Here is a 42978-nt window from a genome sequence, read left to right as displayed (position 1 = left end):
CCCCGCCGACGCCAACGAAACCGCCACCGCCTGGCTCGAACTCCTCACCCGCCACACCGGGCCCGCCGGCATCGCCCTCTCCCGCCAGAACCTCCCCGTCCTGCCCCGAGAGATCGATGGATTCGCCGGGGCGGAGGGCGTCAGGAAGGGCGCCTATGTGTTGGTGGATGCGGAGGACGGCACCCCCGACGTGATCTTGATCGCGACGGGTTCCGAAGTGCACCTGGCCGTCGAGGCTCGCACGCGTCTCGCGGCCGAAGGAGTGCAGGCCCGCGTCATCTCCGCCCCCAGCCTCGAATGGTTCGCCGAACAAGACGACACCTACCGCGAGTCCGTACTCCCCTCGACGATCAAGGCCCGGGTCTCGGTCGAGGCGGGCTCGACGCTCGGCTGGCACCGGATCGTCGGCGACGCGGGCCGCGTCATCGGCATCGATCACTTCGGCGCCTCGGCGTCGGCCGGCGAGCTGCAGCGCCGCTTCGGCTTCACCGTCGACGCGGTCGTCGCGGCGGCGCACGAGACGATCGAGGCGACAGCGTGAGCACGCCGACGGCCGCCCTCGCCGCGGCGGGCGTGAGCATCTGGCTCGACGATCTCTCCCGCGAGCGCATCGAGTCCGGCGAGCTCGCCGAACTCGTGCGCACCCGCAACGTCACGGGAGTGACGACCAACCCGTCGATCTTCCAGGCGGCCATCACCCGCGGTGCGGGGTACGGGCCGGCACTCGCGCGGGAAGCCGCGGCCGCGGCATCCGTCGATGAGGCCATCCTCCGCATCACGACCGACGACGTGCGCGACGCCTGCGATGTGCTGCGGGAGGTCTACGACGCGACGGGCGGCGTCGACGGACGCGTCTCGATCGAGGTCTCCCCCGAGCTCGCCCACGACACCGAGGGCACCATCGCGCAGGCCTTCGCCCTGCACGCCGCGGTGGCGAGGCCCAACGTGCTGATCAAGATCCCCGCGACCCGCGCGGGACTTCCGGCGATCACCGCCGTGGTGGCGGCCGGGGTGTCGGTGAACGTGACGCTCATCTTCAGCCTCGAGCGCTATACCGAGGTCATCGACGCCTACCTCGCCGGCCTCGAGCAGGCGCGCGCGAACCGCCTCGACCTGACCACGATCCACTCCGTGGCCTCGTTCTTCATCTCGCGCGTGGACACGGAGGTCGACGCCCGGCTCGCGGCGATCGGCACCGACGCGGCACTCGCCCTGCGCGGCCAGGCGGCGCTCGCGAACGCCCGCCTCGCGTACAACCTGTACGAGCAGCGGTTCGAGGAGCCCCGGGTACGGGCGCTGCTCGCCGCCGGGGCGAACCGTCAGCGGCCGCTCTGGGCGTCGACCGGCGTGAAGGACCCGTCCTTCCCCGACACCCGCTATGTCACCGAGCTGGTCGCGCGCGGCACCGTCAACACGATGCCGGCCGCCACCCTCGAGGCGACCTTCGACCATGCGATCATCACGGGCGACACGGTCACCGCCCGCGATGCCGACGCCCGGGCCGTTCTCGACGCCCTCGCGGCGGCGGGGGTCGACTTCGGCGATGTCACGCGGCTGCTCGAAGAGCGCGGAGTCGCGGCGTTCGTCGATTCGTGGGCCGATCTGACGTCAACGGTCGCGGCCGCACTCGCCCCGGCGCTCACGCACTGAGCCCGACCCGGCCGCACGACCCCGGAAGGCGCGCACAGTCGACCGAATCGACAGGCACTCGACGCGGGCCGATTCGAGCCGGTAGTCAGGCCTGCGGCGGCAGCGCGCCGTCAGGCAGCGCCCGCACGGTGCGCGGGCGCGCGCCGGCGAGCACGGCGCCCGCGCTCGCGATCACGACGAGCGCGATGCCCGCGATCTCGAGCAGGGCGAGATGCTGTCCGAGAAGCAGGAATCCCGCCACCGAGGCGGTCGCCGGGCCGAGACTCATCAGCACCGCGAAGACGGATGCCGCGACCCGCCGCAGCGCGAACAGTTCGAGGGCGTACGGGATGGTCGACGACAGCAGCGCGACGGCCGCCCCGAGGCCGAGCAGCTCAGGTCGCACGAGGGCGGAGCCCGCGTCGACGATGCCGAACGGCAGCGAGACCACCGCGCCCGCCGCCATCGCGATCGCGAGGCCGTCGAGTCGGGCGAAGAGCCGCCCCACCCGTGCGGAGGCGAGGATGTAGAAAGCCCAGCTGGCGGCCGCGGCGAGTGCGAACACGACCCCGAGCAGGTCGAGTCGATCCCAGCCGCCCCCGCCCAGGGCCGCCACTCCGAGGGCGGCGATTCCCGCCCAGACGAGGGCGCTCGCACGGCGGGCGACGATGATCGACAGGGTCAGCGGGCCGAGCACCTCGATCGTGACCGTCACACCGAGGGGCAGACGCTCGAGGGCGAGGTAGAACAGACCGTTCATGAGTGCGAGCACGAGCCCGAACGCGAGGGCCGAGAGCCAGGCGTCTCGCGAGAGCCCGCGCAGGCGCGGGCGGGCGATCGCGAGAAGCACGAGCGCCGAGAACACGAGTCTCAGCATCACCATGCCGAGAGGCCCGACAGCGGGGAAGAGCAGCACGGCGATCGACGCGCCGACCTCCTGACAGGCCAGACCGATCAGCACGAGACCGATCGCGCCGTAGCTGCTGCGGGCAGGGGACATCGCACTCTTCCAACCGTCGGGGAACATTCCGATCAAAGCATGTCCTCCCGACATCGCCGTGCGGGGGTGACGTACGAGGTCGCCGGCCGTGCGTAGGGTGGAGGCATGCCCCACCTCTTCGACGCCGACGCCCTCGCAGGCGTCCTCGGTCACATGAACTCCGATCACGCCGACGACAACCTGCTCATCGCGCGCGCGTTCGGTGACGCTGACGCTGTCGGCGCAGTGATGATCGGGTTCGACGGCTCGGCCGGCGAGTGGAGCTACACGACCTCGACCGGTGAGGAGACGCTGCAGGTGCCCTGGCCGGGAGGCGAGATCACCGAACGGCGAGAGGTGCGCCGCGAGATCGTGGCGCTCTACGACGCGGCCTGCCGGCGCCTGGGCGTCGAGCCGCGTCCGCACGAGTGACCTCCGAGGAACCCGCGCAAAGGCTCTGACGCAACGCGAAGGTTAGGTTCCGCTTACCTGAAGGTATAGTGGGCGACATGACGACGCCCATCCCCTTCTCCACCGCCCTGCGCGAGCGCTCCAGCGGCGCGCACTCCGGCAGCGAGAGCGCCGGGTTCATGGCCGATCTCCTCAAGGGGGAGGGCACGCGCGAGGACTACGTTGCTCTCGTCGCCCAGCACTGGTTCATCTACGAGGCGCTCGAAGGGGCGGCGGATCGCATGCGCCGCGACCCCGTGGCATCCGTCTTCATCAGCGACAAGCTCACGCGCCTGCCGGCCCTCGAGGCCGACCTCGCGTTCCTCATCGGCGACGACTGGACGCAGCGCATCACCCCGCTGCCGACGACCGAGCGCTACGTCGCCCGCATCCGTCAGGTCGGCGCCACGTGGGCGGGCGGCTTCGTCGCCCACCACTACACGCGCTACCTCGGCGACCTGTCGGGCGGACTGTTCATCGGCAAGCTGATGGCGCGCCGGTTCGGGTTCGAGACCAACGGCATCGGGTTCTACATCTTCGGCGACATCGCGGACCCCAAGGCGTTCAAGGACGTCTACCGCGAGCAGCTCGACGCCGCCCCGTGGGACGAGGCCGAGAAGCAGCGGGTGATCGACGAGGTGCTGCTCGCCTACCGGTTCAACACCGAGCTGTTCGACGACCTCGCCCGCGCGAAGGCGGATGCCGCGGCCTGACCGCCCCGCGCATCGGCGCCGCGTCAGCGGGCCGCGGCCATGAAGCGCGCGACGTCGGGATCGACCCGGATGTCGCTCGGGCGCAGCGGCCGGCGGAGGTACAGCCCGTCGATGGAGGTCAGCCGCGACAGGGCCACGTACGTCTGCCCGGGCGCGAACGCCCCCGAGCCGAGGTCGATGACCGCCCGGTCGTAGCTCTTGCCCTGCGACTTGTGGATCGTGACGGCCCACGCGAGCCGCAGCGGGAACTGGGTGAACTCGGCGACGACGTCCCGCGTGAGCTGACGGGTGGTCGCGTGGTACGCGTAGCGGTAGCGCTCCCAGACCGCCGGTTCGACGTCGTGCTCCTCGCCGTCGACGCTCACCCGCACCTTGTCTCCCGTGATGCGGGTGACGGTGCCGATCGTGCCGTTCACCCAACGGGGCGGCTCGCCGTAGCCGGCGGTGTCGTTGCGCAGGAACATCACCTGCGCGCCGATCTTCAGCTGCAGCTCGACATCGGCGGGGTACGCGTCACCGCGGCCGAAGTCGCCGTTGATCTCCGCGACGGCGGTCTGCGATCGCCCGATGAGGGCGTCGAGGTGGCGTTTGTTGATCGCATTGACCGCGTCGTTGCGGGTCGCGAGGGTGATGATCGGCTGCTCGCCGTCGACCGGCTCGGGCGGTGTGCGGGCCCCGTGGCCGTTGAGCACTCCGGCCATGTCGGCCGTCACGCGACCATGGCGCACGGCGTCGAGGAGCGCCTTGAACGCCGGGTCGGACTGCCGGTGGATGTCGCGCAGCTCGCGGATGTGCAGGGTGGCGCCGTGGCGTCCGAGGTCGATGATGCCTGCGGCATCCGGTGTCTCGCCGGCCCAGACGTGCGCGTCGAAGAACCAGTGCGAGCGGTAGTGGTCGTGCAGGTAGCGCAGTTCGTCGCCGCGCGGCGGCACCGGGGCGAGCTGGTACGGGTCGCCGAACATGACGACCTGCACGCCGCCGAAGGGCTCCGCGCGGCGACCCCGGGCCTGACGCAGCGCCCGGTCGATGCCGTCCATGAGGTCGGCGCTGACCATCGACACCTCGTCGATGACGAGCATGTCGAGGGCGCCGAGCAGCTTGCGGGTCGCCTCGGGCTGGGTGAGCTCGGTGTTGGCGATGAGTCCGATCGGCAGCCGCAGCAGCGAGTGGATGGTCTGCCCGCCGACGTTGAGTGCGGCGACCCCCGTCGGCGCGCACACGGCGACGCGCTTGGCGGTGTGCTCGACGAGGTGGCGCAGCAGCGTCGACTTGCCGGTGCCCGCTCGACCCGTCACGAAGACGTTGTCGCGCGTGCCCTCGATGAGCTCGTAGACCTCCGTCTGCTCGCTCGAGAGGGGGGTCGTCTGCACCCGTCCATGCTAGGTGCGCGGGCGCCCCGCGAGCCGTGGGGGCGTTTCCCGGGTGGCGGCGCGGCCCGGTTCCTACACTGTGAAGGTGACTGTCGCCGAGCCGGATGCCGCCACCCCCCGGGTGCGTCGGCGTCGGCCGTTGTGGGTCGATCTCACATCGATCGCGCTCGTGACCGCGCTGCTGCTCGCGGGTCTCGGCGTCGGATCCGCGGCGCTCTACCGCCAGTTGTACAGCCCGACGGCGTTCGTGCTGCACTATCTGTCCCTCCTGTCGGATGGGCGGGCCGGCGACGCGCTCGCGGTCCCGGGCGTGGCGCTCACCCCCGATCAGCTGTCCGCCGCCGGGCTGCCGTCGACGGCCTCGTCCGCACTGCTGCGATCGACCGCGCTCGGCCAGCTCTCCGACGTGAACGTCGTGTCGGAGTCGTCCGAAGGTGCCGTCACGACCGTCACCGTCTCGTACTCCGCCGGCGGTCACTCGGGCACCACCGCGTTCCGCGTCGCACCCGACGGGCAGCTCGGTGTGCTCCCCACCTGGCGCTTCGCCACGAGTCCGCTCGCGGTCATGTCGCTCACCGCGCTCGGCACGATGCAGTTCGGCGTCAATGGATTCGTGGTCGACAAGCGGCAGGTCTCGCCCGACGGCGAGAACGTGAAGCCGACCGAGCCGATCGCGATGCTGGTCTTCTCCCCTGCCCTCTACGCGATCCGCATCGACACCGACATCTCCTCCTCGAGCGGGACGGCGGTGCTGACGAACGCGCCGGGCGTCGACATCCCGGTCACCGTTCAGGCGCAGCCGACGGCGCAGTTCACCTCGGTCGTGCAGCAGCGGGTGAACGAGTTCCTCTCGCAGTGCGCGACCCAGCAGGTGCTGCAGCCCACCGGATGCCCGTTCGGCTATGTCGTGCGCAACCGCGTCGAGGGCACTCCGACGTGGTCAATCACGCAGCAGCCGACGATCCAGGTCGTTCCCGACGGCAACGGCTGGCGCATCCCCGACACCGCCGCGGTCGCCCACATCCAGGTGACGGTGCAGTCGCTCTACGACGGGTCGGTGCGACGGGTCAGCGACGACGTCCCCTTCACGGTGAACGCCGGAATCACCGTCAACCCCGACGAGACGGTCGCGATCTCGATCGGCGGCGGAACGAACTGACCTGCCGGATGCCGCGACTTCCCGCGCCGGACGATCAGGCGTCGCGGTCGGGGTGCCGGCGGGCGGCGGCGAGCGCCGCGTCGTACGCGTCGAGCTCGGCGTCGCGCTCGCGGCGCGCAAGACGGCGGGACGCGGCATCCGCGGGTCTGGGGGTGCGCGCGACCATGACGGCGAGAGCGAGCAGTGGCACGAGACCGCACCCCGCGACGACGACTCCCGCCCGGCGCTGGTCATCGAGGGGCTCCGCGCCCCAGGCGGGGGCGAGGGCGCCGAACCAGTCCGCGACCCACAACGACGCGGTCGAGACGAGCACGGCGGCGAGGGCGATGACGGCCGCCGCGACCAGCACGATCGCGAGCGCCCGCGCCGCCGTCGCGGTGCGCGGCACGACGACCGCCCGGACGAACAGCAGACCGGCCGCCGCGGCGACGCCGATCGCGAGGTCGGTGCCGATGCGGTGGCTCAGCGTCCAGCGCAGCACGTCGGTCGCTGTCGCGAGCCAGAGCACGGCGATGAGCAGCAGCGCCGCGACGACGGGGGAACGCAGCGCCCGCGGCGGTGCGAGCGCTGCGAGCGGGGCGGATGTCTCGGCGCCGGCGGTGCGCGCAGCGCGGGGCGGCGTCGCCCACGCGACGAGCACGGGCACGGCGAGTGCGACGATCAGCAGTTGCGCGAGCCGGGCGCTCAACAGCACGTCGGCGTAGACGGCGAGTCCGCCGCACGTCGCCCACAGGAACAGCACGACCGCGACCATTCCTGCGCCGAGACGCGCGGGCGAGCGCCGGGCGCCCGCGACCGCGGCTCGGCGGCGCACGACGAGCCACGCGATTCCCGCTGCGGCGACGGTGAGCCAGAGCGGGTCGAGCGCGACACCGAGCAGCAGCGATCCGATCGTGGGCGCCGGGGGCAGCGGCATCCCGGTGAGCACCTCGGAGGGGGTCGCGTCGGCCGGCGGCGCGACGGGCTGCGTGCCGATGCCGACCGCCGCCCCGAATCCGAGCAGCGCGGCGAGCGCGACCAGCGCGATCACGAGAGGTACCGGAGCGCGCGAGGCCGAGACGACGGCCGCTCCCACGACGATCCCGGCGCCGACGGTCGAGACGGTGAGCATCAGCAGAGCCAGGCCCGCGGCCGGGCGCGGCGACGCGCCGGCGGCGAGCGCCGCCAGCGGCACCACTGCGAGCGCTGCCAGCACCGCGAGCACTCGGACGGCCCGCACCGTGCGCACCGACACCAGCAGCACGGCGATGAGCGCCGCCAGCACCGTCGTCACGAGCCAGAGTCGTCCCGTCGACGTTCCCGTGACGAAGCCCGCCACCTCGGCGCCGAATGCGGGATCGAGACCGGGTGTGAGGTCGAGCAGCGACACGGCGGTGAGGACGGTCGCTGCGGCGGCGGCCAGGGCGAACACCGCGGCCGCACCGGCAGCGACCGCCACGAGACGCCCGAACGCGGCGCGGGCGACGGTTCCGCCGGCCACGGCGAGCACGAGACATCCGATCGTCGTCGCCACCCCGAGCCGCACCAGCACCTCGGCGAGCGGCAGGAGCCAGCCGACCAATCGGCCGGGCGCCGACAGACCGGCCGTCACCAGCGCCGTGGCGAGCGCTACGACGGCAAGGAGCACAGGGGCTCCGATCCGCCAGGCGCGCGCAGTCACGCGGTCCAGCCTAGGCGGGGGCCGGGTGGCATTCCCGTGCGCGCGACCATAGCCGGACGCGCCACGATAGAGGGATGTCGCACCCCACCGCCACCGCGCCCGCGCGCCGCCGCTGGCTGCAGGCCATCGATCGCCCTCGGGACGTCGTCGCGTACATCACGCCGAACTGGTTCGCCTCGGTCATGGGGACCGGCATCGTCGCGAACGCTGCCGTCGCCCTCCCCGTGCAGGTGCCCGGCCAGCGCACCTTCGCACTCGTGGTGTGGCTGCTCGCATCCGCCATGTTCCTCGCGCTGATCGTCGCGACCGCGCTGCACTGGATCTGGTTCGGCGGCGTCGCCCGCGGTCACCACAGCAATGCCACGATGGCTCACTTCTACGGCGCACCGGCCATGGCGGCACTGACCGTCGGACTCGGCACGCTGGTCGTGGGCGTGGACATCCTCGGTGAGCCCGTGGCGGTCGCGATCGACGCCGTGCTGTGGACCGTCGGCACGGTGCTCGGCCTGATCGCCGCCGTCACGATCCCCTACCTGACTTTCACCCGCCACGACGTGCGGGAGGACAGCGCGTTCGGCGGATGGCTCATGCCCATCGTCCCGCCCATGGTGTCGGCGGCGACCGGCGCGGCCCTGCTGCCGCACATCCCCGCGGGCCAGCTGCGGCTCGACTTCCTGCTCGCCTGCTACGCGATGACCGGCATGACCGGCATCGCGGCGCTCATCATCCTCACCCAGCTGTGGGGGCGCCTCGCCCGCCACAAGGTCGGGGCCGTCGCGATGGTGCCGACCTTGTGGATCGTTCTCGGACCGCTCGGTCAGTCGATCACCGCGGCGAACAACCTGGGTGCCGATGCGCACCTCGCCGCTCCGCCCGACCTGGCATCGGCGTTCTCCGCCGCGGGCGTCGTGTTCGGCGTGCCCGTGCTCGGCTTCGCCCTGCTGTGGGGTGCCCTCGTCGTCGCCCTGACGATCCGCGCCGCGCGCGCCCACCTGCCGTTCACTCTCACCTGGTGGTCGTTCACGTTCCCCGTCGGCACGTGCGTGACGGGGTCCGCCGCCCTCGCCGTGCACACCGGCTCGCAGGCACTCGCGGCGCTGTCCGCGGTGCTGTTCGTGGGGCTCCTCGTCGCGTGGGTCACCGTCGCCGCGCGCACCCTGCACGGAGTATTTCGCACGGGTCGCCTACTGCTGCCGCCGGCCTGACGTCGCCGCGACGCCACCGCGAACGAAGCCGGACACGACGAAGGGGGGATGCCACGTGGCATCCCCCCTTCGCGGAGTCGAGAAGACTTACTTGACGGCAGCCTTCAGCTTCGAGCCCGCGGTCACCTTGACGCGCTTGCCCGCGGCGATCTTGATCTCGGCGCCGGTCTGGGGGTTGCGACCGGTGCGAGCGGCGGTCTCGACCTGCTCGAAGGCGATCCAACCGGGGATCGAGACCTTCGCGCCCTTGGCGACGCTCTCGGCGACCGTGGCGAACAGGGAGTCGAGCACACCCGAGACCGTGGCCTGGCTCTGACCCGTTGCGCTCGCGATGCTCGCGACGAGTTCGGTCTTGGTGATGGACTTGTCGGCCATGTGGTTCCTCCAGGCGCCGAAGCGCCTCTTGTCTGGGTCCGGTCACCCGAGGGTGCCCGGTGTGGTCGGGTTCGACCGTGCTCGAATATACCCACTTTCCGCGTGATTCCGCGGATTTTCCGCACTTTGACGGATCGGTGGCGGCGTGTCACGAGGCGCATGACGCTCGTGGGGCTGCTGTGACTGCTGATCAGGCCGGTGCGCGCGGATCACCTCGTGCGCGGTGCGCGCGAAGTCAGGCGTGACGAGGCCAGGACCGTCGAGATACCCGCCGACGAGCGCAGCATCCCGCAGGAGGACGAGGGAGGCCGCCACCTCGCGCGGACGGACGAGGCCGGCTGCGCCAGCGAGGTCGGCGAGGGTGGTGCGGAACCACGACCGGTGCTCGTCGATCAGGCGGCGCACAGGTCCTTCCTCGGGGTACTCCGCCGCGGCGTTGATGAACGGACATCCGCGCGTGTGCCGCAGGCGCACGTCGTCGGCGATCCCGCCGACCACGAGGTCGAGGAGGATCCCCGGGTCATCGGACGCGGTCGCCGCCTCGGCGAAGAGCGCCCGCAGCTGCGCGTCCTCCCCTTCGAGGTAGGCCAGGACGAGGCCCTCCTTGCCGGCGAACTGCTTGTAGAGGGTCGCGCGGGTCACCGACGCGTGCTCGATGATGCGATCGACGCCGACCGCATGGATCCCCTCGGAGTAGAACAGCGTCGTCGCCGCCTCCAGCAGGCGGGTCCGAGCCGAGGGGCGGTCCGCTGTTGCAGTGCTCATGTGATCCTCCGCGATCCATCGTGCCAGCCGGTGGTGGAATCGCTTGAATAGATAGAACGTTCGGTCTACTCTGATTCTACGCCACCCCCCACGAGGAGCAACCGATGACCGACACGACCACACCGCCCGTCCTGCTCATCCACGGACTGTGGATGACCCCACTGAGCTGGCACACGTGGGCGGGTCGATTCCGCGACGCCGGGCATGAGGTCATCGTGCCCGGCTGGCCCGGGATCGATGACCGCTCCGTCGCCGACATCCGGCGCGATCCCTCCGCCCTGCGCGGCATCGGCATCCGGCAGATCGTCGACCACTACGACGCGATCATCCGGGCACTCCCGGTGAAGCCCATCATCATGGGCCACTCATTCGGCGGCCTCTTCACGCAGATGCTCGCCGACCGCGGACTGGGCGCCGCGTACGTCGCCGTCACGCCCGGGCAGCCCGCCGGCATCACGACACTGCCGGCGTCGACACTGTGGACGGGCACCCCGATCCTGTCCAACCCGTTCGGTCGCAACGGCGCCTCGCCGCTGTCCAAGGGCCACTTCCACTTCACCTTCGGCAACGACCTCGACCGCGCCGCATCCGATGACCTCTGGGAGCAGTTCGCCGTGCCGTCGTACAACAGGGTGTTCTTCGAAGGGGTTGCGGCGGCCTTCTCCGAGAAGAAGGGCGCGAGCCACGTCGACTACGCCCGCACCGACCGCGCTCCCCTGCTGGTGATCACCGGGTCGCGGGACCACGTGGTGCCCCCGGCGATCGGGCGCGCGATCGTGAAGAAGTACCGCTCGTCGGGGAGTCCCGCCGTGGTCGATTACCGCGAGTACGAGGGGCGCACCCACCGCATCGTGAGCCAGGAGGGATGGGAGGAGGTCGCGGACGACTCGCTGGCGTGGGCCGTCACGCACGCACGTGGCTGAGCCCGCGGGCGCCGGGCCGCGGCTGCGCCCCGGCGCTGCGCCGCGCCCGGTCGACGATCGGCCGATGCGCGGCTGTGGCTACGACGCCGGGCCGAGGGTGAACCACTCGCCCTCGGAGATCACCGACACCTCGCCGTCGACGACCGAGATCGCGGACTCGTCGTCGAGCACGTACGCGGGCAGCTCGAGCGTCGCCGCCCATTTCTGGGCGGCCTCCCTCGTGTTCGTGGGGAAGACGTCAAGGTGCGGGAAGATCGCGAAGTCGACGAGGCCGAGGGTCGTGTCATCCGGCGCCTGCGCCCAGGCGATGAACTCCCGACCGATGCGCGGCGTCATGACCATGCTGCCCGCGCTGACGCCCACCCACACCGTGTCGTGCAGTTCGGGGAGGAGCTCGAGCAGGCCGGACTCCCGCATCCAGTGCGCGAGGAAGGTGGCGTCGCCGCCGTCGACGAGCAGCACGTCCGCGGCGCGCACCCACTCCTGCCAGCGCTCGACGCCGATCGACGGAAGGTAGGCGAGTTCGAGCACGCCGAGCGTGCGCCACGGCATCGACGTCATGCCGCCCCACGGCGGGAGGCCGGTGATGAATCCACGCACCGACTCGGGCCCGCACATCGTGTGGCCCCACTGCGCGGTGGGAATGCAGAGAGCGGATGCCTCAGCCACCGGCTTGCCCACCATGTCGACCAGGGCGCGCTCGATGCTGTCGTTGCGGATCCCGCCCGACGTCAGCAACAGCTTCATGGAGCCCCCCGGGGTCGATGCGGCGCGCGTGCGCCGCTGCCCTCGACCTTAGGACCCCGGGACGGCCGGGACGAGGCCCGCTGTGGATACGCCGGGGACAACGGCTCCGCTCTTCGCCGCGCCCTGCCGTTCTGCCACACTCGGTGCACCGAGCCCCCGACCCGCCGGCGACAGCCGGCACGATCCGAGGAGCACCATGGCACGCCACGACCGCCCGTCCGCCCGCACCGAGACCCTGCCGCCCGATCCCTTCGAGGGAAGCGTCTCGTCGGCGGAGTCGCACACGCACACCGACCCGCACGACGAGCTGCTGCGCACGCTGCCCTACCCGAACTGGCTCGGCGCCGGTCTCATCTGCTGACGTCCCCGCGAACGACGAAGCCCCCGAGGTCTCCCTCGGGGGCTTCGTGCGAATCGGCTGCTTACCAGCTCGACTTGGTCACACCGGGCAGCTCGCCACGGTGGGCCATGTCGCGGAAGCGCACACGCGAGATGCCGAACTTCGTCAGCACACCGCGGGGGCGACCGTCGATGACGTCGCGCGAACGCAGACGCACCGGCGAGGCGTTACGGGGCAGCTTCTGCAGGCCGACGCGGGCGGCCTCACGCTGCTCGTCGGTCGACGTCGGGTCGACGAGCGCCTTCTTCAGCTCGGCACGCTTCGCGGCGTAGCGCTCGACGACGACCTTGCGCTGCTCGTTACGAGCGATCTTGCTCTTCTTGGCCATGGGTCAGCGCTCCTCTCGGAACTCGACGTGCTTGCGCACGATGGGGTCGTACTTCTTCAGCACGATGCGGTCGGGGTTGTTGCGGCGGTTCTTGCGCGTCACGTAGGTATATCCCGTGCCGGCGGTCGAACGCAGCTTGATGATCGGACGGATGTCCTGGGCCTTCTTCGCCATTAGAGCTTCACACCCTTCGCGAGGAGGTCCTTGACGACCGACTCGATGCCGCGGGCGTCGATCACCTTGATGCCCTTGGCGGACACCGTGAGGGTGACCTTACGACCGAGCGACGGAACGTAGTAGGTCTTCTTCTGCACGTTCGGGTCGAAGCGGCGCTTCGTCCGGCGGTGCGAGTGCGAGATGTTGTGACCGAAGCCGGGAACCGCTCCAGTCACCTGGCACACTGCGGCCATGGTGAGTCTCCTTCTGTACCGTGGCACCGGACGGTGCCACCCAAGATCCCTTGTCTGCACCCAGCCGGACACCCGCCATCTCTGGCGCGGGTCGCGGGGAGGGTACGAGCTGCGTGCTGGAGTGCGCGCAGACAAAAGGTCAGTCTAGCACGCGCGGCGTGTCGCCTTGACGGGCCGGTTCGTGCGGATGCCGCGGCCCGGCGCCACGACCCCAGCGGAACACCGAGACCGTCGGCTCGGTCGGCAGCCAGAACCGCCACGGGTAGAGGTCGGTGCCGGCAGGTCCCGCCACCCCGACCCGCGGGCCGCTCGCGACCGGCGCCAGCGGCCGCTCCGGCAGCAGCAGACGTGCGCGGGCACCGCCGCGCGGCTGCGCCGTCAGTGCGTCGAGGCCGTCGTGAATCGGATGCCGCAGCCCGGCCGCCTTCGCGAGGCGCCCCGGACCACGGGCGAGCTCCCGCGCCGCGACGGGCGCGCCTGCACTGCCGAGCCGGCGACGGGAGGCGGCATCCGCCCCGCTGATCACCTCGCCCGCACGCAGCAGCACCGCACCTGCGACCCCCTCGGGGCCGCACACCACGTTGACGCACGAGTGGATGCCGTGGCTGAGGTAGACGTAGAGGAGTCCAGCGCGTCCCCACATCGTCGCGTTGCGCGCGGTCGGTCCGCTGCGGGCGTGGGACGCCGGATCGGGAACGTCACCGGTGCCGAGGCCGTGGTAGGCCTCGACCTCGGTGATGCGCACGGCGACCGTCTCACCCCCGACACCGACGTGGAGAACCGCACCGAGCAGTCGGGGCGCGACCTCGAGCGGGAGGCCGGCGAGGTCCGAGGGCGTCGCCGGGCGCAGCCCGTCGCTCACTCGATCGGCACCTGACACCACGAGATGTCGAACGCCGACAGCTTCGACACCTCCTTGCCGGTGTCGAGGTCGATGATGTGCGTCTCGACCGTGCCGGGCACCGGGTACTCGTAGGTGGTCACGTACGGGTTCTGTGCGACGTTGGGTGCGATGAGCACCGCGGCGTAGCGAGCGCTCGGCGACGTGCAGACCTGCAGCACCGCGTCGGTGGCCGCGGAGGTGTACACCACAGATGACGTGCCGTTGGCGAGCACCCGGTAGATCTCGGTGCCGGTGGTGGCGCCGTTCGTGACCTGCGCGTACTGCCGGAGCGTCGTCGTGGCGGTGAGCGGCGTCACGGTGCCGGCGAAGCCGGCGACGTTGGGCGGGTCGGTGAGCAGAGTCTGCGCCCCGCTCGTGAGGTCGATCGAGTATGTGCCGTCGGGTCGCTCGATGATCGCCGACGTGCTGCCGCGGGCGATGCCGTCGATGCTCGCCGCGCTGCCCAGGTCGACGGGGTCCTTGCCCGCCGAGGAGGCGAGCAACAGCCGGCCGTCGAAGGTGAGCACCAGGATGTTGTCGGTGCCGGGCACGAACCGCCACTGCGCGACGCTCGGAGACACCCCGCTCAGCGCGATCCGCGTAGGCGGGGCGGCGGCGTCCTGCAGCGCCAGCGAGTCGGTGTACAGCACGCTCGCGTCCCCGGAGGTCTTCGAGACGTTCGCGTCGGTGAAGGTGTATCCGATGACCTCGCCGCGGTCGGCGACGCCCAGATCGCGGATGTCGCCCGCGCCCGGCAGCGGAAGGGTGCGCGCGTTCGCGCCGTCGAGGTCGGTGACGATGAGCTCGGGCTTGTCGTCGGCGGTGCGCACCGACATCACGAGGTGCTGGCTCGTCGCCCGGAAGTCCTCGATGTGAGGGTTCTCGAAGACGGGGACCGCCTGGGCACCGTCGAGCCCGGTGCGGAAGATCGTGTCGGTGCCGCTGCCGCGCTTGAGCATGAAGACCGACAGCGCGGGCGTGTGGAAGCTCTCGCTGAGCGTCGTCACCGGACCTCCGCCGATGCCGACCACCCCGTGGACGGTGACGGTGTACTGCGTGTCGTCGTAGAGGGCGTTCGAGAAGCGCACGCCGATGTCGCGCCCCGACGTCTGCACGGTGAACGACGCGGCAGGCGTGACGGTGACCTGCGAGGTCTCCACCTTCTGCAGCGACTGCGAGGTGGTGAGGATGACGCGGGCACCGCCGGCCTCGACAGCCGCCTGCGGATCGACCGACACCGCCGTCACACGCGGACCCTGCACGCTCGACACCGCCGCGCCCGCGAGCGCGACGACGCCGAGCACCGCGATCACGGCGGCGAATCCGATGCCGAACGCACGCCGGCGACGGCGACTGCGACCCGAACGGGTGCGGAGTGCCGGGTCAGTACTCATACGGATCCTGCGGCTGGGCGATCGGTGTGACGCTCGAGGCGACGATCTCGAGCTTTCCGGTGTCGGACGCCGCGCGTACCGTGCCCTTCACATCGACCCACTGGCCGGTGTTCGGTGTCGAGTCCGCCCCCGCGATCGTCAGGCTCGCGGTCTGCGCATCGATGACGCAGTGCGTGATGACCAGCCGTGTCAGATCGAACGCCCCGCCGTTCTGCGCGGGGGTCACGAAGCCGATCAGCGACACGGTGCGACCCTCGAACACCTCGGTGCTCGTCGCGGTCGCGAACACGCTGGCCCAGTCGCCGACCCCGAAGGTTGCCGTGTCGCCCGTGCTGGCGAGGGTGATCGTGTCGGATCCCGCGAACAGGGGCGCAGCGCCCACGTTGCGCGACTGCGCGAGCTCGGCGCTGAGGGATGCCGGGGGCACGACGACGATCGCGACCGCCACCGCCGTCGCGATGGCCCCGCCGATCGCGGTCGCGCCGAGCCCCACCCACGCGCGCACCCCGCGGCGGGGCGCGTGCGGGTGGTCGTGCGCGTGGTCGTGGTCGTGGTCGTGATGCGCGGCATCCGCCACCGCACCGTGGTCATGACCGTGGTCGGCCTCGGCCCCGAGGGGCAGCGCGAAGCTGAGCACTGCGCCGATGAGCACGACGAACGCCATGGGCACCGCGAACCAGTACGACGACGGGTTGATGTAGAGGGCGAGCTGGCCGGTGAGCCAGAGCACGATCGTCGCGACCGCGAGGAGGGAGGCGATGCCCGCGCCCATCCACCGGGAGAAGAGAGCCGACGACCTACGCAACGAGGTTCACCACCAGACCCAGCACGAACGCGAACAGCACGACGACGACGACCGTGCCCGCGAGTACGCGTGCCGTGAACGTCGTGCGCATGAGGGCGATCATCTTGACGTCGACGAGCGGACCGACCAGCAGGAAGGCGACGATCGCGCCCGGGGTGAACGTCGACGCGAAGGACAGGGCGAAGAACGCGTCCACGTTCGAGCAGATCGAGACGATCATCGCGAGGATCATCATCGCCACGATCGAGAGCACCGGGTTCGAGCCGATGGCGAGAAGCGCCTCGCGCGGCACCAGAACCTGCACCGCCCCGGCGAGCGCCGAGCCGATCACCAAAGCCGGCATGACCGCGCGCAGCTCCACGAGGAACTGCGCCAGCGAGCGGCGCCAGCGCCCGCCCGACTCGGTCTCGACGATCTCGCAGGTCGCCCGGAACCGATCGGTCAGCAGCGCGTCGGGGTCGGGGTGGCGGCTGTAGAGCCAGCCGATGAGGTTCGCGACGACGAATCCGCCGAGCAGGCGAGCTACGAGGATGCCGTCGTCGAACCCGAATGCCTGGTTCGTGGTGATGATGACGATCGGGTTCACGATCGGGGCGGCGACGAGGAAGGTGAGCGTCTCCGACACCGCGAACCCTCGCATCAGCAGCCCCCGCGCGAACGGCACGTTGCCGCACTCGCACACGGGGATCAGCATGCCGAGCAGCGACAGCACCGCCCGGCGGGCCCAGGCGCGGCGCGGCATCCATCTCTCGATCGCTCCGGGCGGCACCCACACCTGCACGACGATCGACAGCAGCACACCGAGCGCCACGAAGGGCAGCGACTCGATCAGCACGCTGATCGCGAGGGTCAGGCCGTCCTGCGCGCGGGTCGGGAGGGAGATGTCGAGCGCGCCCGGAACCAGCAGGTTGACGGCGAAGACGACACCGACCACGATCGCGCCGATGAGCAGGGCGCCGGCGATGCGTCCGGGCGCGCGACGGGGCTCCGGTGCCGGGGTCGACCGGCGCACCCGGGCGCGTTCAGCCGTTGTCACGCTCGTGGGCCCGGAGGGCGGTGCAGTCGGCGCAGAGACCGAAGATGTCGACGACGTGCTCGGCCTCGGTGAAGCCGTGGGCCGCGGCGGTGCGACGGGCCCACTCCTCGACGTCGGTCGCCGCGATCTCGACGGCCTTGCCGCAGCGGCGGCAGATCAGGTGGTGGTGGTGTCCCGTCGTCGCGCACGCGCGGTAGAGGCTCTCGCCCTCGGGGCTCTGCAGCGAATCAGCCTCGCCGTGGGCGGCGAGGGTGGAGAGGGCGCGGTAGACGGTGGCGAGACCGATGCCGGTGTTCTGCTCACGCAGGCGCGCGTGCAGATCCTGTGCGCTGATGAACCCGGGAGCGTCGGACAGCTCTTCGCGCACGCGATCGCGCTGCCACGTGTTCCGCTGCACCATGGCGGCGAGTCTACCCACGAGGAACGCGGGGTCAGCCGGGGCATCCGGCTTTCCCGGCGTCCTCAGAGGGCGCGGGTCTGACGCTCCCTCGCCGCACCGACGATGCGGCAGACGAGGTAGATGAGGAACGAGATGGTCGTGATGTAGGGGCTCACCGGCAGAGTGCCCATCACGGCGAGCAGGATGCCGCCCACCGCCGAGGCCACGCCGAACGCGGCGGCGAGCACCGGCACCGCGAGCGGACCCGTGGCCACCCGCATCGCCGCCGCGGCCGGGGTGACCAGCAGCGCGAGCACGAGCAGCGCGCCGATGATGTGCACCGCGACAGCGACGACGAGGCCCAGCAGCAGCATGAAGCCGAACGACACCCACGTCGACGGCACACCGCGGGCTGCTGCCGACTGGGGGTCGAGGGAGTCGAAGCGCAGCGGCCGCCACATGAGCAGCAGCGCCACGAGCACGACGGTGCTGATGACGGCGAGGGCCGTCAGCTGCGCCGACTGCACGGAGACGATCTGTCCGGTGAGAAGGCTGAAGCGGTTGGCGCTGCGGCCGTTGTAGAGCGACAGGAACAGGATCCCGAGGCCCAGGCCGAACGGCATGAGCACCCCGATGATCGAGTTGCGGTCGCGGGCGCGCACCCCGAGCCATCCGATCAGGCCCGCGGCGATGAGCGAGCCGATGATCGATCCGGTGACGATGTCGAAGCCGAACAGCAGGGCCGCCGCCGCTCCGGCGAACGAGAGCTCCGAGATGCCGTGCACCGCGAAGGCCATGTCGCGCTGCATGACGAACACACCGATGAGGCCCCCCACGAGGCCGAGGAGCGCTCCCGCCCAGACGGAGTTCTGCACCAGGGCGAGGATCGCGCCGTACTGCGAGATGCCGCCGAAGAGGGCGTTGCCGATCGCGTCGCCGTTCATCCGTGCTCCTCGCCGTGATGGTGAGGGGATGCCTCGGCATCCGGCGCGCCCACGACGACCAGCCGGTCGCCGGCGCGCAGCACGTAGACCGGGGCGCCGTAGAGCTCCGAGAGCACCGCCGAGTCGAGGACGTCCGCGGGTCGCCCGAGCGTGAAACGGCCGCCGGCGAGGTAGAGGATGCGATCGACCGAGTCGAGCACCGGGTTGATGTCGTGAGTGACGAAGAGCACCGCGGCATCCTTCTCGCGACGATGCCGGTCGATGAGGGAGACGATCGCCTGCTGGTTGGCGAGATCGAGGCTCGTGAGGGGCTCGTCGCACAGCAGCAGCTTCGGGTCGTCGGCGAGCGCCTGGCCGACGCGCAGGCGCTGCTGCTCGCCGCCCGACAGGAGTCCCACCGGGCGGTCGGCGAAGGCGGCGGCGCCGACCTCGCCGAGAAGCGCGTCGATGCGGGCGCGGTCGCCGCGCCGCGGGATCGGCAGGCCGAAGCGGTGGCCGTCGACGCCGAGTCCGACGAGGTCGCGCGCGCGCAGCGACGTCTCACGCGGGAGCGGCCGCTGCTGGGGGATGTAGCCGACGCGCCGGTTGCCCGGGCGCGTCACGCGCCGGCCGAGCGCGGTGACCGATCCCTCGCTCAGCCGCTCGAGGCCGAGGATCGCGCGCAGCAGTGTGGTCTTCCCGGAACCGCTCGGCCCGAGCACGGCGACGAGCTCACCGGGGGCGAGCTCGAGGTCGAGGCCGCTCCACAGCTCTCGGGTGCCGCGGCGGAGCGCGGCACCCGAGATGCGAAGCGGCGAGGGGGCCGGGGTCACTTGCCCAGCGCGTCGGCCAGCTGGGTCACGTTCTGCTGCATCCACTGTGCATAAGTCTGGCCTGCCGGGAGGATCTCGGAGAACTTCAGCACGGGGACGTTCGCGGCCTTCGCCGCGTCCTCGACCTGGGTCGTCTCTGCTCCGGCGGCCTGCGCGTTGACGATGACGACCTTCGCGCTGCCGTCGGAGATGAGGGCGAGCGCCTGCAGCAGGGTCGCCGGCGGGACATCCTGGCCGCCCTCGACGGCCTCACTGAACGCGACCGGAGTGACGTTGTCCAAGCCGGCGGTGTCGGTGAGGTAGAGCGGCAGGGGCTCGGTGACGAACACTCCCACCCCCGCGTGAGCGGCGGCAATGGTGGCGATGCTCTGCTCGATCGTGTCCATCTGGGTGCCGAACGCCTGCGCGTTCGCGGTGAACGTCGCCGCCTGGGAAGGGTCGAGCGCGCCGAGCTCGGTCGCGATCTTGGCGGCGACCGTCTTCATGACGGCGGGGTCGTAGAAGACGTGCTCGTTGAAGCCCTCGAGGTGGTCGTGGGCGTGATCGGCGTCGTCCTTGTGCTCGGCGGTGTTGCCGTCGGCCGGGTACTCGGGCGAGAGGGTCGCGGCGGTGATCATCGGCGCCGTGGAGCCGGTGGCCTGCACGAGCTGGTCGAGGAAGGGGTCGTAGCCGCCGCCGTTCTCGATGAGCAGCTGCGCGTTCTTGACGGTGAGCTGGTCGGCGGCGCTCGCCTCGAAGTCGTGCGGGTCCTGCGACTCGTTGGCGATGATCGAGGTCACCTGCACGGCCGACCCGCCGACGGTCTGCGCGATGTCGCCGTAGACGTTCGTCGAGGCGACGACCTGGATGGTGCCGCCCGACGACGACGGTGAGGATGCCGCCGCCCCCGTGCAGCCCGACAATGTCACAGGGCTACCGCGGCGGCGAGCAGGGGCAGGGCGAGGAGGGTCCGGGGGGATCGCATGCGGACAGCTTATGCTTAGTGATAATCGTTCTCAAAATCGCGCCGCGGGGGACGCTGCAGCACCGGCCCCCGGCCGTGCTGCCACGGCTACTCGACCAGCAGCGCGGGCTCCTCGAGCACGGCGGCGACGTCGGCGATGAACCGGCTCATGCCGTCCCCGTCGATTACCCGGTGGTCGAACGACCCGGCGACGGTGGTCACCCAGCGGGGGCGCACCTCGCCGTCGACGACCCACGGCTTCTGCCGGATCGTGCCGAGCGCGACGATGCCGGACTCGCCCGGATTGATGATCGGGGTGCCGGCGTCCATCCCGAACACGCCGATGTTCGTGATCGTGATGGTGCCGCCCTGCTGGTCGGCCGGTGCGGTACGACCCTCACGGGCGGTGAGCGTGAGCTTCTCGAGCGCGCGGGCGAGATCGCGCATGCTGAGGTCCTGCGCGTCCTTGATGTTCGGCACGAGGAGGCCCCGCGGAGTCGCCGCGGCGATGCCGAGGTTCACGTAGTGGCGCACCGAGATCTGGGCGCCGTCGTCGCCCTCGACCCACGCGGCGTTCACCATCGGCGTGCGGCGCACCGCCCAGATCACCGCGCGCGCCATGATCAGCAGCGGCGAGACCTTGATGTCGGCGAAGTCGGGCGAGGCCTTCAGGCGCTTGACGAGCTCCATCGTGCGGGTGGCGTCGACATCCGTCCACACCGACACGTGCGGCGCCGAGTAGGCGCTCGACGTCATCGCACTCGCGGTCGCCTTGCGCACGCCGCGCACGGGGATCGACTCGACGCGCACGTCGTCGACCTCGGATACCGCGGCCGCGACGGCGATCGTCTCCTCGCGCACCTCCGGCCACTCCGGCGTCTCGATGTTGCGGAACACGCTCGCCTGCGAGGCATGGGCGACGACGTCCTCACGGGTGACCTCGCCCGCCGGGCCGCTCGGCACGACCGAGGCGAGGTCGACACCGAGGTCACGCGCGAGCTTGCGGATCGGGGGCTTCGCGACCACACCGACCGATGCGGCGACGGGCTTCTCGGCGGGCTTGCGCCGACGCGAGTGCACCTGCTCCGCCGAGCCGTAGCCGACGAGCACCGACCCGGAGCCCTCGCCCGGATCGGCGGCCGGCGCGGCGGGTGACGCGGGGGCCGCGGCATCCTGCCCGCCCGAGATCGTGATGATCGCCGCGCCGACGTCGACGGTCGCACCCTCGGCCACGAGCAGCTCGCCGACGGTGCCCGCGAAGGGCGACGGCAGCTCGACGAGCGACTTGGCCGTCTCGATCTCCACGAGCACGTCGTTGACGTCGACGGTATCGCCGGGGGCCACGCGCCACGAGACGATCTCGGCCTCGGTGAGGCCTTCGCCGACGTCCGGGAGGTGGAAGGTCTGGTCGCTCATCCGGGTTCCTTTCGCGGTGCGGTCTCAGTAGGCGAGGCTGCGGTCGACGGCCTCGAGGATGCGGTCGGGGTCGGGCAGGTACACGCCCTCGAGCTTCGCGGGCGGGAAGGGGGTGTCGAAGCCCGACACCCGGATCACCGGCGCCTCCAGCGCGTAGAACGCCTTCTCCGCGACGGTGGCGGCCACCTCGCTTCCGACGCTCACGAAGCCGGGGGCCTCCTGCGCGTAGACCATGCGACCGGTGCGGCGCACGGATTCGAGCACGGGTCCGTAGTCGATCGGCGACAGCGACCGCACGTCGACGACCTCGCAGCTCGTGCCCTCGCTCTCAGCGAGCGCCGCGGCCTGCAGCAGCACCGAGACCATGGCGCCGTGACCGACAAGCGTGACGTCGGTGCCGCGGCGCACGATGCGCGACGCGTGCAGCGGCAGAGCGGATGCCTCGAGGTCGACCTCGCCCTTGTGCCAGTAGCGGCTCTTCGGCTCGAGGAAGACGACCGGGTCGTTGGAGGCGATGGCCTCCTGGATCATCCAGTACGCGTCGTTCGCGGTCGACGGGCTCACGACCCGCAGACCCGGCGTGTGCGTGAAGTAGGTCTCCGGGCTCTCCTGATGGTGCTCGACCGCGCCGATGTGGCCGCCGTAGGGGATGCGGATCACGATCGGCATCGAGAGCACGCCCTCGTGGCGGTTGGTCATCTTGGCGAGCTGCGACGTGATCTGGTCGAACGCGGGGAACACGAACCCGTCGAACTGGATCTCGCACACGGGCCGGAAGCCGGCCATGGCGAGGCCGATCGCGGTGCCGAGGATGCCAGACTCGGCCAGCGGCGTGTCGATCACCCGGCGGTCGCCGAACTCGGCCTGCAGGCCCTCGGTCACCCGGAACACTCCGCCGAGCGGTCCGATGTCCTCACCCATCAGCAGTACCCGCGGGTCATCCGCGAGGGCCTTGCGCAGGCCCGCGTTCAGCGCCTTGCCGAACGGCAGCGTGGTCGTGTCGCTCATGCGTCGCCTCCGTCGAGGGATGCCTCGTAGTCGGCGAGCCAGCGCGCCTGCTCGGCCATCAGCGGGTGATCGTCGGTGTAGACGTGGGCGAACATGCTGGGCGCCTCGGGTGCGGTCAGGGTGACGGCGCGCGTGCGCACGTCATCGGCGTGCGCGGCGGCGCCCTCGTCGACCTCGTCGAAGAAGGCGGCGGATGCCCCGCGGCCCTCGAGGTAGGTGCGCAGGCGCGCGATCGGGTCGCGCAGCGCCCAGCCCTCCTCCTCCGAACCGGTGCGGTACTTCGTGGGGTCGTCGCTCGTGGTGTGCGCACCGCGACGGTAGGTCACCGCCTCGATGGCCGACGGGCCCTCGCCCGCCCGGGCGGCCTCGAGCGCGTGGCGGGTGACGGCGTAGCTGATGAGCACGTCGTTGCCGTCGATGCGGTGGCTCGGCATGCCGTAGCCGTAGCCGCGGCGCGAGAGCGCCGTGCGCGACTGCACCGCGACCGGCACCGAGATCGCCCACTGGTTGTTCTGCAGGAAGAAGACCTGCGGGGTGCGGTAGCTCGCAGCGAAGACCATCGCCTCGTGCACGTCGCCCTGGCTGGACGCGCCGTCGCCGTAGTAGACGATGACTGCCTCGTCGCGCTCGGGGTCGCCGGTGCCGGTGCGGCCGTCGAACACGAGGCCCATGCCGTAGCCGGTGGCGTGCAGGGTCTGCGAACCGAGCACGAGCGTGTAGAGGCGCGTGTTTCCGTTGGCCGGGTCAAGGGGGTTCCAGCCGCCGTGGGAGACGCCGCGCATGAGGCGGATGATGCCGACCGGGTCCACACCGCGGATCGTCGCGACGATGTGCTCGCGGTAGGAGGGGAAGATGTGGTCCTGCGGTCGTGCCGCGCGGATCGAGCCGACCTGTGCGGCCTCCTGGCCGAAGCTCGGCGGCCAGAGGGCGAGCTGGCCCTGCCGCTGCAGGTTGGTCGCCTGCCGGTCGAACGCGCGCGAGGTCACCATGTCGCGGTAGAAGGTCTCGAGGTCGGTCTCGGTGAGCGCCTCGACGAGTGGCAGGAAGGGTTCTGCCGACGGCGTCGGGGCGTACGAGCCGTCGGCGGCCAGCACGCTGATGATCTCGGGGTCGGCGGGCGGGGCCACGTCGTCGAGCGGAGTCACGGTGTCTACGCTAACGCGAGCGCCGGATGCCCCTTCGCGAGAGTATCTACAACGGATGCCGCGATCTGCAGGACCTTCTCGACAGTCTCGGCCTCGCCGATCGAGATGCGCAGGCCGTCGTCCCCGTAGGGACGCACGATGATGCCGCCCTCGTCGAAGGTCGCGGCGATGCGCTGGCTGTCGGCGCGGGTGTCGAGCCAGACGAAGTTGCCCTGCGTCTCGGGCACCCGCCAGCCCTGGGCACGCAAGCCGTCGACGAGGGCCGCGCGCCGGTCGGTGAGCTCGCGCACGCGGTCGAGCAGCTCGGCTTCGGCGTCCAGGCTGACGAGCGCCGCCGACTCGGCCGCAGCCGTCACCGACAGCGGGATGGCGGTGGAGCGGGCGAGGTCGAGCACGCGCCGGTGGCCGACGGCGTAGCCGACACGCAGACCCGCGAGGCCGTACGCCTTGGAGAAGGTGCGCAGGGCGACGACGTTGGGACGGATGACACCGAGCTCGCGCAGCCCGTCGACGGCCTCGGGGTCGGTGACGAACTCGGCGTACGCCTCGTCGAGGATGACGAGCACATCGGCGGGGATCCGCGCGAGGAACTGCTCGAACTCGGTCTGCGTGACGATCGGCCCGGTGGGGTTGTTCGGGCTGCAGACGATGATCAGTCGCGTGCGATCGGTGACCGCAGCGGCCATCGCGTCGAGGTCGTGGCGACCGTCGGCGAGCAGGGGCACCTCGACGGCGGTCGCGCCGGCGATCTTCACGTGCCCGGGATAGGCCTCGAACGAGCGCCACGCGTAGATGATCTCGTCGCCGGGACCGGATGTCGCTAGCACCAGCTGCAGCAGGATCGACACACTGCCGGCAGCGATGTGCACCTCCTCGGCGGTGACCCCGAAACGCTCGGCGAGACGTGCGCGCAGGAGGGCGGCCGAGGCATCCGGGTAGCGGTTCACTCCCGTGGCACCCTGCAGTGCGGCGACGACGCTCGGCAGCGGCTCGAACGGATTCTCGTTGCTCGAGAGCTTGAACGCATCGGCGCCGGCCTGGCGTCCCTGGCGGTACGGGGGGAGCGCCGCGATGTCGGCGCGGGCGCGGATCGGGAGCGAATCGGTCACGTGCCGAGTCTAGGAGCGGGCGCACCGCGGCATCCGCGTCCGGAGCGCTTCCGGCCCGAGGATGCCGCGTGGGAGACTGCGCGCATGGGATTCCTCATCCGCGCCGTCGTGAACGCCTTCGCCATCTGGGTCGTGACCCTGATTCCCGTGTTGGGTGTCGTCGTGATCCCGTTCGCACCCGGCGAGACGCTGCAGCTGGTGATCACACTGCTGGCGGTCGCGGCGATCTTCGCGATCGTGAACTCGATCGTCGGCACGATCGTGAAGATCCTGACCTTCCCCCTCTACGTGCTCACGCTCGGCCTCTTCTCGCTCATCGTGAACGGCTTCCTGCTGTGGCTCACCGCGTGGATCACGGGGCTGTGGAACTGGGGCCTTCGCATCGACGGCTTCTGGTGGGGAGTGGTGGCGGCGATCGTGATCTCGCTCATCAACTGGATCGCCGGCATCATCATCCGGCCCCGCCGCCGCTGACGTCCCCGCCCGTTCGGCTGCCCAGCGGCCTCTGGAGCGACGGGTCGAGACCCGGCGTGGGCGTCGGCGCGGGTGTGGGTACCGCCTCGGCCGAGTAGGCGAAGGTCTCGACGCTGACAGCCGCGTCGTAGACGGCGAGCCGCTGCTCGAGGGCGGCGAGCCGCGGATCACCCGAGGCATCCGCCCGCCGTGCCGTCTCGAGATACGCGCCGCCGTCGTGGGCCGGCATCGTGACGTCGTGCGGGCCGGTGGCGGGGTCGACGACCCGACCGATCGTGACGCCACCGTCCGCGCCGGGAGCGGCCGCGCTCGGCGGAGCGGCGAGGGCGGCGATCGGGTCGTCGTCGTGCCGCACATCGACGACGAGGGTGGCCGGATCGACGTCGACGGCGACGGGGGACCCGAACGTCGCGAGCACGGGCACGTCGTACTCCCCGGATGCCGCGAGGTGGGCGGCGACCATCGCGCCCTGCGAGTAACCCGTGACCTGCACTGTGTCGCCGCGCTGCGCACCCGCGGCTTCGAGCGCCTGTGCGACGGCGGCCGACGAGGTCGACGCGTCACCCCGATACAGCGCGAGGTTCGCGGTGTTGTCCCACGTCGATGACCCGTCGGTGCCGGCGATGTACGCGGCGTACGCCCGGCTGCCGTCGGACATCGTGTAGCGCTCGATACGCACCCGCGCCTCTCCCGTGGGCACGCGCGCGTAGAGGTCGGCCAGCCCGGCGGGGCGGCCGGTCGCAGCGCCCACGGGCTGGGGCAGGAGGGTGACAGCGGGCACGGAGCCGCCCAGACGCGCGCCGCGCGCGACGCGGCCGGGCGCATCGGCACCCCGCAGTGCGCCGCGCGCACCGAGCACGAGCGCGAGAGCGCCGATGCCGAGGGCGCCGGTGAGGCCGACGATCGGCACACCCCACGCGGAGAGCTGGCGCCACACCTCGTCGGAGTGGCCGGTCGCGGCCAGCTCGGAGGCATCGGCGATGTCTGACGCTGCCGGCCATCGCGCCCTGAGTCCGTCGATCGACACGTCGATCTCGGCCACACGACCGTGGTCGCCCGAGGTCTCGGCGAGGGCCCGCTCGGCGCGCAGCTCGACGAGCTCGTACGCGGCCGCTGTGTTCTCGAGCGCGTCGGCGAGGTAGGCGACATCGGCCACCAGCACACCGGTTCCGCTCACGAGCGTCGATGTCGCCACCTCGAATCGGCCGCCGTGAGGGAACACCGCGAAGCTCAGTTCACGCACCCGCCGAGCCGCCTCTCCCGCAGCCGACGCGAGCGGGGCGAGGGCGCGCACCCGCTCGGCCGCGGCGCGCAGGGTCGCGGTGTCGACGGCGACGGTGCCGCCGGAGCGGATGTCGACGTCGCTCACGGCGCCCCCACGCCCGCCAGCAGCGTCGCCTGCACCCAGCGCGCATCATCGGCCGCGACCCGTGCGCGGCGGCGCGTGCGGTCGGCGAGGGAGCACGTGGCATCCCATCGGGTCGCGAAGGCGAGCATCGCCTCGGACTGCCACTGCAGTTCGGGGGCGATGCGGGCGGCGGCGACCGACAGGTCGCCCACCAGGTCGGCGAGGTGGTCGAACGCGGCGATCAGGGCGGCGACCTCGACGGGGGTGGCAGCGGCTGGCATACGGCCACGCTCGCGCACGACATCCCGCACGAGGCAGGTGAGAGCACGACCGGGGGACAAACCGGGCGGTCCCGCCCCTGGGCAGGAGGCCGTGCACGGGGCCAGAATGGAGCAATGCCCTCGTCCGCACCGTTCCGCGTCGTGTTCGTGTGCACCGGCAACATCTGCCGTTCCCCGATGGCCGAGGTCGTGTTCCGCACGCTCGCCCAGCAGGCCGGCCTCGGCGACCGCGTCGCCTCGTCGAGCTCGGGCACCGGCGACTGGCACGTCGGCGAGCGCGCCGACCCCCGCACGCTCGACGCCCTCGAGCGCCGCGGGTACGACGGCAGCCGGCACCGCGCGCGCCAGTTCTCGTTCGCCGACTTCGACTCGAGCGACCTCGTCGTCGTGCTCGACCGCGCCCACGAGCGCATCCTGCGGGGCTGGTCGCGGGACGACAACGACGCAGACAAGATCGCGCTGCTGCGCTCGTTCGACGCGGAGGCGGGCGACCATCTGGACGTGCCCGACCCGTACTACGCCGGCCCCGACAAGTTCGACGGCGTGCTCACTATGATTGAGAAGGCCTGCCGGGCGCTCTTCCGGCAGCTCGAGCCCGCCCTCCGTTCCGCGGGCTGACCTTCTCCCGACAGGAGTCCTCCGTGTCGTCGTCGTTCCCCGTGCAGCCCCTCAGCCCCCTCGACGGCCGGTACCGCGCCGCGGTCGCCGAGCTCGGCGAGTACCTCTCCGAGGCGGGCCTCAACCGCGCCCGCGTCGAGGTGGAGGTCGAGTGGCTGATCGCCCTGACCAACGAGAGCGCGTTCGGCACCTCCCCGCTCGACGAGGTCGCCCAGGACCGACTGCGCCTGCTGTACCTCGACTACGGCCAGGCCGAGATCGACTGGCTCGCCGAGCGCGAGGCCGTCACCCGCCATGACGTGAAGGCCGTCGAGTACCTCGTGCGCGACCGGCTCGCGCAGCTCGGGCTCGACCGGCTCGCCGAGCTCACTCACTTCGCCTGCACGAGCGAGGACATCAACTCCACCGCGTACGCGCTGACCGTCAAGCGTGCCGTGCACGACGTGTGGCTGCCGAAGCTGCGCGCGGTCATCGCCGCCCTGTCGGCCCTCGCCGAGAAGCATCGGGATGCCGCGATGCTCGCCCGCACCCATGGGCAGCCCGCGACCCCCACCACCATGGGCAAAGAGCTCGCGGTGTTCGTCTGGCGTCTTCAGCGGGTCGAGCGGCAGATCGCGGCATCCGAGTTCCTCGCGAAGTTCTCGGGCGCGACCGGCACCTGGTCGGCGCACCTGGCCGCCGCCCCCGACGTCAACTGGCGTCTGGTCGCGAGCCGCTTCATCGAGCACCTCGGGCTCGGGTTCAACCCGCTCACCACGCAGATCGAGTCGCACGACTGGCAGGTCGAGCTGTACGACCGCGTGCGCCATGCCGGGGGCATCCTTCACAATCTCGCGACCGACATCTGGACCTACATCTCGCTCGGCTACTTCGCGCAGATCCCCGTCGCGGGCGCGACGGGATCGTCGACGATGCCGCACAAGATCAACCCGATCCGCTTCGAGAACGCCGAGGCCAACCTCGAGATCTCCGCGGGCATCCTGCAGACGCTCGGACAGACGCTCGTCACGAGCCGCCTGCAGCGCGACCTGACCGACTCGACCACGCAGCGCAACATCGGCGTCGCGTTCGGCCACTCGCTGCTCGCGCTCGACAACCTGCTGCGCGGTCTCGGCGAGATCTCGCTGCGCGACGACGTGCTGCTGGCCGACCTCGACGGCAACTGGGAGGTGCTCGCCGAGGCCATCCAGACCGTCGTGCGGGCGGAGGTCACCGCAGGCAATTCGACGATCACCGACCCCTACGCGCTGCTGAAGGACCTCACGCGCGGGCGGCGGGTCGGGGCATCCGATCTCGCCGACTTCGTCTCGCAGCTCGACATCTCGGATGCCGCGAAGCAGCGCCTGCTGACGCTGACGCCGGCGACGTACACGGGCATCGCGTCGGAGCTCGTCGAGCTGATCTGACGGCGACGGGCGAGCAGCAGCGGCGGCTACGGAGCGTCGGCGCCCGAGTCCGCGTCGTTCTTCTCGGCCTTCTGGGCGTCCTTGGTGAGCAGCACCGGGCCGTCGATGGCCTTCGTGACCTGCGCGGGATCGACCACGAGCACGAGCAGCGCGATGACGACGAGCGTCACGACGAACGTGATGCCTGCGGCGATGAGTCCGATCACCAGGGCGTGCTGGCCCTGACCCGAGAAGCGGTCCTGGAAGAAGCCCATCGAGATCAGCACGACGACGCCCGCGAACACGGCGGCGGCGAGGGCGAGCCCGAGCAGCTGGACGGGCTTGAACAGGTCGCGGCGGGTGGGCTTGTCGGTCATGCGCGGTCCTTCGACGGGTCTGCGGTCGCGAGCGCATCGGCGGGCGCGGTGGGGCGTCGCGGCGAGAGGCCGGCGATCGCGAGGTAGACGGCGATGATGGCGGCGTATCCGCCGAACACGCCGACGCCGATGGCGGTACCCGTGAGGGTGAACGACTGGTTCGCCTCGGCGATGTAGTACGGCAGCACGTACTGCGGGCTGATGAACAGCATCCCCACCGCCAGCAGCACCGTGATGGCCCCGACGATCAGGCCGTCACGGGCATCGGATGCCGCCGCTGTGCCTCGTGCACTGCGGCGCACCGCGCGCCCGCCCGCGATGCCCTCGATGAGCCCGGTGACGAGCGCCCAGACGATGACGAGGACGAACAGCAGCACGGTCGAGCGGATCACGGCGACACCCGCGACCATGCCGGCGACGAGGGTGAGGACGCCGAGCACGAGGGGAAGTGTGCGCTGGCCGCGGGGGTACACGAGCCAGGCCGAGAGCAGGAACACGAGGGCGGTCGTGATCGCGAATCCGCTGAACACCGACAGTCCGACCGAGGCGGAGTGGTCGGCAGAGAACGTGATCATCGCCGCCGCGATCGCCGCGAACACGGCGCGCGCCAACTGCAGGTGGCGCACCTCGAAGGCGCGGGCGGTGGGAGCGTCGGGCACGGGGAAACCTCGGAAAGCGGCAGAGTCGATCAAGTCTACGTCTCGCCGGCTGTGAACCGAGGGGTCCGGTCAGCCCCCGACGGTCGTGAGGGCGGGGTAGTCGGTGTAGCCGCGGGCGTCCGGCCCATAGACGCTCGCCTGGTCGACCGCGTTCTCGTCGGCACCCTCCCGCCAGCGGGCAACGAGGTCGGGGTTCGCGATCAGCGCGCGTCCGACGGCGACGGCGTCCGCGACTCCGGAGGAGACGAGGGTTTCGGCCTCGTCCCGGGTCGTCGGGCTCGCGACTCCGGAGTTGGCGACCACCACGCCGCCGAACCGTCGACGCAGATCCCGCACGAGCGATCCGTCGAGGTCGGGGTGCAGCACGCTGAGGTACGCGAGACCGAGCGGGGCGACCCCGTCGACGAGGGCCTCATAGGTCGCGCGGACGTCCGCGGCATCCTTCTCCCAGACGTCCTGGATGTTGCGCTCCGGCGAGATGCGCAGGCCCACCCGAGCCGCACCGACCTCGGCGGCCACGGCGCGGGTGACCTCGATCACGAAGCGGGCGCGGGCGGCGGGGCTGCCGCCATAGCCGTCGGTGCGCACGTTGGACGCCGGCGAAAGGAACTGGTGCAGCAGGTAGCCGTTGGCGGAATGCACCTCGACCCCGTCGAGTCCGGCGGCGATCGCGCGGCGGGCGGCGAGCACGAACTCGTCGCGCACGATCTCCAGCTCCGCGCCGTCGAGGGCGTGCGGCACGGGATAGGGCTTCTTGGATCCGCCGGGCACCCGCACCTCGCCCTCGATGGCGATCGCCGACGGCGCCACGATGCGCGCCGTTCCGGTGATCTCCGGGTGCGAGACGCGGCCGCCGTTCATGAGCTGGGCGAACACGTGTCCGCCGGCGGCGTGCACCGCGTCGGCGACGAGCGCCCAGCCGGCCGCCTGCTCCTCGGAGGCGATGCCGGGCTGCCCGGGGTACGCCTTCGACTCGGCACTCGGGAAGGTGCCCTCGGTGATGAGCAGACCCGCCGTCGCACGCTGGGCGTAGTACTCGGCGATGAGCGGCGTGGCGACGGCGTCCGTCCCGGCGCGCAGGCGGGTCATCGGCGCCATCACCAGCCGGTTCGGGAGTTCCAGGAGGCCGACGGTGACGGGGGTGAGCAGCTGCACGGGCGGGTCCAATCGATCGGGGATGCCGCCGGACACAACCCGTCGCGGAGGTTGCCTATTCCGTCGGGCGGCGCGGCGCGGCATCCTGGTGTGCACCGCACGTTCACGAGAGGGGTCCCGATGCTCGTGCAGGTCGCCCAGCATGCCGAAGATCTGGCGCGCGCCACCGCCTGGTACTCGACGCTGCTCGCGCGCGAGCCCGTCGCGGCGTTCGATCCGCCGGGGCTCGTGTTCTTCGACCTCGACGGGGTGCGACTGCTCGTCGACCGCGCGGCGCCGTCAGCGCTGATCTACCTGCGTGTCGACGACATCGACGAGGCCGTGGCGCGGGCGCGCGATGCCGGCACCGAGGTGGTCACGCCGCCGCATCCGATCTTCTCCCACCACGACGACAGCCTCGGTCCCGCAGGCTCCGACGAGTGGCAGGCGTTCGTGCGCGACTCGGAGGGGAACCTCGTCGGGCTCGTCGAGCAGCGACTCGGCTGAGCTCAGGCGGCGAGCCGCTGCCGCAGGAAGTCGATGACCGCGGCCCGGGCCGCATGGGTCGGATGCCCCGCCTCGCCCGCGTGCGGATCGGTGAGCACCGAGTGGGCCGAGGTCGGGATGCCATCGGGGTTGCCCGCTGAGGAGTCGATCTCGAACGCGCGCCAGCCCTCGCCGAGCGCCCGCTCGAACGCGGCGAAGCGGGACGCCGGCACGCTGCGGTCGGCGGTGAAGCGCAGACCCAGGGCGCACAGGCCCTCGTCGCGCACGCGGGTGGCAAGGGTCGCCTCGGCGGCCTCGGTGAGTCCGGTGGCGTGCGCGCCGGCGCCGAAGGCGGGCGGCAGGGCGGGCTGCGACAGCACCGGCGCGATGACGGCCGGCTCGACGGCGGCGGCGAGCGCGAAGCCGCCCGAGAAGCACATGCCGATCATGCCGACGCCGGCACCGCCCGACTCGGTGTGCAGGTCGCGCGCGAGCGCGCGGAGGTAGGACGTGACCGGCCGATCGGCCCGGCGGGCGAACGCCGCGAACTCGCGCGACACGCACATGCGCAGGGCGGAGGCCGCGAGGTAGCCGCCGGTCGCGGGACGACCCGGAGTGCCGATGATCGAGGGCACCGCGACGCGGAACCCCGCCTCGACGAGCAGGTCGGCGAGGCCGATCACCTCGGGGGTCGCACCGGGGATCTCGGGGACCAGAACGACGCCGGGGCCGGTGCCGCGTCGGAACACCCGGTGGGTGAGGCCCGCGGCGGTGAAGTCTGCGGCATCCCATCTCTCGTCGAAGCCGTCGCTCACATCACTCCCTCGGTCGTCGCCGTCGCTCGCGCGCCGCGCCGGGATCGTGTCCCGCTCCGGTGAGCTCATCCGGGTCGGTGCGGTAGGCGGCCACGATCATGGCGTTCGCGGTCGCGATGAACGGCACCGCGAAGAAGGCGCCTGCGATGCCCGCGAGGGCGGCGCCCGTCGCGACGCCGAGCACGACGCCCAGCGGATGCACCTTGACCGCGCTTCCGGTGAGCAAGGGGTGCAGCACGTGGCTCTCGACCTGCTGCACGAGGATCACGATGCCGAGCATGATCACCGCGTGCACCCAGCCGTTGAACAGCAGTGCGATGCCGACGGCGACGATGCCGCCGACGATCGCTCCGACGACCGGCACGAACGCGCCGAGGAACACGATCACCGCGATCGGGATCGCCAGCGGCACCCCGAGGATCGCGGCTCCCACGCCGATGCCGATCGCATCGGTGCCCGCGACGACCAGCTGCACGCGGATGAAGCTCGTGAGGGTGCGCCACCCGGCGTGGCCGGCGGCGGTGAGGCGGGGGCGCGCCGCACGCGGCCACACGCGGACGAACCAGCGCCACATGCGGGGTCCGTCGATCAAGGCGAACAGCGTCACGAAGATCACGATGAAGATGCCCTCGATCGCGTGCACGATGCCGAGCCCTGCGGCGGCGAAGCCGGTGCCGATGTCGCTGGCGTGGGTCTGGATGTAGGTGACGATGTCCGAGATCCACGTGTCGAGCTGCTGATCGGTGATGCCGAACGGCTGGGTGGCGAGGAAGTCCTTCGCGGAGGCCACGACGGTGGTGATCTGGTGCTCGATCTTCGGCAGCTCGTAGCGGATCTGGATGGCCACGATGAAGGAGAGCAGCCCCAGCGCGGCGAAGACCGCGATCCACGAGGTGATGATCGCGAGCCACTTGGGCCAGTGATGCCGCTGCAGGAAGCTCGAGAAAGGGACGAGCAACGCCGAGAGCACGAGACCGATGAGGAACGGGATGACCACCTCGGACAGATGCACCGCCACCAGGAGCACCACCGCGAGCGCCGCGATGATCACCAGCAGGCGCCAGGCGAACGCCGCCCCGATCTTCAGGCCTGCCGGCACCGGGTCGGGTGCGGCGGGGGCCGGGGAGGCCGGCGGGGAGGCACGCCGCGAGAAGAGCGTCATGGGGTCGAACATACGCCTGTCGGGATGTCGCGGCCTCCCGCTACCGTGACCACATGTCCCCCCGCGACGACGTGATGTCCTGGCTGCTCGATTCCGACCCGGCCTTGCGCTGGCAGGTCGAGCGCGACCTCGTCGGCGTGCCCGAGGCGGTGTGGCAGGCGACGCGCGCGCGGGTGCCCCGCGAGGGCATGGGTGCCGCGCTCCTCGCCCGGCAGGACGCCGACGGCCAGTGGGCGGGCGGTGCGTTCTTCCCCGCCGACTTCACCGAGGAGCAGCGCGCCGACGGGCAGCCCTGGACGGCGACCACCTGGAGCCTGAAGCAGCTGCGCGAGTGGGGGGTGGCGGCATCCGTCCTCGACGGCACGGCGGAGAAGCTGCGCACGCACGCGCGGTGGGAGTACGACGATCTGCCGTACTGGGACGGCGAGGTCGACTGCTGCATCAACGGCTACACCCTCGCCGCCGGGGCGTGGCTCGGGGTGGACGTCTCGGGCATCGCCCGGTGGTTCGTCGAGCACCGTCAGCCCGACGGCGGCTGGAACTGCGAGTGGGTCGAGGGATCGACGCGGTCCTCGTTCCCCTCGACCCTCAATGCACTCGAGGGTGTGCTCGCCTACGAGCGGGCCGGGCTCGGCTTCCCCGAACTGACTGCCGCCCGCCACGGTGCCGAGCAGTACCTGCTCGAGCGGCGGGCGCTCTACGGTCTGCGCAGCGGCGAGCCGGTGGTGCCGTATGTGCACCATCTGGCGTACCCGTTCCGGCATGTCTACAGCGCACTGCACGCGGCCGACTACTTCCGTGCAGCCGCCCTGTTCGACGGGGTCGCCCCCGACCCGCGGCTCGCCGACGCGATCGCGTCGATCCGGTCGAAGCGGGGCGACGACGGGCGCTGGGTGCAGGAGCATCGACACCCCGGCGCCGTCTGGTTCGACGTCGACGTGCCCGAGGGCGAGGCGTCGCCGTGGCTCACGTTCCTGTCGCTGCGGGTGCTCGAGTGGTGGGATGCCGCATCCGCCCTTGCCCCTCGAGGAGCGGGCGCCTAGCGTCGGAACCGTCCACGACCGTCACCCCGTTCGGAGGCTCACATGACCACGCGTCTCATCCCCTACATCCAGTTCGCCGGCGCCGCCCGCGAGGCGATGACCTTCTATCAGGAGGTGTTCGGCGGAGAGCTGACCATCTCGACGTTCGGCGATTTCGGCATGCCCGGAGCCGACCCTTCTCACGTGATGCACTCGGAGCTCAAGGCCGACGGCTTCGATCTGATGGGCGCCGACGGTCTCGAGCCCGACCAGGTCGTGGGTGAGACCCGCATCTCGGCCGCGTTCATGAGCGACGAGGTCGAGCGCGTGCTCGGCTGGTTCGCGCGGTTCAGCGACGGCGGCACGGTGCGCCAGCCGCTCGAGAAGCAGGTGTGGGGCGACATGTACGGCGAGGTGACCGACCGGTTCGGCGTGCGCTGGATGTTCAACGTCGCCCTCCCTGGCGACGACGCCCCGCTCGCCTGACGTCGCCCACGGCTCAGAGCACGAGAGTCGCGGCGGCGCGCCTCCCGGCCTCGCGCACCCACAACGCCGCCTCGGCGCGCGCGGCCTCTCCCGACCCGGCGAGGTCGGTGAGCGAGTAGGCGGCGCGAAAGCCCGCGGTGGTCGGGTCGGCGACGAGTCGCCCGGCGACGAGCAACGCGGAGACCCCGCGATCGGCCGCCATCCCGGCGACAATCGCGGGGGCCTTTCCCGCGGCCGTCTGTCCGTCGAACGAGCCCTCGCCCGTCACCACGACGTCGGCGCGGTCGAGGTCGGCGGGGAGTCCGATCGTGCGGGCGACCTGTCCGGCACCGGAGGCGGCCGTGGCGCCCCAGGCGCGCAGCGCGAACCCCACCCCGCCCGCGGCTCCCGCGCCCGCCGCGTCGGGGTCGCCGGGCAGCAGCCCGCCGAGCCGGGCGAGTGCGGCGTCGACACGGGCGATGGCCTCGCCGTCGAGCCCCTTCTGGGGTCCGAAGACGGATGCCGCGCCGCGCTCTCCGAGCAGCGGGTTGCTCACATCCGACAGCACGACCGCCCCGCAGGTCGGCAGCGGGCGCAGGCCCGACAGGTCGAGATGCGCCAGATCGAGCAGCCCTCGTGCGCCGTGCGCGATCGGGGAGCCCGCGGCATCCGTGAACCGGGCGCCGAGCGCGGTCAGCATGCCGGTGCCGCCGTCGGTGGATGCGCTGCCGCCCACCGCGAGCAGCAGGCGCGACACCCCCGCGTCGAGCGCGGCGGCGATCGCCTCGCCGAAGCCGACCGACTGCGCATCCCACGGGAGGCGGCGCGATCCGAGCAGTTCGAGCCCGGAGGTGGCGGCGAGCTCGACCACGGCGATGCCGTGCGGAGCGTCGGGCGTGGGCGGGAGCCGCAGCCACGCGGACTCGACCCGCGCACCGTCGGGCCCGGTCACCGCGACCGGCTCGCGCACCGATCCGGGCACGGCGCGCGCGATCGCGTCGAGGGTTCCCTCGCCGCCGTCGGCCATCGGTCGGGAGATGAGGTGGTCACCGGGGCGCGCCGAGCGCCACCCGGCGATGAACGCGTCGGCGACAGCGGGGGCCGACAGGGTCTCTTTGAAGCTGTCGGGGGCGACGACCACGGTGAGCGCGGTCGCGGTCACCTCGTCGTGAACGGACATGAGAGCACCGTCGCACACCAGGTTCGGCGTCAGCCGAGAAGTGTTCCCTGGTGGAAGCGCAGCGCGGGTCTGCCCGTCGAGACGTCCCAGATCGACGACCGCCGGCTGGGGCGCTCCCCGCCGATGCGGTACGTCACGAGCACGTGGGTATCGCCGAGCGCCGCGACCTGCCACTCGTCGGTCGGCGGGATCTCCCGAGCGTCCGGTTCGGCGGCGAGCGCTGCGACGATCTCGTCGCGCGTCCACAGCGCGCCGGACGCACCGATCTCGGTGAACGACGGATGCAGCAGCGCGGCCAGGGCGATCGGGTCGCGGCGCACGAGCGGGTCGAGAAGCGACAGTTCGAGCGCCCGGAGGGTCGCGGCATCCGTCATGGGGTCAGTGTGCCACCGGCGCGTCGGGTGCGCCCGGTCTCAGTGGCGACGAGCGAGCACGATGCTGTCGTGGAAGGTGCGCAGCTCGCCGTCGCGGGCGAGCGATTCGCGCTGCCGCTCCTCCGCGATGAGCACGGTCCATTCGGCCGGGTCGAGCGCGAGGGCCGCGACATCTTCGGCCGGAGTGGGGAACCAGCGCGGCGCGGGCGCGGTGGGGTCAGAGTGGCCGCCGCCGTGGCCGTGGTCGTGCGGGGCACCGCCCTCGCGATCGTGGCCGGGTGCGGGGTGGTTGCCGTCATGGCCGTGGTCGTGACCGTGCCCGGCACCCGGGCTCCCCGGCGGCGGCGCGGCATGGGAGGTGATCAGCAGGTGTCCGCCGGGCGCGACCCGCTCAGCCGCGGCCCGCAGGATCTCCTCCCGTGGCAGGTCGACGGGCGAGTGCAGAAAGCTCGCCGTCACGAGGTCGAAGGTCTCGTCGACGTCGAGCGCCGCGAGATCGCCGGCGACGAAACGAGCGGATGCCGCATCCGCCCCCGCGTCCGCCGCGGCGGCGCGAGCGCGCCCGATCGCCGTGACCGAGATGTCGATGCCCGTGGCGCGCCACCCGTGCGCGGCGAGCCAGAGCACGTCGCCGCCCTCCCCGCAGCCGAGGTCGAGGGCGGAGCCCGCGGGGAGCGTGGCCGCGATGTCGGCCAGCACGGCGTTCACGCGGCCCGACCAGACCTGCGTGCTCGCGGCGTAGCGGTGCTCCCAGAAGTCGGCGGGTGCGATCTCGGGCCACCGGTCGCGGTCGGCGTGCACCCGCGCGACATCCTCGTCGACGAGTGCGGCGTTCACCGCGGCTCCCGCCGTCGCCCCCGCGGCCATGCTCATCGGCACGTTCGCCATGGGGGTGACGACGTTGCCGGCGGCCCAGATACGCGGATGCGCGGTGCGGCCCGTCGCATCGACCTCGATCACCGAGCCTGTGGGGCTGTCGACACGCGGCAGGTCGAGACCGGCGAGCACGTCGTCGTGGGGGGTCAGGTCGCCGCCCGTGAAGACGGCGTCGAGAGCGAGCATCGTGCCGTCGGCGAGGCGCACACCCGTGACATCCGGCCCGTCGCCCACGATCTCGACGACGCGCTGGGGCACGAGACGGATGCCACGCGCGCGCAGTCGCAGATCGTCGTCGATCGAGAGCGGTCCGAGGTCTGCGGTGAACAGGGTGACGTCGGCGCTCCACTGCCGCACGAGCTGCGCCTGATGCAGGGAGAGCGGCGAGGTCGCGAGCACGCCGAGGCGGCGGGAGCGCACCTCCCAGCCGTGGCAGTAGGGGCAGTGCAGCACGCCGGCGCCCCACCGTTCGGCGAGCCCCGCCACGGCGGGCAGCACATCGCTCGCTCCGGTGGCGACGAGGAGCGCGCGCGCCGTGCGGCGCGCCCCGTCGTCGGTGACGACCGTGATGTCGTCGTCGGTCGCCTCGACCGCGACCGCGCGCGCCTCGATGACGCCGACGCCGTAGCCGGATGCCTCATCCCGCCCTCTCGCGAGCAGGTCGGCCGGGGGCGTCCCGTCGTGCCCGAGCACGCCGTGCACGTGGGAGGCGGTGCGATTGCGGGGCTTGCCGGCGTCGATCACGAGCGTGCGGCGACGGGCGCGGCCGAGCAGCTGCGCGGCGCTGAGCCCGGCGATGCCGCCGCCGAGGATGATCACGTCGAGATCGGGATGCATGTCGACAAGTCGACGACACCGCGGGACAATCATGCAAGTTCGTTTGCGAGATCAGCAAGGAGCGTCGATGGATGCCGCGATCGCCCAGGTCGGCCCGAGGGTGCGCGCCGCGCGGCACGCGCGCGACTGGACACTCGATGACCTCGCCCGCCGCGCGGGGCTGTCGGTCAGCACTCTCTCGCGCCTCGAATCCGGCAAGCGCGGGGCGAGTCTCGAGCTGCTGCTGCCGGTGACGCGGGCCCTCGGCATCCGCATCGACGACCTGCTGCCGCCGCACGATCGGGATCCGCGGGTGCGGCGACCCGTGATCCGCCGCGACGGTCTGATCATCGCGCCGCTCACGCACGAGAGCGCGCCGGTGCAGACCCTGCGCATCACGTACCCGGCCGACAGGCCCCTGCCCGAACCTCGCGTGCACGACGGGTTCGAGTGGCTCTATGTGCTCTCGGGGCGGCTGCGGCTGCGGCTCGGCGACCAGGATCTCGAGCTCGCTCCGGGCGAGGCGGCCGAGTTCGACACCCGCACCCCGCACGCGATGGGTGCGGCAGGCGGCGCGCCCGCTGAGGTGCTGAGCATCTTCAACGGCGACGGCGAGCGCATGCACACCCGCGTGCGCACCTCCGGCTGAGCCGGTCAGGCGCCGCCGAAGCGCTCGGTGCGCACCCTCAGCGGCGGGTGGCCGAGATCGACGAGCATGCCGGCCACGGCCTCGACGAACGGGGTCGGACCGCACACGAACACGAGCGGCCGGACGGACGGCGAGAGGGTGGATGCGGCCAGCCCCGCGGCATCCACCCGACCGACCCGACCCGCCCAGGTCTCGGGAGCGGAGCGGGTGTAGATCCAGTCGACGTCGATGCCCCGGGCGGCGAGCGCCGCGATCTCGTCGCGGTAGAGCGCGTCGGCGGGCGACCGCACCGAGGTGAGCAGACGCATCGGCGCGGCCGACGACGACGCGGCGCGGGCGCGCGCCATCGACAGCAGGGGCACCACACCCGATCCCCCGGCGATGAGCTGCACCGGTGAGGGGTCGGTGTCGTGCCAGACGAAGTAGCCGCCGAGCGGACCCTTCACCTCGACGGTGTCACCCGGGCGGGCGTCGCGCACGAAGTAGGGCGAGACCTCTCCATCCGGGACCTCGTCGATCGCGAGCTCGATCGTGGTCGACGAGCCGCTGTCCGCGAGCGAGTACGAGCGCTCGGCCCGATAGCCGTCCTCGGCCGTAAGCCGCACGTCGAGATGCTGACCCGGCAGGCTCCCCGCCCACCCCGGCACGTCGAGGGTGAGCACCACCGCGTGCGAGGCGGTCGGCCGCACCGACGTGATCGTGGCGGGCAACCAGTCCGAGGTCACGCGTAGCGCTCTTCACGCCACGGATCGCCGTGACGGTGGTAGCCGTTCTGCTCCCAGAAGCCCGGGGCATCCTTCTTCTGCATCACAAGCCCGCGAACCCACTTGGCGCTCTTCCAGAAGTAGAGGTGCGGCACGAGCAGTCGCGCCGGGCCCCCGTGCACCGGTTCGAGGGCACGACCGTCGAACTCATGCGCGATCCAGGCCTGTCCGCCGAGAAGGTCGGCCATCGGCACGTTCGTCGTGTACCCGCCGTAGCAGTGCACCATGGCGTACGCGAAGTCGCTGTCGACGGCGGCCATGATCGTGTCGAGCGACACACCGCGCCAGCTGGTGCCGAGCTTCGACCAGCGAGTGACGCAGTGGATGTCGGTGTGCACCTCCTCCTGCGGCAGCGCGAGGAGGTCGCTCCAGGTCCAGGTGGTCGTGAAGCCCTTCTCGGTGCGCACACTGAAGCGCCACTCATCGAGGTCGACGCGGGGCGTGGGCCCGGCCGAGAGCACCGGGAAGTCGTCGGTGAGGTACTGGCCGGGCGGCACCGCCGGATCGGGGGCGCGGCGGCGGCCGGTGAAACCTCGGGTGATGTTCGCCATGACGGCCCTCCGTCGGGGGTGCGGAGCTCGGTGAGCTCTATCCTCCCAGAGCGGGGGATGCCGCGGGCTCGACGCGCGCATCGGGGCGACGCAGCCGCAGCACGGCGGCGAGCGCGGCGAACACGGCGACCCCGACGCCGTAGCCGTAGGTGACGGCGCTGAGTCCGAGCACCTGCACCAGGAACCCTGCCGCGACGACGGGGAGCGCCATCGCGAGATAGGACACCATGAAGATCACGGCGAACACGTCGGCGCGTGCGGTCGCGGGGATGTGCGGCGCGAGCGAGCGGATGACCCCGAAGAACGCGGTGCCGAAGCCCGAGCCGGCGACGGCGACCGCGACGAAGTAGCCGACCAGCGATGAGGTCGAGAGGGCCACGAGGGTGAGCAGGGTGCCGACGGCGAGCGCCGACGTGCCGTATATCGTGACGACCCGCGCGCTGCGGCGCCGGATGAGGAAGGCGGAGAGCGCGCCGGAGCCGGCCAGCAGCGAGACGGCGAATCCCTGCCACAGGTGAGCCGAGACCCCGAGCTCTGCGTGCACGATGCTGGGGCCGAGGGAGAGGAACAGGCCGCCCGTGGCCCAGCCCGCGAAGATCGCCGGAACGCTGTTGAGGAACAAAGCGCGCATCGAGCGGGGCACGCCGATGCGGATGCGGAACGACGCGAGCACTCCCGGCAGGCGCGGGGCGGTCTCGGGGGCGAGCCAGACGAGGGCGGCGAGCACGAGGTAGAGCGCCGTGAGCGGCGCGAACATCGCGGTGAAGGCGTCGGGTGTGACATCCAGCAGGATGCCGGGGATGACCGCGCCGACCGCGAGTCCCGCCATCGGCGCGACGGCGTTCCACACGGCGGCCGACCCCGAGCGCGACGCCGGTTCGAGGTCGATGACCGCGGCCGAGAGCGCGGAGAGGAGGAGTCCGCTCGCGATCCCCTGCACGATGCGCGCCGCGATGAGGAGCGCGATCGAGTGCGCGTTCCAGAAGAGGAAGACGCTGGCGGCGAGGAGCACCAGGCCCGCACTGATCGCGGGGCGGCGGCCGACGTAGTCCGAGATCGATCCGGCGAGCAGCAGGGTCGCGAGGAGTGCGAGGGCGTAGACCGCGAACACGACCGTGGTCGTGGCGGCGTCGAATCCGATGCGCACGGCGAGCACCGAGTAGAAGGGCGAGGGTGCGCTGGCGCCCGCCATCATCGCGGTCACGCTCAGGATCGCGAGCGCGAAGCCGTAGGTGAACCGGCGGCTCGCCCGAGCGATCGGCGTCGGGGATGTCGACATCCTTGCTCCTTCAGGGTTCGAAAGATTTCGAATAGTAGGAGGCTACTCCCGTTTTCAGGATCGTCCAACTATTGTCGAACCATGACCGGCTCCGCGGACCTCCCGCACCCTGATCGCTCCGAGATCACTCTGACCGGCGTGCTCTTCGCCCTCAGCGACCCTGACCGGCTCGACATCGCCCGCCAGCTCGTCGATGGACCGCTCGACATGGCCGCCTGCCATCTCAGCGACCCGACGATCCCGAAGTCGACGAAGTCGCACCTCATGAAGGTGCTGCGCGAAGCCGGTGTCATCCGCAACGACCCGCAGGGCCGTGGTCGCCGGCTCACCCTGCGCGACGACGACCTCAACGCGCTCTTCCCCGGTGTGCTCGACGCCGTGCTCGGTGCCGCGCGGGTCGCGCCCGAGGCTCGGGTCTAGCGAACGCCTCATCGAGCTCGGATCGACCCGCCGCGGAAGGGATACTGAGCGGGTGACCTCCCCCAGCCCCGGCACTCGCCCCTCCACGCGCGCAGTCGTGTTCGGTGGGGGTGGGTCGACGGGCAACGCGTGGTCGATCGGCGTCGTGCACGCGCTGGCAGCGCACCGGGTCGATGTGACGTCGGCGCACCTCACGATCGGCACCTCGGCGGGCGCCACCGTCGCGGCGCAGCTGTGCGCCGCCTCCGCCGCCGAGCTCTTCGCGCGCGCCCTCGCGCCCCTCCCGACGAATCGGGCGCCGTCGCCTCCTGCTCGACGGCCGCCCGGCGCGGTGTCAGCGCAACTGGATCGCACGGCGCGCCTGATCGCGGAGGCGGCCGATCCGACCGACCTGCGACGCCGCCTCGGACTCGCCGCGATCGAGCTCGACGTCACCGGGCCGGCCGACTGGCGCGACGCGTGGCGCGCCACCGTGAGGGAGCGAGTGGGAGACGCGTCCTGGCCCGATCGCGAGCTGCGCGTGACGGCGGTCGACGCTGACAGCGGCGAACCCGTGGTCTTCGACCCGCACAGTGGAATCTCCCTCGTCGACGCCGTCGCCGCCAGCTGCGCCAGCGGCCGCGCATACCGCATCGGCGACCGTCGCTACATCGACGGCGGATACCGGCGCAGCTCGGAGAACGCCGACCTCGCCGCCGGATATGACCGCGTGCTCGTGCTCTCGCCCTTCGGCGGCCGAGTGCGTACGCCGACGGCATGGCGACAGGGCCTCGCCCACCAGGTCGACGAACTGCGGGAGTCCGGCAGCATCGTCGAGACGCTCCTGCCGGACTCCGACGTCGAGCACCTGTTCGGT

General features: G+C 71.6%; 51 protein-coding genes. 17 read left to right on the top strand and 34 right to left on the bottom strand.

The features are described from left to right. Both ABT08_RS06185 and tal read left to right on the top strand, forming a co-directional pair. Positions 1-541 (top strand): transketolase-like TK C-terminal-containing protein (locus ABT08_RS06185; protein WP_288114267.1); only part of this gene is annotated, 541 nt, incomplete at its 5' end. Continuing rightward, the gene (gene tal, locus ABT08_RS06180) at positions 538-1650 is read left to right on the top strand and encodes a transaldolase (protein ID WP_056518782.1); all 1113 of its coding nucleotides are present in this window, start codon (positions 538-540) and stop codon (positions 1648-1650) included. The genes ABT08_RS06185 and tal, both read left to right, overlap by 4 nt. 85 nt (positions 1651-1735) lie before the next feature. On the opposite strand, the gene ABT08_RS06175 is transcribed toward tal, so the two are convergent. Next, entirely contained in the window at positions 1736-2629 is an 894-nt protein-coding gene (locus ABT08_RS06175) for an EamA family transporter (RefSeq protein ID WP_045247013.1), read from the bottom strand. Positions 2630-2734: 105 nt separating this feature from the next. On the opposite strand from ABT08_RS06175, the gene ABT08_RS06170 reads away from it, so the two are divergent. Both ABT08_RS06170 and ABT08_RS06165 read left to right on the top strand, forming a co-directional pair. Beyond that, complete coding sequence (locus ABT08_RS06170; protein WP_056518784.1) at positions 2735-3040, top strand: DUF2470 domain-containing protein; 306 nt, start codon at positions 2735-2737, stop codon at positions 3038-3040. Positions 3041-3117: 77 nt separating this feature from the next. Beyond that, positions 3118-3771, top strand: a complete 654-nt coding sequence (locus ABT08_RS06165) for a biliverdin-producing heme oxygenase (protein WP_056518786.1) — start codon at positions 3118-3120, stop codon at positions 3769-3771. A gap of 23 nt (positions 3772-3794) precedes the next feature. Here ABT08_RS06165 and ABT08_RS06160 read toward each other — a convergent pair whose 3' ends face one another. Then, on the bottom strand, positions 3795-5141 hold the full coding sequence (locus ABT08_RS06160; protein WP_045247016.1) for an ATP-dependent DNA helicase: 1347 nt from the start codon (positions 5139-5141) through the stop codon (positions 3795-3797). An 85-nt stretch (positions 5142-5226) separates the two neighbouring features. On the opposite strand from ABT08_RS06160, the gene ABT08_RS06155 reads away from it, so the two are divergent. Continuing rightward, positions 5227-6300 carry a hypothetical protein gene (locus ABT08_RS06155; protein WP_288114265.1) on the top strand — a complete coding sequence of 358 codons (1074 nt, stop codon included), beginning with the start codon at positions 5227-5229 and terminating at the stop codon, positions 6298-6300. A 34-nt stretch (positions 6301-6334) separates the two neighbouring features. On the opposite strand, the gene ABT08_RS06150 is transcribed toward ABT08_RS06155, so the two are convergent. Next, a complete protein-coding gene (locus ABT08_RS06150; protein ID WP_288114264.1) occupies positions 6335-7960 on the bottom strand; it encodes a cytochrome c oxidase assembly protein in 1626 nt (541 codons plus the stop codon). 74 nt (positions 7961-8034) lie between these two features. On the opposite strand from ABT08_RS06150, the gene ABT08_RS06145 reads away from it, so the two are divergent. Continuing rightward, positions 8035-9165: a TDT family transporter gene (locus tag ABT08_RS06145; RefSeq protein ID WP_045247019.1), complete on the top strand. Its 1131-nt coding sequence runs from the start codon at positions 8035-8037 to the stop codon at positions 9163-9165. Between the two features lie 87 nt (positions 9166-9252). On the opposite strand, the gene ABT08_RS06140 is transcribed toward ABT08_RS06145, so the two are convergent. Further along, positions 9253-9540 carry an HU family DNA-binding protein gene (locus tag ABT08_RS06140; RefSeq protein WP_045247020.1) on the bottom strand — a complete coding sequence of 96 codons (288 nt, stop codon included), beginning with the start codon at positions 9538-9540 and terminating at the stop codon, positions 9253-9255. Positions 9541-9582: 42 nt separating this feature from the next. After that, positions 9583-10305 (bottom strand): TetR/AcrR family transcriptional regulator, encoded by a 723-nt coding sequence (locus ABT08_RS06135; RefSeq protein WP_288114263.1) that lies wholly within the window; start codon positions 10303-10305, stop codon positions 9583-9585. Positions 10306-10409: 104 nt separating this feature from the next. Between ABT08_RS06135 and ABT08_RS06130 the strand changes: the two genes are divergently transcribed. Next, positions 10410-11228, top strand: a complete 819-nt coding sequence (locus ABT08_RS06130; RefSeq protein ID WP_045247021.1) for an alpha/beta hydrolase — start codon at positions 10410-10412, stop codon at positions 11226-11228. A gap of 78 nt (positions 11229-11306) precedes the next feature. On the opposite strand, the gene ABT08_RS06125 is transcribed toward ABT08_RS06130, so the two are convergent. Beyond that, positions 11307-11975, bottom strand: a complete 669-nt coding sequence (locus ABT08_RS06125) for a Type 1 glutamine amidotransferase-like domain-containing protein (protein WP_045247022.1) — start codon at positions 11973-11975, stop codon at positions 11307-11309. Between the two features lie 196 nt (positions 11976-12171). Between ABT08_RS06125 and ABT08_RS06120 the strand changes: the two genes are divergently transcribed. After that, complete coding sequence (locus tag ABT08_RS06120; protein ID WP_048809196.1) at positions 12172-12336, top strand: hypothetical protein; 165 nt, start codon at positions 12172-12174, stop codon at positions 12334-12336. Positions 12337-12397: 61 nt separating this feature from the next. Here the strand turns inward: ABT08_RS06120 and rpsN are convergent, their stop codons facing one another. The 15 genes from rpsN to ABT08_RS06045 all read right to left on the bottom strand — a co-directional run bounded on the left by rpsN (position 12398) and on the right by ABT08_RS06045 (position 24987). Beyond that, complete coding sequence (gene rpsN, locus ABT08_RS06115; RefSeq protein ID WP_056207333.1) at positions 12398-12703, bottom strand: 30S ribosomal protein S14; 306 nt, start codon at positions 12701-12703, stop codon at positions 12398-12400. 3 nt (positions 12704-12706) lie between these two features. Next, on the bottom strand, positions 12707-12877 hold the full coding sequence (gene rpmG, locus ABT08_RS06110; RefSeq protein ID WP_045247024.1) for a 50S ribosomal protein L33: 171 nt from the start codon (positions 12875-12877) through the stop codon (positions 12707-12709). Beyond that, a complete protein-coding gene (rpmB, locus tag ABT08_RS06105) occupies positions 12877-13113 on the bottom strand; it encodes a 50S ribosomal protein L28 (protein ID WP_045247025.1) in 237 nt (78 codons plus the stop codon). The genes rpmG and rpmB overlap by 1 nt, the downstream gene beginning before the upstream one ends. A gap of 139 nt (positions 13114-13252) precedes the next feature. Further along, positions 13253-13975, bottom strand: coding sequence for a DNA-3-methyladenine glycosylase (locus ABT08_RS06100; RefSeq protein WP_288114261.1), 723 nt, complete (start codon positions 13973-13975; stop codon positions 13253-13255). Continuing rightward, positions 13972-15390 (bottom strand): hypothetical protein, encoded by a 1419-nt coding sequence (locus tag ABT08_RS06095; RefSeq protein WP_056207339.1) that lies wholly within the window; start codon positions 15388-15390, stop codon positions 13972-13974. The genes ABT08_RS06100 and ABT08_RS06095 overlap by 4 nt, the downstream gene beginning before the upstream one ends. Beyond that, entirely contained in the window at positions 15380-16162 is a 783-nt protein-coding gene (locus tag ABT08_RS06090) for a TIGR03943 family putative permease subunit (protein WP_288114259.1), read from the bottom strand. The genes ABT08_RS06095 and ABT08_RS06090 overlap by 11 nt, the downstream gene beginning before the upstream one ends. A gap of 25 nt (positions 16163-16187) precedes the next feature. Further along, complete coding sequence (locus tag ABT08_RS06085) at positions 16188-17231, bottom strand: permease (protein WP_048809197.1); 1044 nt, start codon at positions 17229-17231, stop codon at positions 16188-16190. Then, positions 17218-17631, bottom strand: a complete 414-nt coding sequence (locus ABT08_RS06080; RefSeq protein WP_045247030.1) for a Fur family transcriptional regulator — start codon at positions 17629-17631, stop codon at positions 17218-17220. Before ABT08_RS06080 ends, ABT08_RS06085 begins: the two co-directional genes overlap by 14 nt. A gap of 62 nt (positions 17632-17693) precedes the next feature. Next, a complete protein-coding gene (locus ABT08_RS06075; protein ID WP_045247031.1) occupies positions 17694-18554 on the bottom strand; it encodes a metal ABC transporter permease in 861 nt (286 codons plus the stop codon). Continuing rightward, complete coding sequence (locus ABT08_RS06070; protein ID WP_056207342.1) at positions 18551-19366, bottom strand: metal ABC transporter ATP-binding protein; 816 nt, start codon at positions 19364-19366, stop codon at positions 18551-18553. The genes ABT08_RS06075 and ABT08_RS06070 overlap by 4 nt, the downstream gene beginning before the upstream one ends. Then, positions 19363-20274 (bottom strand): metal ABC transporter solute-binding protein, Zn/Mn family, encoded by a 912-nt coding sequence (locus tag ABT08_RS06065; RefSeq protein ID WP_288114258.1) that lies wholly within the window; start codon positions 20272-20274, stop codon positions 19363-19365. Before ABT08_RS06065 ends, ABT08_RS06070 begins: the two co-directional genes overlap by 4 nt. A 143-nt stretch (positions 20275-20417) precedes the next feature. Next, positions 20418-21725 carry a dihydrolipoamide acetyltransferase family protein gene (locus tag ABT08_RS06060; protein WP_288114257.1) on the bottom strand — a complete coding sequence of 436 codons (1308 nt, stop codon included), beginning with the start codon at positions 21723-21725 and terminating at the stop codon, positions 20418-20420. A 24-nt stretch (positions 21726-21749) separates the two neighbouring features. Continuing rightward, the gene (locus ABT08_RS06055; RefSeq protein WP_056518790.1) at positions 21750-22733 is read right to left on the bottom strand and encodes an alpha-ketoacid dehydrogenase subunit beta; all 984 of its coding nucleotides are present in this window, start codon (positions 22731-22733) and stop codon (positions 21750-21752) included. Further along, complete coding sequence (locus ABT08_RS06050) at positions 22730-23878, bottom strand: thiamine pyrophosphate-dependent enzyme (RefSeq protein WP_045247040.1); 1149 nt, start codon at positions 23876-23878, stop codon at positions 22730-22732. The genes ABT08_RS06055 and ABT08_RS06050 overlap by 4 nt, the downstream gene beginning before the upstream one ends. Positions 23879-23883: 5 nt before the next feature. Next, complete coding sequence (locus ABT08_RS06045) at positions 23884-24987, bottom strand: histidinol-phosphate transaminase (protein WP_288114256.1); 1104 nt, start codon at positions 24985-24987, stop codon at positions 23884-23886. A gap of 84 nt (positions 24988-25071) precedes the next feature. Between ABT08_RS06045 and ABT08_RS06040 the strand changes: the two genes are divergently transcribed. Then, positions 25072-25461 carry a phage holin family protein gene (locus tag ABT08_RS06040; protein WP_045247042.1) on the top strand — a complete coding sequence of 130 codons (390 nt, stop codon included), beginning with the start codon at positions 25072-25074 and terminating at the stop codon, positions 25459-25461. Here ABT08_RS06040 and ABT08_RS06035 read toward each other — a convergent pair. Both ABT08_RS06035 and ABT08_RS06030 read right to left on the bottom strand, forming a co-directional pair. Beyond that, positions 25439-26830: a hypothetical protein gene (locus tag ABT08_RS06035; RefSeq protein WP_288114255.1), complete on the bottom strand. Its 1392-nt coding sequence runs from the start codon at positions 26828-26830 to the stop codon at positions 25439-25441. The two genes, ABT08_RS06040 and ABT08_RS06035, sit on opposite strands and share 23 nt — an antisense overlap. Further along, positions 26827-27090 carry a hypothetical protein gene (locus ABT08_RS06030; RefSeq protein ID WP_045247044.1) on the bottom strand — a complete coding sequence of 88 codons (264 nt, stop codon included), beginning with the start codon at positions 27088-27090 and terminating at the stop codon, positions 26827-26829. Before ABT08_RS06030 ends, ABT08_RS06035 begins: the two co-directional genes overlap by 4 nt. A 114-nt stretch (positions 27091-27204) precedes the next feature. On the opposite strand from ABT08_RS06030, the gene ABT08_RS06025 reads away from it, so the two are divergent. Both ABT08_RS06025 and purB read left to right on the top strand, forming a co-directional pair. Continuing rightward, positions 27205-27708, top strand: coding sequence for a low molecular weight protein-tyrosine-phosphatase (locus ABT08_RS06025; RefSeq protein WP_045247045.1), 504 nt, complete (start codon positions 27205-27207; stop codon positions 27706-27708). Continuing rightward, positions 27705-29114, top strand: a complete 1410-nt coding sequence (gene purB / locus ABT08_RS06020) for an adenylosuccinate lyase (RefSeq protein WP_045247046.1) — start codon at positions 27705-27707, stop codon at positions 29112-29114. Before ABT08_RS06025 ends, purB begins: the two co-directional genes overlap by 4 nt. 26 nt (positions 29115-29140) lie before the next feature. Here the strand turns inward: purB and ABT08_RS06015 are convergent, their stop codons facing one another. The 3 genes from ABT08_RS06015 to ABT08_RS06005 form a co-directional block, all read right to left on the bottom strand. Further along, positions 29141-29470, bottom strand: coding sequence for a hypothetical protein (locus ABT08_RS06015; RefSeq protein ID WP_056207353.1), 330 nt, complete (start codon positions 29468-29470; stop codon positions 29141-29143). Beyond that, positions 29467-30129: a hypothetical protein gene (locus ABT08_RS06010; protein ID WP_045247048.1), complete on the bottom strand. Its 663-nt coding sequence runs from the start codon at positions 30127-30129 to the stop codon at positions 29467-29469. The genes ABT08_RS06015 and ABT08_RS06010 overlap by 4 nt, the downstream gene beginning before the upstream one ends. A 69-nt stretch (positions 30130-30198) precedes the next feature. Next, positions 30199-31284, bottom strand: a complete 1086-nt coding sequence (locus tag ABT08_RS06005) for an alkene reductase (protein ID WP_288114252.1) — start codon at positions 31282-31284, stop codon at positions 30199-30201. Positions 31285-31404: 120 nt separating this feature from the next. On the opposite strand from ABT08_RS06005, the gene ABT08_RS06000 reads away from it, so the two are divergent. After that, the gene (locus ABT08_RS06000; RefSeq protein ID WP_056207356.1) at positions 31405-31770 is read left to right on the top strand and encodes a VOC family protein; all 366 of its coding nucleotides are present in this window, start codon (positions 31405-31407) and stop codon (positions 31768-31770) included. Between the two features lie 2 nt (positions 31771-31772). Here ABT08_RS06000 and ABT08_RS05995 read toward each other — a convergent pair whose 3' ends face one another. Both ABT08_RS05995 and ABT08_RS05990 read right to left on the bottom strand, forming a co-directional pair. Further along, positions 31773-32564: a dienelactone hydrolase family protein gene (locus ABT08_RS05995; RefSeq protein WP_045247051.1), complete on the bottom strand. Its 792-nt coding sequence runs from the start codon at positions 32562-32564 to the stop codon at positions 31773-31775. A gap of 1 nt (position 32565) precedes the next feature. Continuing rightward, positions 32566-33726: an AI-2E family transporter gene (locus ABT08_RS05990; protein WP_162237840.1), complete on the bottom strand. Its 1161-nt coding sequence runs from the start codon at positions 33724-33726 to the stop codon at positions 32566-32568. 53 nt (positions 33727-33779) lie between these two features. Between ABT08_RS05990 and ABT08_RS05985 the strand changes: the two genes are divergently transcribed. Both ABT08_RS05985 and ABT08_RS05980 read left to right on the top strand, forming a co-directional pair. Further along, on the top strand, positions 33780-34769 hold the full coding sequence (locus ABT08_RS05985; RefSeq protein WP_288114251.1) for a squalene cyclase: 990 nt from the start codon (positions 33780-33782) through the stop codon (positions 34767-34769). Between the two features lie 42 nt (positions 34770-34811). Further along, positions 34812-35234, top strand: coding sequence for a VOC family protein (locus ABT08_RS05980; RefSeq protein ID WP_056207363.1), 423 nt, complete (start codon positions 34812-34814; stop codon positions 35232-35234). 13 nt (positions 35235-35247) lie between these two features. Here ABT08_RS05980 and ABT08_RS05975 read toward each other — a convergent pair whose 3' ends face one another. From ABT08_RS05975 to ABT08_RS05965, 3 genes are read right to left on the bottom strand one after another with little or no spacing between them, the layout of a single operon-like run. After that, positions 35248-36393 (bottom strand): glycerate kinase, encoded by a 1146-nt coding sequence (locus tag ABT08_RS05975; RefSeq protein WP_056207365.1) that lies wholly within the window; start codon positions 36391-36393, stop codon positions 35248-35250. 29 nt (positions 36394-36422) lie between these two features. Next, complete coding sequence (locus ABT08_RS05970) at positions 36423-36767, bottom strand: nuclear transport factor 2 family protein (protein WP_056207367.1); 345 nt, start codon at positions 36765-36767, stop codon at positions 36423-36425. A 39-nt stretch (positions 36768-36806) separates the two neighbouring features. Continuing rightward, positions 36807-38480 (bottom strand): FAD-dependent oxidoreductase, encoded by a 1674-nt coding sequence (locus ABT08_RS05965; RefSeq protein WP_288114248.1) that lies wholly within the window; start codon positions 38478-38480, stop codon positions 36807-36809. Between the two features lie 67 nt (positions 38481-38547). Here ABT08_RS05965 and ABT08_RS05960 point away from each other — a divergent pair, with 67 nt between their 5' ends. Then, the gene (locus tag ABT08_RS05960) at positions 38548-39108 is read left to right on the top strand and encodes a helix-turn-helix domain-containing protein (RefSeq protein WP_045247057.1); all 561 of its coding nucleotides are present in this window, start codon (positions 38548-38550) and stop codon (positions 39106-39108) included. Between the two features lie 5 nt (positions 39109-39113). On the opposite strand, the gene ABT08_RS05955 is transcribed toward ABT08_RS05960, so the two are convergent. From ABT08_RS05955 to ABT08_RS05945, 3 genes are read right to left on the bottom strand one after another with little or no spacing between them, the layout of a single operon-like run. Further along, positions 39114-39833 (bottom strand): FAD-binding oxidoreductase, encoded by a 720-nt coding sequence (locus ABT08_RS05955; protein WP_048809201.1) that lies wholly within the window; start codon positions 39831-39833, stop codon positions 39114-39116. Continuing rightward, on the bottom strand, positions 39830-40423 hold the full coding sequence (locus ABT08_RS05950) for a sulfite oxidase-like oxidoreductase (protein WP_288114245.1): 594 nt from the start codon (positions 40421-40423) through the stop codon (positions 39830-39832). Before ABT08_RS05950 ends, ABT08_RS05955 begins: the two co-directional genes overlap by 4 nt. Before the next feature lie 37 nt (positions 40424-40460). Beyond that, positions 40461-41702, bottom strand: coding sequence for an MFS transporter (locus ABT08_RS05945; RefSeq protein WP_056207374.1), 1242 nt, complete (start codon positions 41700-41702; stop codon positions 40461-40463). An 81-nt stretch (positions 41703-41783) separates the two neighbouring features. On the opposite strand from ABT08_RS05945, the gene ABT08_RS05940 reads away from it, so the two are divergent. Next, positions 41784-42122 carry an ArsR/SmtB family transcription factor gene (locus ABT08_RS05940; RefSeq protein WP_056207376.1) on the top strand — a complete coding sequence of 113 codons (339 nt, stop codon included), beginning with the start codon at positions 41784-41786 and terminating at the stop codon, positions 42120-42122. A 52-nt stretch (positions 42123-42174) separates the two neighbouring features. Next, positions 42175-42978 (top strand): patatin-like phospholipase family protein (locus ABT08_RS05935; protein WP_288114242.1); only part of this gene is annotated, 804 nt, incomplete at its 3' end.

Origin of the sequence: Microbacterium sp. SCN 71-21 (assembly GCF_001725695.1) — a bacterium.
GTDB lineage: Bacteria > Actinomycetota > Actinomycetes > Actinomycetales > Microbacteriaceae > Microbacterium > Microbacterium ginsengisoli.
This window is presented reverse-complemented; position numbering and strand designations above follow the sequence as displayed.

Excerpts from the sequence above, each read along its gene's own strand:
- ABT08_RS05985 (WP_288114251.1), top strand. The coding sequence starts at position 33,780 with ATGTCCCCCCGCGACGACGTGATGTCCTGGCTGCTCGATTCCGACCCG.
- ABT08_RS05945 (WP_056207374.1), bottom strand. The coding sequence starts at position 41,702 with ATGTCGACATCCCCGACGCCGATCGCTCGGGCGAGCCGCCGGTTCACC.
- ABT08_RS06170 (WP_056518784.1), top strand. The coding sequence starts at position 2,735 with ATGCCCCACCTCTTCGACGCCGACGCCCTCGCAGGCGTCCTCGGTCAC.
- ABT08_RS06075 (WP_045247031.1), bottom strand. The coding sequence starts at position 18,554 with ATGAACGGCGACGCGATCGGCAACGCCCTCTTCGGCGGCATCTCGCAG.
- ABT08_RS06135 (WP_288114263.1), bottom strand. The coding sequence starts at position 10,305 with ATGAGCACTGCAACAGCGGACCGCCCCTCGGCTCGGACCCGCCTGCTG.
- ABT08_RS05990 (WP_162237840.1), bottom strand. The coding sequence starts at position 33,726 with ATGACGCTCTTCTCGCGGCGTGCCTCCCCGCCGGCCTCCCCGGCCCCC.
- ABT08_RS05960 (WP_045247057.1), top strand. The coding sequence starts at position 38,548 with ATGGATGCCGCGATCGCCCAGGTCGGCCCGAGGGTGCGCGCCGCGCGG.
- ABT08_RS06090 (WP_288114259.1), bottom strand. The coding sequence starts at position 16,162 with ATGGGCGCGGGCATCGCCTCCCTCCTCGCGGTCGCGACGATCGTGCTC.
- ABT08_RS06130 (WP_045247021.1), top strand. The coding sequence starts at position 10,410 with ATGACCGACACGACCACACCGCCCGTCCTGCTCATCCACGGACTGTGG.
- ABT08_RS06125 (WP_045247022.1), bottom strand. The coding sequence starts at position 11,975 with ATGAAGCTGTTGCTGACGTCGGGCGGGATCCGCAACGACAGCATCGAG.
- ABT08_RS05970 (WP_056207367.1), bottom strand. The coding sequence starts at position 36,767 with ATGACGGATGCCGCGACCCTCCGGGCGCTCGAACTGTCGCTTCTCGAC.
- ABT08_RS05980 (WP_056207363.1), top strand. The coding sequence starts at position 34,812 with ATGACCACGCGTCTCATCCCCTACATCCAGTTCGCCGGCGCCGCCCGC.
- ABT08_RS06165 (WP_056518786.1), top strand. The coding sequence starts at position 3,118 with ATGACGACGCCCATCCCCTTCTCCACCGCCCTGCGCGAGCGCTCCAGC.
- ABT08_RS06140 (WP_045247020.1), bottom strand. The coding sequence starts at position 9,540 with ATGGCCGACAAGTCCATCACCAAGACCGAACTCGTCGCGAGCATCGCG.
- ABT08_RS06080 (WP_045247030.1), bottom strand. The coding sequence starts at position 17,631 with ATGGTGCAGCGGAACACGTGGCAGCGCGATCGCGTGCGCGAAGAGCTG.
- ABT08_RS06040 (WP_045247042.1), top strand. The coding sequence starts at position 25,072 with ATGGGATTCCTCATCCGCGCCGTCGTGAACGCCTTCGCCATCTGGGTC.
- ABT08_RS06145 (WP_045247019.1), top strand. The coding sequence starts at position 8,035 with ATGTCGCACCCCACCGCCACCGCGCCCGCGCGCCGCCGCTGGCTGCAG.
- ABT08_RS06055 (WP_056518790.1), bottom strand. The coding sequence starts at position 22,733 with ATGAGCGACACGACCACGCTGCCGTTCGGCAAGGCGCTGAACGCGGGC.
- rpsN (WP_056207333.1), bottom strand. The coding sequence starts at position 12,703 with ATGGCCAAGAAGAGCAAGATCGCTCGTAACGAGCAGCGCAAGGTCGTC.
- ABT08_RS05965 (WP_288114248.1), bottom strand. The coding sequence starts at position 38,480 with ATGCATCCCGATCTCGACGTGATCATCCTCGGCGGCGGCATCGCCGGG.
- ABT08_RS06025 (WP_045247045.1), top strand. The coding sequence starts at position 27,205 with ATGCCCTCGTCCGCACCGTTCCGCGTCGTGTTCGTGTGCACCGGCAAC.
- ABT08_RS06175 (WP_045247013.1), bottom strand. The coding sequence starts at position 2,629 with ATGTCCCCTGCCCGCAGCAGCTACGGCGCGATCGGTCTCGTGCTGATC.
- ABT08_RS06030 (WP_045247044.1), bottom strand. The coding sequence starts at position 27,090 with ATGCCAGCCGCTGCCACCCCCGTCGAGGTCGCCGCCCTGATCGCCGCG.
- ABT08_RS06015 (WP_056207353.1), bottom strand. The coding sequence starts at position 29,470 with ATGACCGACAAGCCCACCCGCCGCGACCTGTTCAAGCCCGTCCAGCTG.
- ABT08_RS06095 (WP_056207339.1), bottom strand. The coding sequence starts at position 15,390 with ATGAGTACTGACCCGGCACTCCGCACCCGTTCGGGTCGCAGTCGCCGT.
- ABT08_RS06060 (WP_288114257.1), bottom strand. The coding sequence starts at position 21,725 with ATGAGCGACCAGACCTTCCACCTCCCGGACGTCGGCGAAGGCCTCACC.
- ABT08_RS05975 (WP_056207365.1), bottom strand. The coding sequence starts at position 36,393 with ATGTCCGTTCACGACGAGGTGACCGCGACCGCGCTCACCGTGGTCGTC.
- rpmB (WP_045247025.1), bottom strand. The coding sequence starts at position 13,113 with ATGGCCGCAGTGTGCCAGGTGACTGGAGCGGTTCCCGGCTTCGGTCAC.
- ABT08_RS05940 (WP_056207376.1), top strand. The coding sequence starts at position 41,784 with ATGACCGGCTCCGCGGACCTCCCGCACCCTGATCGCTCCGAGATCACT.
- ABT08_RS06000 (WP_056207356.1), top strand. The coding sequence starts at position 31,405 with ATGCTCGTGCAGGTCGCCCAGCATGCCGAAGATCTGGCGCGCGCCACC.
- rpmG (WP_045247024.1), bottom strand. The coding sequence starts at position 12,877 with ATGGCGAAGAAGGCCCAGGACATCCGTCCGATCATCAAGCTGCGTTCG.
- ABT08_RS06120 (WP_048809196.1), top strand. The coding sequence starts at position 12,172 with ATGGCACGCCACGACCGCCCGTCCGCCCGCACCGAGACCCTGCCGCCC.
- ABT08_RS05950 (WP_288114245.1), bottom strand. The coding sequence starts at position 40,423 with ATGGCGAACATCACCCGAGGTTTCACCGGCCGCCGCCGCGCCCCCGAT.